49 protein-coding genes (1 of these 49 running past the window's edge) are annotated in these 57671 nt (G+C 71.8%); 20 read left to right on the plus strand and 29 right to left on the minus strand.

Annotated features, from left to right (window positions below; all coding sequences use genetic code 11):
- Positions 1-107 precede the first annotated feature (107 nt).
- Genes ACFQRJ_RS14115 through ACFQRJ_RS14125 form a run of 3 tightly spaced genes read left to right on the plus strand, consistent with a single transcriptional unit; the run spans position 108 to position 3539 of the window.
- Positions 108-533, plus strand: coding sequence for a DUF2304 domain-containing protein (locus ACFQRJ_RS14115; protein WP_377019824.1), 426 nt, complete (start codon positions 108-110; stop codon positions 531-533).
- Complete coding sequence (locus ACFQRJ_RS14120; RefSeq protein WP_377019825.1) at positions 530-2470, plus strand: DUF6541 family protein; 1941 nt, start codon at positions 530-532, stop codon at positions 2468-2470. Before ACFQRJ_RS14115 ends, ACFQRJ_RS14120 begins: the two co-directional genes overlap by 4 nt.
- Positions 2457-3539, plus strand: a complete 1083-nt coding sequence (locus ACFQRJ_RS14125; RefSeq protein WP_377019826.1) for an acyltransferase — start codon at positions 2457-2459, stop codon at positions 3537-3539. The genes ACFQRJ_RS14120 and ACFQRJ_RS14125 overlap by 14 nt, the downstream gene beginning before the upstream one ends.
- Positions 3540-3542: 3 nt before the next feature.
- Here ACFQRJ_RS14125 and ACFQRJ_RS14130 read toward each other — a convergent pair whose 3' ends face one another.
- Both ACFQRJ_RS14130 and wecB read right to left on the minus strand, forming a co-directional pair.
- A complete protein-coding gene (locus tag ACFQRJ_RS14130) occupies positions 3543-4736 on the minus strand; it encodes a glycosyltransferase (protein WP_377019828.1) in 1194 nt (397 codons plus the stop codon).
- Entirely contained in the window at positions 4736-5800 is a 1065-nt protein-coding gene (gene wecB / locus ACFQRJ_RS14135; RefSeq protein ID WP_377019829.1) for a non-hydrolyzing UDP-N-acetylglucosamine 2-epimerase, read from the minus strand. The genes ACFQRJ_RS14130 and wecB overlap by 1 nt, the downstream gene beginning before the upstream one ends.
- A gap of 168 nt (positions 5801-5968) precedes the next feature.
- On the opposite strand from wecB, the gene ACFQRJ_RS14140 reads away from it, so the two are divergent.
- Genes ACFQRJ_RS14140 through ACFQRJ_RS14150 form a run of 3 tightly spaced genes read left to right on the plus strand, consistent with a single transcriptional unit; the run spans position 5969 to position 9572 of the window.
- The gene (locus ACFQRJ_RS14140; protein WP_377019830.1) at positions 5969-7348 is read left to right on the plus strand and encodes a glycosyltransferase; all 1380 of its coding nucleotides are present in this window, start codon (positions 5969-5971) and stop codon (positions 7346-7348) included.
- Complete coding sequence (locus ACFQRJ_RS14145; protein WP_377019831.1) at positions 7348-8457, plus strand: glycosyltransferase family 4 protein; 1110 nt, start codon at positions 7348-7350, stop codon at positions 8455-8457. The genes ACFQRJ_RS14140 and ACFQRJ_RS14145 overlap by 1 nt, the downstream gene beginning before the upstream one ends.
- Positions 8454-9572 (plus strand): glycosyltransferase, encoded by a 1119-nt coding sequence (locus ACFQRJ_RS14150; RefSeq protein ID WP_377019832.1) that lies wholly within the window; start codon positions 8454-8456, stop codon positions 9570-9572. The genes ACFQRJ_RS14145 and ACFQRJ_RS14150 overlap by 4 nt, the downstream gene beginning before the upstream one ends.
- Positions 9573-9587: 15 nt before the next feature.
- On the opposite strand, the gene ACFQRJ_RS14155 is transcribed toward ACFQRJ_RS14150, so the two are convergent.
- The 14 genes from ACFQRJ_RS14155 to ACFQRJ_RS14220 form a co-directional block, all read right to left on the minus strand.
- Positions 9588-10715, minus strand: a complete 1128-nt coding sequence (locus ACFQRJ_RS14155) for a glycosyltransferase (protein WP_377019833.1) — start codon at positions 10713-10715, stop codon at positions 9588-9590.
- Positions 10712-12541: an ABC transporter ATP-binding protein gene (locus ACFQRJ_RS14160; protein ID WP_377019834.1), complete on the minus strand. Its 1830-nt coding sequence runs from the start codon at positions 12539-12541 to the stop codon at positions 10712-10714. The genes ACFQRJ_RS14155 and ACFQRJ_RS14160 overlap by 4 nt, the downstream gene beginning before the upstream one ends.
- Positions 12542-12611: 70 nt before the next feature.
- Entirely contained in the window at positions 12612-14555 is a 1944-nt protein-coding gene (locus ACFQRJ_RS14165; RefSeq protein ID WP_377019835.1) for a DUF6541 family protein, read from the minus strand.
- A gap of 10 nt (positions 14556-14565) precedes the next feature.
- Positions 14566-15969, minus strand: a complete 1404-nt coding sequence (locus tag ACFQRJ_RS14170; protein ID WP_377019836.1) for a glycosyltransferase — start codon at positions 15967-15969, stop codon at positions 14566-14568.
- A 76-nt stretch (positions 15970-16045) separates the two neighbouring features.
- Positions 16046-17068, minus strand: coding sequence for a Gfo/Idh/MocA family protein (locus tag ACFQRJ_RS14175; protein ID WP_377019838.1), 1023 nt, complete (start codon positions 17066-17068; stop codon positions 16046-16048).
- 2 nt (positions 17069-17070) lie between these two features.
- Entirely contained in the window at positions 17071-18198 is a 1128-nt protein-coding gene (locus ACFQRJ_RS14180; protein WP_377019839.1) for a DegT/DnrJ/EryC1/StrS family aminotransferase, read from the minus strand.
- Positions 18195-18881, minus strand: a complete 687-nt coding sequence (locus ACFQRJ_RS14185; protein WP_377019840.1) for an acyltransferase — start codon at positions 18879-18881, stop codon at positions 18195-18197. Before ACFQRJ_RS14185 ends, ACFQRJ_RS14180 begins: the two co-directional genes overlap by 4 nt.
- A gap of 23 nt (positions 18882-18904) precedes the next feature.
- The gene (locus ACFQRJ_RS14190; protein ID WP_377019841.1) at positions 18905-20014 is read right to left on the minus strand and encodes an acyltransferase family protein; all 1110 of its coding nucleotides are present in this window, start codon (positions 20012-20014) and stop codon (positions 18905-18907) included.
- A complete protein-coding gene (gene purE, locus ACFQRJ_RS14195; RefSeq protein ID WP_377019842.1) occupies positions 20011-20529 on the minus strand; it encodes a 5-(carboxyamino)imidazole ribonucleotide mutase in 519 nt (172 codons plus the stop codon). The genes ACFQRJ_RS14190 and purE overlap by 4 nt, the downstream gene beginning before the upstream one ends.
- On the minus strand, positions 20526-21713 hold the full coding sequence (locus ACFQRJ_RS14200) for a 5-(carboxyamino)imidazole ribonucleotide synthase (RefSeq protein ID WP_377019843.1): 1188 nt from the start codon (positions 21711-21713) through the stop codon (positions 20526-20528). Before ACFQRJ_RS14200 ends, purE begins: the two co-directional genes overlap by 4 nt.
- Before the next feature lie 18 nt (positions 21714-21731).
- The gene (locus tag ACFQRJ_RS14205; RefSeq protein WP_377019844.1) at positions 21732-23114 is read right to left on the minus strand and encodes an ATP-binding protein; all 1383 of its coding nucleotides are present in this window, start codon (positions 23112-23114) and stop codon (positions 21732-21734) included.
- Positions 23115-23117: 3 nt separating this feature from the next.
- Positions 23118-23813: a response regulator transcription factor gene (locus ACFQRJ_RS14210; RefSeq protein ID WP_377019845.1), complete on the minus strand. Its 696-nt coding sequence runs from the start codon at positions 23811-23813 to the stop codon at positions 23118-23120.
- A gap of 79 nt (positions 23814-23892) precedes the next feature.
- The gene (locus ACFQRJ_RS14215) at positions 23893-25062 is read right to left on the minus strand and encodes an adenylate/guanylate cyclase domain-containing protein (protein WP_377019847.1); all 1170 of its coding nucleotides are present in this window, start codon (positions 25060-25062) and stop codon (positions 23893-23895) included.
- Positions 25063-25070: 8 nt separating this feature from the next.
- Positions 25071-25916 (minus strand): biotin--[acetyl-CoA-carboxylase] ligase, encoded by an 846-nt coding sequence (locus ACFQRJ_RS14220; RefSeq protein WP_377019849.1) that lies wholly within the window; start codon positions 25914-25916, stop codon positions 25071-25073.
- Between the two features lie 174 nt (positions 25917-26090).
- Between ACFQRJ_RS14220 and ACFQRJ_RS14225 the strand changes: the two genes are divergently transcribed.
- From ACFQRJ_RS14225 to ACFQRJ_RS14245, 5 genes are read left to right on the plus strand one after another with little or no spacing between them, the layout of a single operon-like run.
- Positions 26091-27713, plus strand: a complete 1623-nt coding sequence (locus ACFQRJ_RS14225; protein ID WP_377019904.1) for an acyl-CoA carboxylase subunit beta — start codon at positions 26091-26093, stop codon at positions 27711-27713.
- The gene (locus ACFQRJ_RS14230; protein WP_377019850.1) at positions 27710-27973 is read left to right on the plus strand and encodes an acyl-CoA carboxylase subunit epsilon; all 264 of its coding nucleotides are present in this window, start codon (positions 27710-27712) and stop codon (positions 27971-27973) included. The genes ACFQRJ_RS14225 and ACFQRJ_RS14230 overlap by 4 nt, the downstream gene beginning before the upstream one ends.
- Before the next feature lie 30 nt (positions 27974-28003).
- Positions 28004-29689: a DUF885 domain-containing protein gene (locus ACFQRJ_RS14235; protein ID WP_377019851.1), complete on the plus strand. Its 1686-nt coding sequence runs from the start codon at positions 28004-28006 to the stop codon at positions 29687-29689.
- Positions 29689-30423 (plus strand): Maf family protein, encoded by a 735-nt coding sequence (locus tag ACFQRJ_RS14240; RefSeq protein ID WP_377019852.1) that lies wholly within the window; start codon positions 29689-29691, stop codon positions 30421-30423. Before ACFQRJ_RS14235 ends, ACFQRJ_RS14240 begins: the two co-directional genes overlap by 1 nt.
- A gap of 56 nt (positions 30424-30479) precedes the next feature.
- Positions 30480-32258, plus strand: a complete 1779-nt coding sequence (locus ACFQRJ_RS14245) for an acetyl/propionyl/methylcrotonyl-CoA carboxylase subunit alpha (protein ID WP_377019853.1) — start codon at positions 30480-30482, stop codon at positions 32256-32258.
- 28 nt (positions 32259-32286) lie between these two features.
- Here the strand turns inward: ACFQRJ_RS14245 and ACFQRJ_RS14250 are convergent, their stop codons facing one another.
- Entirely contained in the window at positions 32287-33750 is a 1464-nt protein-coding gene (locus ACFQRJ_RS14250) for an NAD(P)H-quinone dehydrogenase (RefSeq protein ID WP_377019854.1), read from the minus strand.
- A gap of 79 nt (positions 33751-33829) precedes the next feature.
- Between ACFQRJ_RS14250 and ACFQRJ_RS14255 the strand changes: the two genes are divergently transcribed.
- Positions 33830-34684, plus strand: a complete 855-nt coding sequence (locus tag ACFQRJ_RS14255) for a purine-nucleoside phosphorylase (RefSeq protein WP_377019855.1) — start codon at positions 33830-33832, stop codon at positions 34682-34684.
- Positions 34681-36468 (plus strand): phospho-sugar mutase, encoded by a 1788-nt coding sequence (locus ACFQRJ_RS14260; RefSeq protein WP_377019856.1) that lies wholly within the window; start codon positions 34681-34683, stop codon positions 36466-36468. Before ACFQRJ_RS14255 ends, ACFQRJ_RS14260 begins: the two co-directional genes overlap by 4 nt.
- Before the next feature lie 30 nt (positions 36469-36498).
- Here the strand turns inward: ACFQRJ_RS14260 and deoC are convergent, their stop codons facing one another.
- Positions 36499-37164: a deoxyribose-phosphate aldolase gene (gene deoC, locus ACFQRJ_RS14265; protein ID WP_377019857.1), complete on the minus strand. Its 666-nt coding sequence runs from the start codon at positions 37162-37164 to the stop codon at positions 36499-36501.
- A 73-nt stretch (positions 37165-37237) separates the two neighbouring features.
- Here deoC and ACFQRJ_RS14270 point away from each other — a divergent pair, with 73 nt between their 5' ends.
- From ACFQRJ_RS14270 to ACFQRJ_RS14280, 3 genes are all read left to right on the plus strand, one after another.
- Entirely contained in the window at positions 37238-38884 is a 1647-nt protein-coding gene (locus ACFQRJ_RS14270; RefSeq protein ID WP_377019858.1) for a DUF222 domain-containing protein, read from the plus strand.
- Between the two features lie 102 nt (positions 38885-38986).
- Complete coding sequence (locus ACFQRJ_RS14275; protein ID WP_377019859.1) at positions 38987-40060, plus strand: hypothetical protein; 1074 nt, start codon at positions 38987-38989, stop codon at positions 40058-40060.
- 96 nt (positions 40061-40156) lie between these two features.
- Positions 40157-41233: an NUDIX domain-containing protein gene (locus ACFQRJ_RS14280; RefSeq protein ID WP_377019860.1), complete on the plus strand. Its 1077-nt coding sequence runs from the start codon at positions 40157-40159 to the stop codon at positions 41231-41233.
- A gap of 28 nt (positions 41234-41261) precedes the next feature.
- Here the strand turns inward: ACFQRJ_RS14280 and ACFQRJ_RS14285 are convergent, their stop codons facing one another.
- The 8 genes from ACFQRJ_RS14285 to ACFQRJ_RS14320 form a co-directional block, all read right to left on the minus strand.
- The gene (locus ACFQRJ_RS14285) at positions 41262-42584 is read right to left on the minus strand and encodes a thymidine phosphorylase (RefSeq protein WP_377019861.1); all 1323 of its coding nucleotides are present in this window, start codon (positions 42582-42584) and stop codon (positions 41262-41264) included.
- Entirely contained in the window at positions 42577-43011 is a 435-nt protein-coding gene (locus ACFQRJ_RS14290; protein ID WP_377019862.1) for a cytidine deaminase, read from the minus strand. Before ACFQRJ_RS14290 ends, ACFQRJ_RS14285 begins: the two co-directional genes overlap by 8 nt.
- Before the next feature lie 57 nt (positions 43012-43068).
- A complete protein-coding gene (locus tag ACFQRJ_RS14295) occupies positions 43069-44406 on the minus strand; it encodes an ABC transporter permease (RefSeq protein WP_377019863.1) in 1338 nt (445 codons plus the stop codon).
- Positions 44403-45860, minus strand: coding sequence for an ABC transporter permease (locus tag ACFQRJ_RS14300; RefSeq protein ID WP_377019864.1), 1458 nt, complete (start codon positions 45858-45860; stop codon positions 44403-44405). Before ACFQRJ_RS14300 ends, ACFQRJ_RS14295 begins: the two co-directional genes overlap by 4 nt.
- On the minus strand, positions 45857-47428 hold the full coding sequence (locus ACFQRJ_RS14305) for an ABC transporter ATP-binding protein (protein WP_377019865.1): 1572 nt from the start codon (positions 47426-47428) through the stop codon (positions 45857-45859). The genes ACFQRJ_RS14300 and ACFQRJ_RS14305 overlap by 4 nt, the downstream gene beginning before the upstream one ends.
- A gap of 124 nt (positions 47429-47552) precedes the next feature.
- Complete coding sequence (locus tag ACFQRJ_RS14310) at positions 47553-48671, minus strand: BMP family protein (protein WP_377019866.1); 1119 nt, start codon at positions 48669-48671, stop codon at positions 47553-47555.
- Between the two features lie 215 nt (positions 48672-48886).
- Positions 48887-50128, minus strand: a complete 1242-nt coding sequence (locus tag ACFQRJ_RS14315; protein ID WP_377019867.1) for a M20 family metallopeptidase — start codon at positions 50126-50128, stop codon at positions 48887-48889.
- Between the two features lie 29 nt (positions 50129-50157).
- Positions 50158-51324: a mannose-1-phosphate guanylyltransferase gene (locus tag ACFQRJ_RS14320; RefSeq protein ID WP_377019868.1), complete on the minus strand. Its 1167-nt coding sequence runs from the start codon at positions 51322-51324 to the stop codon at positions 50158-50160.
- A 279-nt stretch (positions 51325-51603) separates the two neighbouring features.
- Here ACFQRJ_RS14320 and sdhC point away from each other — a divergent pair, with 279 nt between their 5' ends.
- The 4 genes from sdhC to ACFQRJ_RS14340 all read left to right on the plus strand — a co-directional run bounded on the left by sdhC (position 51604) and on the right by ACFQRJ_RS14340 (position 55088).
- Positions 51604-51981 (plus strand): succinate dehydrogenase, cytochrome b556 subunit, encoded by a 378-nt coding sequence (gene sdhC / locus ACFQRJ_RS14325; RefSeq protein WP_377019869.1) that lies wholly within the window; start codon positions 51604-51606, stop codon positions 51979-51981.
- Between the two features lie 2 nt (positions 51982-51983).
- The gene (gene sdhD, locus ACFQRJ_RS14330) at positions 51984-52451 is read left to right on the plus strand and encodes a succinate dehydrogenase, hydrophobic membrane anchor protein (protein WP_377019870.1); all 468 of its coding nucleotides are present in this window, start codon (positions 51984-51986) and stop codon (positions 52449-52451) included.
- Between the two features lie 112 nt (positions 52452-52563).
- Positions 52564-54339, plus strand: coding sequence for a succinate dehydrogenase flavoprotein subunit (gene sdhA / locus ACFQRJ_RS14335; RefSeq protein WP_377019871.1), 1776 nt, complete (start codon positions 52564-52566; stop codon positions 54337-54339).
- On the plus strand, positions 54339-55088 hold the full coding sequence (locus ACFQRJ_RS14340) for a succinate dehydrogenase iron-sulfur subunit (protein WP_377019872.1): 750 nt from the start codon (positions 54339-54341) through the stop codon (positions 55086-55088). The genes sdhA and ACFQRJ_RS14340 overlap by 1 nt, the downstream gene beginning before the upstream one ends.
- A gap of 105 nt (positions 55089-55193) precedes the next feature.
- Here the strand turns inward: ACFQRJ_RS14340 and ACFQRJ_RS14345 are convergent, their stop codons facing one another.
- The 3 genes in view from ACFQRJ_RS14345 to glyA are tightly spaced (at most 37 nt apart) and all read right to left on the minus strand, a layout consistent with a single transcriptional unit that may run on beyond the window.
- A complete protein-coding gene (locus tag ACFQRJ_RS14345) occupies positions 55194-56015 on the minus strand; it encodes an exodeoxyribonuclease III (protein ID WP_377019874.1) in 822 nt (273 codons plus the stop codon).
- Positions 56012-56911 (minus strand): bifunctional methylenetetrahydrofolate dehydrogenase/methenyltetrahydrofolate cyclohydrolase, encoded by a 900-nt coding sequence (locus tag ACFQRJ_RS14350; RefSeq protein WP_377019875.1) that lies wholly within the window; start codon positions 56909-56911, stop codon positions 56012-56014. Before ACFQRJ_RS14350 ends, ACFQRJ_RS14345 begins: the two co-directional genes overlap by 4 nt.
- A gap of 37 nt (positions 56912-56948) precedes the next feature.
- Positions 56949-57671 carry the 3' portion of a serine hydroxymethyltransferase gene (glyA, locus tag ACFQRJ_RS14355; protein WP_377019876.1) on the minus strand. 546 nt of this gene lie beyond the right edge of the window, so the window shows 723 of its 1269 coding nt (coding positions 547-1269); its start codon lies off the right edge, out of view — the gene reads right to left on this strand; the stop codon is at positions 56949-56951.

The following is a 57671-nucleotide window of genomic DNA, read 5'->3' on the forward strand; positions in this document are numbered from 1 at the left end:
CGACGGACGCAACATCACCACGGCCGAGAACTGGGCCGGCACCCCCCGCCTCGTCCTCGGCGACGGCTCCGCCTCCACCCACCAGCAGGACCAGGACTCCTGACCCGATGGGTGAGCATGAGCTGATCCTCGCCCTCGGCCCCTCGCTCGGGGTCGGCAGCCGCACCTTCATCATCCAGCTCCTGCTGGTGCTGGGCATCGTGGTGATCGTCGCCTGGCTGTTCATGAAGCGCGGCGCGAAACAGCTCGCGGTGCGGCGCCTGCTGATCATCGCCTTCGCGATCTTCGCGGTGCTCACCGTCCTGTTCCCGGGCATGCTGAGCCGGGCTGCGAATCTGGTGGGGGTCGGCCGCGGGGCGGATCTGCTGCTCTATGCGACCGTCGTCGTCCTGCTCGGCTTCCTCGCCCTCCAGGAGGCCCGCACCAAGGCGGCGGAGAAGCGCACCACCTACCTCGCCCGGCGCCTCGCGATCGACGAGGCCGAGCCGGCGGCGGAGTACCGCGAGAGAGCCCTGCACCGGCCCGAGGGGTGACCGGTCTGCTGTCCGTGCTCGCCCTCATCGCTGCGATCCTCGTCGTCCTGGCGGCGGCGTACCTGCCGGGGTACGCCGCCGTCCGGATGCTCGACGGCTCCCGCCTGATCGCCCTCGCCCTCGCGCCTGCCCTGGCCGCCGCGATCGCCGGCGTCAGCGCCGTCGCCGCGTCCCTGGTCGGGCTGCGCTGGTCACTGCTGCCCTTCCTGCTCGGCGCCCTCGTCCTCGCCGCCGCGGCCTACGGCCTGCGCCGGCTCGATGTCCGGTTGCCAGCGACGGTCCTGGACGGCCGGCTGTCCCCCCGCCGCGCGGTGCCCGGCGGGGCCGCCTGGCTGACCGGCGCCGTCGCCGTCGCGGTGGTGCCGATCGCGCGCCAGGCGGGACGGCCCGACGCGATCCTCGAGCGGTGGGACACGCTCTACCATCTCTCGGCCCTGCAGCGGATCCGCGAGACGGGCGATGCCTCCAGCCTCCACGTCGGCGCGGTCTCGAACACGACCGGCGATCCGACGTTCTACCCGGCGGCCTTCCACGCCCTCGCCGCCCTGGTGCCCGGCGTGGGAACCCCCACGCTGCTGAACGCCACCGTGCTCGCGCTCGCGGTTGCTCCCTGGATCTTGGGCATCGCGCTGCTCGCTCGCTCCCTGTTCCCGAGCACACCGTGGGCCCCGTTCGCCGCGGCGATGGCGGCGGCGCTGATCCCGGCCACCCCGCTGGACCTGTGGATCCACCTCTCCCCCATCCCGAACCTCGCGGGATTCGCCGCCCTGCCGGGAGCGCTGGCGGCCGCTGCCGCGCTGTGGGGTGCGCTGCTGGAACGCCCTGCCCTCCGCCCCGTACTGGCCTCGCTCCTCGCCGTCGGCCTCGCGGGCGCCGGACTGGGGATCATGCACCCCAATGTCGCGGTCACGGCGCTGATCCTGCTCGCGGTGCTGACCACCGTGACCGGCCTGCCCTCGTGGAGAGCCCGTCCGGCACTGATCGCCGTGCCCGTGCTCGCCCTGCTGCCGGTGGTGCTGCTCTCCTACACCCCGCTGGGCTCGCACGTGACCGGATTCAACGGCGGCCTCGCGGTGGTGTGGTGGAGGGCGCTGGGCGAGATCCTGCTGGGTCTGCTGACCGTGTGGCCGATGGCCCTGGGCGCCGCGCTCGCGGTGCTGTGGTGGCCCGGCCTGGTCGTCTCACTGCGCTCCCGGCCGCACCGCTGGCTCGCCGTCGCCTGGATCGTCGTCGCGGTGATCTATCTCGACGCGGCACTGGATTCCCCGCTGAACCTCTCTGCGCTGTACTACCGCGGCCAGGACCGCATCTCCATGCCGCTGGCCATGCTCTCGGCCGTCCTGGTGGTCCCGGGGCTGCAGGCATGGGCGCGCCTGCTGGCTCCCTCCGCCGATCGACGCCGGCAGCCCGGGGCGTCCCGGCCCGTGGCCCTCGTGCTGATCGTCGCCGCGGTCATCGCAGCACTCGCCTCGATCCCGGCCCGCAGCGACAACGCCGCCAAGAACCTGGCCGCGGACTATCCCGGCCGCGGCCGCTTCCTGCAGCCCGACGAGCGCGCCCTGTTCGAGCAGCATGTCCCGGAGATGGACCAGGACGGCACGGTGCTGGCCAGTCCGTTCTCCGGCGCCGCCCACCTGTACGCCATGTTCGGCCAGGACGTCCGCCTGCCCGTGGCCGGCATGGCATACACGGACCTGGACCGGGATCTCATCTACGCGACGGAGAACGCCGCCACGGACCCGGCCGACTGCCGGCTGCTCGAGGAGAACGGCATCACGTACGTCTATCAGGAGCGCCTGCCCTACAACCGGCACAAGACCTCCGACTCGGTCAACTATGCGGGGATGGACCTCGGCGCCGTGCTGTTCACGACCGAGCACTCGACCATGATCGAGATCGACTGCGACCCCGGGGACGGCAGCTATGACCCGGCCTGACCCGCCCACAGCCACCGCCCCGCCGGTCACAGGTGCCGCCCGCCGGTATTCGCCGCTGCTGGACGTGATCCGGATCGTCGCGGTGATCGGCGTGATCTGCGTGCACGTGATCGCCGATCACCTCGACGGTGAGGGGCGGGTGGCGATCCACGTGGTCCGAGCGCTGCTGGCCACGACGGTGCCCGCCTTCATCATGATCTCCGGCGCCCTGAACCTGGCGCCGGCGGCCATGCGCCACGGCTCCGGCCGGTTCCTCGGCCGGAGACTGCGCCGACTGCTGCCGGCGACAGTGGTGTGGACCGCCTTCTATGCCCTGATCATGGGGACCCTGTTCACGGACGAGCCGCTGGACTGGCGCCAGGAGATCCTGGACCTGCTGACAGCCTCCTCGTACCCGCATCTGTACTTCCTGCCGCTGATCCTGGGACTGACCGTCGTCACTCCGGTGATCGCCGTCTACATCGGCGACAGTCCGCGACGGGCCTGGATCACCGGCGGCGTCGCCACAGGGTGGGCGCTGGTGGTGATGGCCGTCCCACCGCTCAGCCAAGGGCTGCTCGGCGAAGCGGTGGTCCCGCTGCAGATGGGCACCCTGACCTATTTCCTGCCGTTCCTGGGCTACTACATCCTGGGACGGGCAGCGTGGGCCCTGCCGGTCAGCCGCAGCCGGGCGCTGCTCCTGCTGCTCGTGGCCACGCCGGTGCTGACCGTGGCGACCGTGTGGGCGTATCTCTCCCGCGTCACCGACACCCCGCCAGGGCAGTTCCTGCTGCCGACCTATGTGGCGCCGACGGTGATGCTGCTCTCGCTCGCCCTGGTGATCGCCCTGCTGAGCCTGGGAGGTGCGTGGACGGTCTCGGCGCGCGCCGAGAACCTCCTGCGGACGATCGGTGACGCCACCTTCGGCGTGTTCCTCGTGCACTTCGCGATCCTCGTGCCGCTGCGCGAGCTGGGCTTCCCCGAGGGCTCGCTGCTGACGGTGCTCGCCCTGATCGTCGTGGTCACCGTCCTCGCCTTCGCAGTCTCGCTGCTGGGCAAGAAGGTCCCGGGGCTGCGCGCGATCCTCTGACGCTCAGCGCCGGATCTCCGCCAGGACCTGTTCGGCGCCCTTCGTGGCGCAGCCGGCCAGGGAGGCGTTCTCGAGCGTCCACCGGCGCAGGTGCTCCCGCTCCGGAGCGCCTTCGCCCTCCAGCGCCGCCCGCATCGCCTCGGCGACCTGGGCGGCGTCGTAGTCGCAGGCCCAGCCCAGGGAGTTGTCACGGATCCGGTCGTGGGCGGCGCCCTCCCCGGCGTGGATCACGGGGGTCCCGGTCGCGGTGGCGGCATAGATCTTGGTGGGCAGGGCGAACTCGTAGCCCTGCCCCGGGGTGATCGAGGACAGCCCGGCGACCGCGCCCCGCAGATGCGCGGCGACCTGGGCCGGCGGGATCTTGTCGCGGAACTCGATGCCCGCGATGCCCTCCTCGGCCACCCGGGCCTCGAGCTCGTCGCGCCCGGACCCCTCGGAGAAGAACAGCAGCCGCGCCTGCGGATGCTGCTGGCGGACTCGGGCGAAGGCGTCGATGAACACAGCGGCGCCCTGCCACTCGGAGACGGTCCCGGCGTAGACGAAGTACGGTCCGGCCTCGCCGGCATCCGAGCCCTCGGGTGTGAAGGTCTCGGTGTCGATCCCGTTGCCCACCATGACGATGCTGGGCCGTGGCCCGATCAGTTCCCGGACCCGATGCTGCACACCCGGGGAGATGGTCAGCACGCGCGAGGCACGCTTCCACACGGTCTTCTCCGCCCAGCGCACCACGGAGCGCACGAAGGTCGGCACACCTTCGACGCTCTCGGTCGCGTCGGACCAGACGTCGGCCGCGTAGAAGGTGTACGGCACCCGGCGGATCATGGCGGCGACCATCCCCACCATCCCGGTCGTCGGCGGCGGCTCGAGCACCAGGGCGTCCATCGGGCGCTGGAGGAGCAGTCGCAGCGCGAGCGGCAGATCGAAGCTGAGATAGGAGACGTACCCGCGGACCTGGCCCTGGTGATCACGCTTGACGGGCCAGCGGGAGACGCGGCGGGCCCGGGACCGGACCCCACCCGCCCCGGGCGCGGAGGTGGTCAGCACGGTGACCTCCGCGCCGGCCCGCTCCAGGGCGATGACCAGCGCCTCCTGGCGGAAGGCGGCGGCCACGGGTTCAGGGGTGTAGACGCGGGTGGCGACGACCACGTGCGCGGGGCGGTTCGGCCCGGGGCGTCGTGCGGTGCGCGACCTCGCCATCAGGCGCGCTCCCGGAGGGCGTCGACGCTCCGTTCGGCCGCCCTGCCGTCGCCGTAGTGGGCGGGGCGCTCGGCGGTGGGCCGAGGCCGTGCCACCGCGGCGGTCAGCTCGGCCGGGTCCGAGACCAGCTGGTTCCAGCCGTTCTCCAGCGTCTCGACCCACTCGGTCTCGGTGCGCACCGTCGAGCACGGGGTCCCCAGCAGGTACGCCTCCTTCTGCAGACCACCGGAGTCGGTGACCACGGCGCTCGCGGCATGCACCGCGCCCACCAGGTCCGGGTAGGCGACGGGCTCGCCGACGCGGACGGCGCCACCGGCCAGCTCGATGCCGGCCTCCTTCGCCTTCGCCATCAGACGCGGATGGGCGAACAGCGCCAGGGGGATCTCGAGAGCCTGCAGGGCCTCGATGATCGCCCGCAGCCGCTCAGGGTCGTCGGTGTTGTCGGCGCGGTGGATCGTGGCCACGGCGAACTCTCCGGCGGGGTCGATGCCCTCGGGCAGGGCCAGCGGAGTGCCCTCGACGGCGGCCGCGACCCGCAGGCACACGTCGGTCATCACATCGCCGGTCACCAGCGTGCGCTCGGCGAGTCCCTCGGCGGCGAGGTGGCCGCGCGCGACCTCGGTGGGAGCCAGCAGCAGATCCGCCGCGTGGTCGGTGACCACGCGGTTGTGCTCCTCGGGCATGCGGCGGTTGAACGAGCGCAGCCCGGCCTCCAGATGGGCGACCTTCAGGTGCATCTTCACGGCGGAGAGGGTGCCGGCGAGGGTGGAGTTGGTGTCTCCGTAGACCAGGGTCCAGTCCGGCTGGTGCTCCTCGAGCACCTCGTCCATGCCGGCCAGCATCGCACCGGTCTGACGCCCGTGCGACCCGGAGCCGACGGAGAGGTTCACGTCCGGGGCGGGGATCCGCAGATCCGCGAAGAACACGTCGCTCATGGCGGCGTCGTAGTGCTGCCCGGTGTGGACGATGACGTGCTCGACGTCGTCCCGCTGCGCGGCTGCATCGGCGATCGCGGCGAGCTTGACGAACTGCGGGCGCGCGCCCACGACGGACAGGATCTTCATGGACGGATCTCTTCCTCTCGGCCCCGGCAGGTCACAGGCGACGCGGCCCGGGTCGCAGGTACAGTAAGCGTGCCCCACCATAGCCAACGGCCGAGGCCGTGCGGCACACCACGACACCATCGAGGGACAGCGCGCCGCGCGCGTGCCCCGCTCGGGAACGGAAGATGCATGACGTCAGGCCAGGGCACGCCGGAGCCTCGTGTCGCTGTGCTCGTCTACAACGACGCCGCCAACGATTCCCGGGTGCTCAAGGAGTCCGCGTCGTTGCGTGACGAGGGCTATGACGTCCGGATCCTCGCGGTCGAACGCCGCGAGCTGGACCGGCCCGCGGCCGTCAGCCGCCTCGGCGAGCGCCTGACGCTGGAACGTGTCCCGGAGTTCGCCTTCGAGCGGATCGTGCCGGCGCTGGCGCCGGTGTGGCGCGGGCTGATCAGCCAGGACCTCGAGCCCGCCTCCCGGGTCTCTGCGCCTCCGCCCCCGGCCCCCCTGGCGCCGCCGACACAGCCGCGGGCCGCGCTGGCCGGTATCAGGTCCCACGCCTTGCGTGCCCTGCGCGGGCTCGGCGAACGCGCCTACCGCACCGTCGCCCTGGGCACGTACTGGAAGAACGTCACACAGGCAGGGCTGCGCGTGCGACCGGACGTGATCCACGCCAACGACGCCAACACGCTGGTCCCCGCACTGGCGATCCGTGCCGCGAGCCGCGGCCGCATCGGGATCGTCTACGACTCGCACGAGCTGTGGCGTCACCGCAACGTCCGCCCTGGCCGTCTCCTGGCCCCTCATGTCGAGGCCCTCATCGAAGCGGTCGGCATCCGCCGGGTCGACGGGGTCATCACCGTCTCGCCCTCCATCGCGGACTGGCTCGAGCGCACCTACCGTCTGCCGCGGCGACCGGCGCTGGTGCGGAACGTCCCGGTCGCCGACGACCTGCCGGACCCCGCCAGCGGAGTGCTCCGCGCTCGCGCCGGGCTCGGCGCCGAGGACCGGGTCATCGCATACGGGGGGCGCATCACCACCGCCCGCGGCATCGAGGAGACCATCGCCGCGCTCCCCCATCTGCCGGCCGATGTCCACTTCGTGCTCCTGGGGTACGGGGAGCAGGCCGCGCTCGAGCAGGTCCGTGCCGAGGCCGCGCACCACGGCGTCGCCGAGCGCGTCCATCTTGTGGGAGCCGTCGAGCCCGACGCCGTCTCGCGCTCCCTGGCCGACGGCGACGTCGCCGTCGTCCACGTGCGCCCCATCTGCCTCTCCTACCGGTTCGCCCTCCCCAACAAGCTCTTCGAATCGATCCGCGCCGGACTGCCCATCGCCGCCGCCGACCTGCCGGACATGCGACGTGTGGTCGAGGAGCTCGGCGTCGGCGAGGTCTTCCAGGGCTCCAGTCCGCAGGATCTCGCCGAGGCGCTGCGGGCGATCCTGGACGATCCGGACACCTACCGAGAGCGTGCCCGCCAGGTGGCCGACGACCTGACCTGGGAACGGGAGACGGAGAGCATGCTCGCGCTGTACCGCCGCGTGATGAGCGAGACCGGGAGGCTCAGCTGATGCGCATCACGGTCGTCACCACCTGGTTCCCGACCGGGACGTCCCCCTCGCGCGGCTCGTTCGTCGTCCGCGACACCCTCGCCATCGCCCGGCACCACGACGTGCGCCTGATCCACCTGGTGCCGCCGGCCGACGACGACGGCACGAGGAGGCTCGTCCACGAGGGCATCGATGTGCTGCGGGTGCCGATGGACCCGCGTCGGCCGGACCAGATCCTGGCCGCGGCCCGCGTGCTCGCCGTGGCGCTCGAGGGCACTGATGTGGTCCATTCGATGGCGTTCTCCGCGTTGCTGCCGATGACGCTGCGACGGCCGCGGGTGCCGTGGATCCACACCGAGCACTGGTCCGCGCTGACCACTCCGTCGACGCTCCCCGCGCCGGCCCGCGCCGGATTGCCGCTGCTGAGTCGTCTGCTGGCGCGGCCGGACCGGGTCACCGCCGTGTGCGAGTTCCTTGCCCGCCCGATTCGGGCCGTCCGCGCCGACCGCCCGACCGCCGTCGTGCCGTGCATCGTCGAGCCGGGACCCCTCGTGCCGCGCCGCGATCGATCCGACGGCGCCCTGCGCATGGTCTCGACGGGCGGACTGATCCCCCGCAAGGACCCCCTGCTGGCGGTCGAGGTGCTCGCCGACCTGCGAGAGCGCGGCGTGGATGCCCATCTGGAATGGCTCGGTGACGGGCCGCTGCGAGAGGACACCCTGCGCCGCGCCGAGGAGCTCGGTGTCACCGGGCAGCTCGCGCTGCCCGGCACGGTCAACGGCACGGGGGTCCGCGAGGCCCTCGGCCGCGCCGACCTGTTCTTCGGCCCCACCCGTGCGGACAACTTCTTCGTCTCCGCCGCGGAGGCGATCGTCGCCGGACGTCCGGTGGTGCTCGGGGCGACGGGCGGCCAGGGCGAGTACGTCGAGCCGTCAGTCGGCGCCCTGGTCCCCGCACAGCACGTCGCCGCCTATGCGACGGCGATCCTCGAGGTCGACGAGCGCACCCGCGACCTCACCGCCGACGAGATCGCGGGCACGATCGGGGACCGGTTCTCCGCCGCGGCCGTCGGGCACGGCTACGCCGCACAGTACGAGCTGCTGCCCGGCCGACCGGGAAGCCGCCGATGAGCGGCACCGGGGCGGAGAAGCCGGTCACCGTCGTGATCGCCTGTCACACGCCGGAACGTCCCGTCGGCCGAGCAGTGGCCTCGATCCTGGAGGGCAATGCCGATCACGCCCACGTCACCGTGGTGTGCCACAACCGTGACGCCGGCGATATCGCCTCGGCGATCGACCCCGCCCATCGTGCGCGAGTCACGTTCCTCGAGCACAGGGACCGGCATCGATCCGCCTCGGGCCCGTTCAATGCCGGAATGCGCGCCGCGACCACGCCGTTCGTGGCGATCATGGGCTCCGACGACATGCTGGCGCCCGGCGCGGTCGCCTCCTGGCTCACGGTCCAGGAACGCACCGGCGCGGACTTCGTGGTCACCCGTCTCGCCCTGGGCACCGCCGGATCCGGCGTCCCCACGCCGGCCGTCCGCATGCATCGTGCCGGTCTCGTCGACCTCGTGGCCGACCGGCTGAGCTACCGCTCCGCACCACTGGGACTGATGCGCCGCGAGATGCTGGCCGCGACCGGCGCGTGGCTCGTCGAAGGGGCCGGAGTCGGCGGTGACGTCGGGATGGTCACGCAGCTCATGGCGACACGCCCCACGGCCTACGACCGCTTCGGCCCGCCCTATGTGATCGGCGAGGATGCCGGCGACCGGGTCACCTACGTGGTCCGTCCGATCCGCGAGCAGCTCGGCTTCTTCCCCGACGTGCTGACCGCGGGCTGGTTCCGGGCGCTGCCGCGGGGCGCTCGACGGGCGATCGGCGTCAAGCTCCTGCGCATCCACGTCTTCGGGGCGGTCTTCTATCGCAGCGACGTCTCGATCTGGACCGAGGCCGAGCGCACGGATCTCGCGGAGATCACGGCCGGTGTGATCGTCGAGTGCCCGGGGTGCCTGGGGCCGCTGTCCCGAGCCGACCGCGACGTGGTCGACGCCTGTCTGGACCCCACCATCCCGGCCGAGGACCTGGTGCGTGCGGCGAAGGCGCGTCGACGCCATGGCCGCCCGGCGACGCTGCTGCCCCGGCGGTGGCGACACGCCCTGGACCGCGAGGCTCCGGTGCGGTTCATGGCCGCGTCCCTGGCCGTCCGGCACCTTCCGCGCCTGGTGGGGCTTATCCGCGGCTGACCGGAGCCGAGGGTCTCAGGCGTCCCCGGCGATCCGGGCGATGGAGCTCTGCCAGCCCTCGATCTGCCGCTCGGCCGAGAGCTCACGCGCCGACGCGTTCGCGGCCTGCTTGAAGCGATCGACATCCTCCTTGGTGGTCGTCGACAGCGCTGCGCGCAGGGAATCGGCGTCAGCCCCGTCGAGGACGCGACCGATCCCGTGCTCCCGCACGAGAGCGGCCATGTCGGGTGACGGCCCCACGAGGACGCCGGTCCTGGCCTGGACGGCTTCGAACAGCTTGTTGGGCAGGCTGTGCTGGAGGTTGAAGGTGCTGTCCGGGAAGACCACGATCGAGAGGTCGTACCCCGCCACGGCCTCCACCAGGTCCGTGTACGGCACCGGATCGCGGAAGGACACCGACGGCAGGTCCGCCGCTCGATCCCTGAGCGTCTCGATGTACCCCGGTTCGCTCGGCACCAGCATGAGGTCCAGCGTCAAGTTCTCGGGAGCACCGCGCATGGCGTCGATCATCGATTCCAGGCGACGGTTGGCTCGGGCCACCCCGGTGTGCAGCAGCCGTATCGTCTCGCCGGTGGGCCGCGGAGAGCGCTGCTCGTAAGCTGCGGCATTGGTCACGACCTCGACGTCGACGCCGAATCGGATCGCGTACTCACCGGCCAGCCCCGGGGACACGGTCGTGATCGCATCGACCCGCGGCAGACAGGTACGGCAGATCCACCGCTGATAGGGCGCGACGAACCAGCGCCAGGAGCGGACATGCTCCTTCTCGCGCGGCGCGTACTCGTGCAGGTCGGCGTGGATCCCCCGGCGCGGGGCGAGCCAGAGGGCCAGCGGGAGGGTGTTGACGTCGTTGGCGAGGACGACGTCGACGGCGCCGGCGAGGTCCGCCAGTCGCTGCCGTGCGGCCCGCACCGCGCTCATGTCCCAGTACACGTGCCGGTACCGCCTCGAGAGCAGATATCGCTTGTTGCTGGGCCAGGCACGGGTGCTCGCGGGCAGCTCACGGTGGGTCACGTCGGGGTGCGGCGTGGGCCCGAATCCGACGGTCGTGACCTCGTAACGACGGGCGAGCAGTCCGATCTGGCGCTGGACCCGCGGGTCCCGCACGAGCTCGGAGAACGACAGGATCAGCACTGAGGTCATCGTTCCTGCTCCTGATCGATCGGGGCATCCGCGGAGCGGGTCAGGCCGGCGAGCGCGGCCTGCTCGGCGAAGGCGGGCACGGCGGCGACGACCTCGTCGAAGGAGCCGGCCGCGGCGACCGTGCCCTCGGACATGTAGAACACGATGTCGGAGTGCTGGATGGTCGCCAGGCGATGCGCGATGGTGATGGTGGTGACCTCGTCGCCCAGACCGCGGATCGCATCGGTGACCGCGGCCTCGGTCTTGGTGTCCAGGGCACTGGTGGCCTCGTCCATGACCAGGACGGACGGCTCCGTGTACAGGCCGCGGGCAATGCCCATGCGCTGTCGCTGCCCTCCCGAGAGCGTCATGCCACGCTCCCCCAGCCTGCCCTCGATCCCGTCCGGGCGATCCTCGATCACCTCAAGCATCTGCGCCCGGCGCAGCGCCGTGCGCACCCGGTCCTCGTCGACCTCCTCCGGATTCCACGTCAGTGCGACGTTCTCGCCCACGGACACATCGAACAGAGAGACCTCCTGCGGGACGTATCCCACGGAGGAGCGCCACTGGCGCAGCACCGTGGTGATGTCGACGTCGTCGACGAGGATCCGGCCGCTGCTGGGTGTGAGAAGTCCGAGCAACAGGTCGACCAGCGTGGACTTGCCGGCGCCGGAGCTGCCGACGAAGGCCACCGACGAGCCGGCGGGGATCCGCAGCGAGACGTTGTGCACCGCGGGCTCCTCACGGCCGGGATAGGTGAAGCTCACGTCCTCCAGCACGATGTCATGCAGCCCCCGTTCCAGGGTGCCCGAGTCCGGCTGCTCCTTGCGCGCGACCGCCTCACGAGCGAACTCGATGTCGTCGATGATGTAGTCGGCGAAGGCCGCATTGGTCAGGATGCGGTTCTGCGTGGACTGGAATCGGGTCAGTGACGGCACGAGACGGAATCCGGCCACGGCGAAGACCGCCACCGAGGTCATCGCCCCAGTGGGTCCCCCGGAGAGGTACCCGACCCCGCCGATGACGGCGAACCCGCCGACCATGCCGGCGTCCAGCACGAACCGGGGCATCTGGTTGTAGTACTGGGCGAAGGCCCGGGTGCGGGAGGCCGTGGCGCGACGCTCGGCGACGATGTCGGCCACCTCGCCCTCGTTGCCCTTCAGCGTCAGCTCCTTCAGGGCGGCGAGGACCTCTCCCAGCAGGCGGACCACACGGATGGAGTTGTCGCGGTTGCTCGCGCCATTGGCGACGGCCTTCGGGGTGATCACGCGGGAGAGGATCAGCGCGATGAACCCCAGATACACGAAGGTCGCCAGCGCGATCTGCCAGTCCAGGACGATCAGGCCGATGCTGATGACCGTGATCGTGGCGAACTCCGCGACGACGGTCATCGACGGCATCAGCACGTTTGCGACCACGGCCGCCACGCCGGAGTCGACCATGCGGATGATCTCCTGCGTCGACTTGGAGGCGCGGTCCACCCAGGAGGCTGACATGTAGGAGCGGAAGAGGGTCTGGCCGATCGCGACCTCATGCTGCGCGAAACGCTGGGTGGCGATCCGGATCGTCAGCAGGTTCAGGAAGCTCTTGATGATGATCAGGCCGACGAACGCCGCGACGAGGACCAGCATCTCCTCGAATGTGCGCAGCTGCCATCCCAGCACGGGGACCGTGACGGCGGTGCCCGGTTCCATCAGACCGGGGATGACGACGGCGATCGCTCCCAGCGCCACCACGTCCAGCAGGGCCAGGACGCTCATGACCACGCCGAAGGTCACCAGGAATCGCCGTGAGTCCGGCGGCAGCACCGACAGGGTGCGTCGGACGATCCTGATGGTCTGCTTCACCTGGGGTTCTCCTCTTCGCTCGGGACGGGCGGGCGCCGGTCCACGGCGTGGCACCCGGTGCGCCGCTCGTTCAGCACACGGGCTCCAGCTCGTACAGAGCGTACGGGCCCTCCTCGGCCACGAGAGTCAGTCGCGAGGGCGGGATGTCGTGGACCCCACTCCAACGTCTCGAGGCCTCAGGATTGATGGCGGCGCCGGATGCGGCGGAGACATCACGGTACAGGTGGGTCGGGCCCAGTCGTGTCAGGGCCGAGCACACCTCGCCGTAGATGTCCGGATTCCCGGCGTAGTTGGCGACCAGGGTCTGGTCCCGAGTCAGGGGGCGCGCCATCGTGGGGTAGACGGTCCGGGTTCCGCCGATCGACCAGTACAGGGGCGCTCCATCCAGTGGATCGGCGAGGACCACGGCGCTGTCCGGCAGGGCTGCGGCCGTGCGCTCGATGAAGGCGCGCTCCTGCGGAGTGACGTACGGCTCCAGCTGGAGACCGTAGGCGGTGTAGGCGAGCGATCCCAGCAGCGGCAGCCGCGGCGGCACGACGACGGCAACGAGCACGATCGCGAGCACACCGACCGCGGCGACCGTCCCGAATACGGGACGACCTCGGATCCGGTCGACGTCCACGACCGCGTCCAGACCGCGCACCAGGAGCACCATGAGCATGCACATCATCAGCGGGGCGATCCGCTCCCGCGCCCCGTACCACGGGTTCACCAGCGCGGCGGCCGCCGGGGACTCGATCTCCGTGGCCAGACCCAGCAGCACGGAGGCGACGACCGCCACCGCCGAGCTCGTGCCCACGACCTCCCAGCGACGCACCGCTGCGACGGCACCGATCGCGGCGAGGATCCACACCGGCAGCAGGGGCCATGCCGCCGTCTCGACCACCGGGATCCGCGGGGTGTCGGTGAGAATCTTCCAGGCCACGGAGCCCACTCCGTCGGCGCTCGGCTTGGTCAGGTTCATCCCGCTGAGCATGGTGCTCGAGACCACGAGGAAACCACCCGCTGCGGCGAGCGCGCCCCCCACCTGCCACCAGCCGCGACGTCCGCGGCCGGCGCGAAGATGACCGATCCCCCCGACCAGGACGTACAGACCGGCCACGACGGCGACCGAGAACAGCATCGACGGGTGCGCGACTGCTGTGCCGACCAGGACCGCGGCATGACCGGTGAGCCCGCCGAGCCGGCGGAGCCCGCGCACGCCATGCCGGTGCTCCAGCAGGCGCAGGGCGGAGGCGATCGCCACGGGCAGACACACCACCCCCAGCACCGTCGGCCACAGTCCCATCACCAGAGCCGTCGCGGCGACGCTGAGGAAGAGAGTCGATGCGGCCGCGGCAAGCGCCGCACCCACGGGGGCCTCGCGACGACCGGCCGCGACCGACGCGGCGAGCGCCGCCACCGAGGACGGCAGTGCCGCCAGCAGCGAGAGCATCATCGCGTTCGCCGCCGTGACCGTGTCGAACGGCAACAGCGCCGCGAGAGCGTCGAACATCACCGGGTAGTACGTCGGGGCTCCGTAGATCTCCGTCAGCGCCGTCGTGAGGAAGGCATCGCCCACGTCGCGGATGAAGGCGATCGCGGAGAGATGGAAAAAGGAGTCGTAGCTGCCGTTGAGCGTCCCGATACCGCCCATGCGCTGGCTGCTGGAGGCCACGACCAGCACGCCCGACAGAACCGCGACTCCCGTCACCAGCGACACGCTGCGCAGGGTCCAGGGGGCCGCGGACGACGCCGGGTCCCCCGGCGGGGGGTGCGCGAGACGGCGAGCGATCAGCAGCCGAGCGAGCAGGGCAAGGCCCACCAGGGCGAGGTATCCGATCACGGCGCTGAGGATGGTCCAGGGGATCCCCAGCAGACGGTAGAGCGCAGTGAGCACCACCGTGAGCAGCACGGTGACCACCGGGGCCCAGCCCCACCGCACGGGAACACGGGATGCAAGCGCGATCAGCAGCAGGTGGCCGGGAACGGCGAGCAGCGCCCACGCGGCCAGCACCGGAAGCAACTCGGTCATGCGCAGCAGCTCATGAGATCCTGGGCGGAGGTTGCAGGGCACGCTCATACCCCGCCGTCACCACGGACGGATCGCGTTGCGCGAAGGCGAATTCTCGCGAGAGGCGGGAGGCCGCCGCGTAGACCTCGGGGTCGCGGAGCTCGAGGATGCGCTGGACGGCCCCGTCGACGTCGGGGACGACCCAGTCCGGATCGTAGAGGCTCGCCGCTCCTCCGTAGGGCACGGTGTCGGGCCAGTCGCGGATGACCGCCGGGCACCCGACCGCGAGAGCCTCCATGACGGACTCGTGCGTGCCCTCGTGCCGGGAGGAGGAGACGATCATCCCTGATTCCGCCAGCAACGCCGGGACATCGGCGCGCGCACCGAGCTGTTCGACCGGGCCCGGGCCGAGCTGCTCGAGTCGTTCGCGCACCAACCGCTGATACGGCGTGTCCCGGGACGCCGAGTCGGGCAGGCGCGGCCCGACCAGCCTCAGCCTGTAAGCATCGTCGTGCCGGCGCAGGCGCTCGAGGACCTCGATCGTGAACAGGACGTCCTTGACCTCCCTGACCCAACCCACCTGCACCAGCAGCCGCGGATCGTGGTCCTCACGGGGCGGGGTCTCCAGACCGCGCGCCAGGAGATTGCCCACGTGCTCGGCCTGGATATCGGCGAAGTCGGGAGCGATGACGGTCAGCATGTTCCACACCGGGGGCGAGACGTACAGCATCCGGTCGATCCGGGCGTGATCGTGCAGCAGCGTGAAGGGGGTGAAGGCCTCGAAGCGATGGACCCGGGACATCAGGGCTCGCGGTGCCCGATCCAGCAGGGTAATCCAGGTCAGGACGTGATGGCTCCACTCGACGAGGGCGACGTCGGCCCAGTCGTAGCTCTCGGCCAGGGCAGGCGGCGTCGGCATCCGGCGACCGGAGGTGACCAGGTCGTACCGGCCGCGGATGATCCGGTCGCGATCGGGGAACCCACCCTCGGGCAGGTCCTCGACGTCCAGCTCCCGGACCTCGAACCGCCCGGTGGCACGCAGTGCATCGATGAGCGGCCGCACGAACGTCCAGTTCTCCTGCGCGATGACGAGCAGGCGCAGAGGTTCGCCACCGCGGCGGTCCCGCGGGGCCGGTCGCGACGGAGCGCTCGAGAACGGCACCGTCCGGCCGAGCATGAGCGTGCCGGTCGCCGATTCCCGAAGGGGCCGGAGGAATTCGGCGGGGTCGGCGGCGAGAGGCGAGCGGCCCGCCTGGTGCAGGGACGGGTCGTAGGAGACACGCAACGCCTTGTCGAACCAGCGCAGGGCGGCGTCGACGCGCCCTCGCTCCAGGCATCGGTCGGCGAGACCCAGCAACGTCGCGACATCTTGGCGCCATCGGCCGTACCGCGGGTCGGCCGCGAGTCGCTGCTGCGCGGAGAAATAGACGCCCATCCCCCCTGCGCGGCCGGGGAGCCGACGGGCGGCCCCGGTGGCCGCACGGAGGGCACGGGCGCGAAGCGGTGCGAGGTCAGGCACCGTCGGTGTCCCCGTCGAGCCGAACGACCTCCCCCGCGCGAGCCGATTCCAGGACGGCCTCGACGGTGCGCACGGTGTGCAGGCCCTCGCGCATGGTGACGATGTTGGAGGTGTCTCCGCCGATGGCGTCGCGGAAAGCTTCGTGCTCGGTGGCCAGGGGCTCCTTGCGCTGCAGCGAGTAGCGGATGGAGTCGCCCTCGCTGACGCCGCGGAAGGAGGCCATGGACTCCCACAGGTTGGTGGCCTTCTCGCCGTTGGCGTGGAAGGTGAGGTCGGCGTTGATGGTGTCACCGACCAGGGCGCCGTTCTCGCCGGTCACGACGGTGACGCGCTCTTTGAACGGTGTCAGCCAGTTCACCAGGTGGTTGGTGATGGTGCCGTCGGCGAGGCCGCCGGCGATCGAGACCATGTCCTCGTCGCGGCGCCCGGAGCGGCGGGTGGAGGTGGCCGCGACGTGCGCGTACCGCGACTGCGCGACCCACGCGGTCAGGTCGAGGTCGTGCGTGGCGAGGTCCTTGACCACGCCGACGTCGGCGATGCGCGCTGGGAACGCGCCCTGGCGGCGGGTGACGATCTGGTAGATCTCGCCGAGTTGCCCGTCGGCGATGCGCTTGCGCATCTCCTGCAGCGCGGGGTTGTACCGCTCGATGTAGCCGACCGCGCCGACCAGGCCGGCGTTCTCGTAGGCCGCGGTGATCTCCTCGGCCTCGCCGATGTCGAAGGCGAGCGGCTTCTCGACCAGTGTGTGCACCCCGGCCTCGGCGAGGGTCAGGGCCACATCGCGGTGGAACTGGGTGGGCACGGCGACGACGGCGTAGTCGATGCCGGCGGCGATCAGGGACTGCACGTCGGGCAGGATGTCGTACCCCGGGGCGGCACCGTGCGGGTCGCCGTGGGCATCGGCGACGGCGACGAGATCCACACCGTCCAGGGCCTGGAGGTTGCGCGCATGGTGGCGGCCCATCATGCCCAGGCCGATCAGCCCGGCCCGCAGTCGCTTCGTGCTCGCACTCATGGTCACGCTCCTGCCTTCGCGACCGCGTTCACGGCCTCGACGATCCGATCCCGGTCCTCGTCGCTGACGCTCGGGTGGACCGGCAGCGACAGCACCTCCCGCGCCAGCATGTCGGTGACCGGCAGGTCCGCGTCCGCAGCGTCCGCTGCGGACGAGGCGAACGTCGCCAGGCGATGCACGGGCGTGGGGTAGTACACCCCGCAGCCGACCTTGTGCTCCTCGCGCAGCGCGGTCGCGAAGGCGTCGCGCTCGGCGGCGGAGGCGCCCTCGAGGCGGATCGTGTACTGGTGGTAGACGTGCGTGGCCTGCTCACGCACGACAGGCGTCGTGACACCCTCGAGGTGGGCGTCGAAGTGGGCGGCCAGCTGCTGACGCTGCGCGGTCCACCCGGCGAGCTTGGTCAGCTGCACCCGGCCGATCGCGGCGTGGACGTCGGTCATGCGGTTGTTGTAGCCGACGACCTCGTTGGCGTACTGCCGCTCCATGCCCTGGTTGCGCAGCAGCCGCACCTGGCGGGCGGTCTCCGCATCGGCGCAGGCGACCATGCCGCCCTCGCCGGAGGTCATGTTCTTGGTCGGGTACAGCGAGTACATCGCGCCGTCGCCGAGGGTTCCCACGAGCGATCCGTCCCACGTGGCCCCGTGCGCCTGCGCGGCATCCTCGAACACCCACAGCCCGTGCTCACGGGCGATCCTGGTGATCTCGCCCATCGGCGCGGGGTGGCCGTAGAGGTGGACGGGCTGGATCCCGACGGTGCGCTCGGTGATCGCGGCCTCGATCGCGGCCGGGTCCACCGTGAAGGTCTCCGGGTCGACGTCGACGAACACCGGGACACCCCCGGAGACGGCGACCGTGTTCGCGGTCGCCGCGAAGGTGAACGAGGGCACGATGACCTCGTCGCCGGGCCGCAGACCGAGGGCGAGCATCCCCAGGTGCTGACCCGAGGTGCCGGAGTTGACGGCCACGACCTCGCGGCCACCGGCCAGCTCGGCGGAGAACTCCTGCTCGAAGGCCGCGACCTCCGGGCCCTGCGCCAGCATCGCGGAGGCCAGCACGCGATCGACCGCGTCGCGCTCCTCCTGCCCGATGATCGGCTTCGCCGGCGGGATCATCGTCGGTTCCGTGTTCATGCGGTGGGTCCGTCCTGTTCGTCGGAGTCGTCGAGCGCGGCCGGGCGCGGGGCCCCGGCCTGAGGGGAGGAGGCGAGCTGGAGCCCGCCGGACTTCTCGTCGTGGATGTACCACTCGCCGGTGGTGGGGCACACCCAGGCGTCGGTGCCGTCGGTGGAGGGGATCAGCTTCTCCCCGGAGCGGCCCACCCAGGCGAGGCGCTTGGCGGGGACGCCGGCAACCAGGGCGTGCGGGGGCACGTCCTTGACGACGGTGGCACCGGCGGCGACCATCGCCCAGGCGCCGATCGTCACCGGGGCGACGCACACGGCGCGGGCGCCGATGGACGATCCCGTCTCGCAGGTGACCCCGACGGGCTCCCAGTCCGACGTCGACTTCGGCGACAGGTCCGGGTTCACCGCGCGGGGGAAGTGGTCGTTGGTGAACACGGCGGCGGGGCCGACGAAGACGCCGTCGGCGAGCACCGCGGGCTCGTAGACCAGCGCGTAGTTCTGGACCTTGCAGCCGTCGCCCATCCGCACGCCGGAGCCGATGTAGGCGCCGCGACCGATGACGCAGCCGGTGCCGAGCCTCGCGCCCTCGCGCACCTGTGCGAGATGCCAGATGGAGCTGCCGTCGCCGATGGTGGCATCGTCCGAGATGTCGGACCCCGGGGCTGCCCGGTAGGCAGGGGTTTCACTCATGGGCCCGACGATACCGCGAGCGCTCACCGCGGTCGGGGATGACCTGCCGTCCGCGCGGAGCTGTTGCGCATCTCGCGCACACGGGGCAGTTCGATCAGCCAGCGCGGACCCCAGCGGTCGATCACGGCCTGCATCCCGACGGCGGCCAGGAGGGCCATGACCGCCACTGCCGGGACCACCAGCAGCTCCCCGGCCGGTCCGGCGGTCAGCGAGAGCCCGTCGGCGCGGCGCCACGCGACCACCACCAGGTTCAGCACGATCGGATGGACCAGGTAGATCACCAGCGTGCGGCTGCCCACGAAGGACCCGGCGCGAGCCACGGACCCCAGGCGGGCCAGCAGTGGCAGCAGGGCGATGCAGGCCCCGATCCCACTCATCGATGCCACCAGCTCCAGCCCGCGGGACAGGGGCAGCGGCAGTTCTGCGCGCAGCACGATCAGGGCCAGCGGGCAGAACACGGCGGTCAGCCCGAGTCCCAGGACCGGTCGCGGACGCTCCCCGACTGCCAGGATCGTCGACCGCAGGGCGAATCCGGCCGCGTACCACAGCGCGTTGTCGGTGAGCTGGAAGACGCCGTAGACGAGATCACCCCACATCTCGGCGCGCTCCATCGACTCCTGGATCACCGGTGCGGCCGCGTACAGGACCAGGGTCACTGCGAGCAGAACGCCCTTATGAGCACGCAGCAGCCGCGAGAGCACGAAGAACACCGGCAGCGCAGCGATGAACCAGTAGGGCGAGCCCACCACGAACAGCCCGGCGATCTCCCCGCGGACGAAGCCGAGCGGGTCCTCGGGCGCGTAGCGCGGCCACCCGGTGGCGGCGAACAGGAGGCTCCACAGCACGTAGGGCCAGAGCATGTCGAGCACGCGCGGTCGCAGCACCCGGGGCCACGACCGGTGGAGGGCGCCTGCCGCGAGCAGTCCGGCCACCAGGAAGAACAGGGGCATCCGCAGCGGGATCAGGGCGAGATTCGCGCTCGCCCACCAGGCCGCGGCCCGCCCGTCGCCCAGCAGGTCCGCTCCCCCGGAGACGGCCACGTGGTAGAGGACGACAAGGATGATCGAGACCGCCCGTGCCAGGTCCAGCCAGGCGACCCGGCCCTGCGACGTCGCCGGAGCGTGCTCGCTCACCGAGAGGCCCGCAGCGCCTCGCCCTTGCCCACCGCGATCTCGCGGAGCTCCTCCTGGAAGGCGACCATGCGCTCACGCAGCCGAGCGGCCTCCTCGTCCCCGCCGGCCGCGAGGATGCGCGCCGCCAGCAGACCGGCGTTGCGGGCCCCACCGATGGAGACGGTCGCCACCGGCACACCGGCGGGCATCTGCACGATCGAGAGCAGGGAGTCCATGCCGTCGAGGTGCTTCAGCGCCACGGGCACGCCGATCACGGGCAGCGGGGTGAGGGCGGCGAGCATACCGGGCAGGTGCGCGGCGCCGCCCGCGCCGGCGATCACCACGCGCAGGCCGCGGTCGGCGGCGGACCGGCCCCACGCGACCATGTCCTCGGGCATCCGGTGGGCCGAGACCACGTCGACCTCGGCCGCGATCCCGAACTCGGCGAGCGCCGCCTCGGCGGCCTCCATCACCGGGTGGTCGGAGTCGGATCCCATCACGATGCCCACCCGGGGGCGGGTCTCGGTCGCGGTCATCGGATCTCCTTCTCGGGGCCGTCGATGATGAGCTTCTCGGCGCGGTGGGCACGCTCCAGCAGATCCTCCGCGTCGTCCCCGATCAGCGTGACGTGACCGAGCTTGCGCCCCGGCCGGACGGATTTGCCGTACAGGTGGAGCTTCAGCTGCGGGTCGGCCGCCAGCGCGGCGCAGGCGCCGGGGGCGAGGTCCTCCGCGCCGCCTCCGAGCAGATTGACCATGACGGCCACCGGCGCGACAGGATCGGTCGAGCCCAGCGGCAGATCGGCGACCGCGCGCAGATGCTGCTCGAACTGCCCGGTCACCGCGCCGTCCATGGACCAGTGCCCGGTGTTGTGGGGGCGCATGGCCAGTTCGTTGACGCTCACCTCGCCGTCCTCGGTCTCGAAGAGCTCGACGGCGAGCATGCCGACGACGCCGAGGTCCTCCGCGATGTCCTGAGCGAGGCGCTGGATGCGGCGCTGGGCCGCGACGTCGAGCCCCGGAGCAGGTGCGACCACCTCGTAGCAGACCCCGTCCTTCTGGACCGACTGGACGACGGGATAGGCGACGACCTCTCCCCCGGGACGCCGGGCCACCTGCGCGGAGAGCTCACGGGTGAAGGGCACCAGCTCCTCGGCCAGCAGCTCGCCGTGCGCGGCGAGCCAGTCGTCGGCCTGGTCGTCCGCCTCGACGATGCGCACCCCGTGCGCGTCGTACCCGCCGCGCGGGGTCTTGACCACGACCCGGCCGCCGGTCTCGGCGAGCGTCTCGGCGAGATCCTCGCGGGAGCCGATCCGCCACCAGCGCGGGCAGGGATGCCCGAGCGCGGTCAGGCGCTCGCGCATGACGAGCTTGTCCTGGGCGTGGACGAGGGCGGCCGGGCCGGGGCGCACGGCGGCGCCGTCGGCCTCGAGGCGTTCGAGGATCGCGGTGGGCACGTGCTCGTGGTCGAAGGTGATCGCGTCGACCTCCCCCGCGAGGCCCCGCACGGCCTGCTCGTCGTCGTGGCGGCCCAGGCGCACCCGGCCGGCGACGGCGGCGGCGCTCTCCTCGGGGGCCGTGGCCAGCACGGTGGTGGCCAGGCCGAGCTCGATGGCCGGGCCCAGCATCATCCGGGCCAGCTGCCCGCCGCCGACGATGCCGACGGCAGCGGCATGGGGCGATGGCGCACGATGTTCTGAGGGCTGCGGGGTCTCGGACACGGCGGTCAGTGTACGAGGTCAGGCGCGCGACCGCGGGCGGCGCCGGACGACGGACCCCTGCGGCAGCTCCTCAAGCTCGTCGGGGGCGGGGAGGTCCTCGCCCTCGCCGTCGGCTTCGGCGTCGGTGCCCTCCGGGGGCGGCACGTCGTCCTCCCCCGGGGCGGAGATGAGGAACACGCCGAAGGTCGCGGGCCGCTCGGTCAGCAGCTCGAGCCGGCCGCCGTCGTCCTCGACCAGGGTGCGGGCCAGGGCCAGACCCACGCCGGTGCCGGAGGAGCTGCGGCCGGAGACGGAGCGCTCGAAGATCCTCGAGCCGAGCGCCGGGTCGATGCCGCCCCCCTCGTCCATGACCTCGATGACGGTCGAGTGCTCGTTGCGGCGCACCTTGACGGTGGTCCGACCGTCGCCGTGCATCAGGGCGTTCTCGATGAGGGTGGCCAGCACCTGCGTCAGCGGCCCCGGCGATCCCCACACGGCGGCGCTGCGCGGCACCTGGATCCGCAGCTCGCGCTGGGCGCGGCGGTAGGCGGGCGACCACTCCTCGCTCTGCTGGGTGAGCACCGTGCGCAGCTCGACCACGCCGGGGGTGCGGCGCTGGGACGAGCGCGGGGCGTTGATGAGGTCGTGGACCACCTCGGTGAGTCGGTCGATCTGCTCCAGCGAGATGCGGGCCTCGTCGCGCACCCACTCCTCGGAGCTGGTCGCCAGGATCTCGTCGAGCCGCATCGACAGGGCGGTCAGCGGCGTGCGCAGCTGGTGGGAGGCGTCCGAGGCGAGCTGGCTCTCCGCCTCGAGGCGCTCGGTGAGCATCGCACCGGAGCGGGTGAGCTCCTCGGCGACGTCATCGATCTCGGCGATCCCCGAGGGCGTCCACGGCCCGCGGGCGCGGCCGCTGCCCATCTCCTCCGCGCGCCGGCTGAGCCGGGCCAGGGGCATCGAGATCCGCTGGGCCTGCCACAGCGCGACGGAGACGCCGATGGAGACGGCCGAGAGCCCGGCGACGATGATGAGCACCCACGCGCTCGCGGTGTGGGCGGCCACGTCGGACTCCGGGATGGCCACGGTGATCTCCTGGCCGTCGGTGCCGAAGGTGGAGACCTCCACGGGGTTCTTGCCGGGCGGCTCCCCGGCCTGCAGGGTCTGACCGTCGTGGACGACGGTGATCGCCACGTCGAGGTCGGCCTGCTCGTCGACCCGCCGCTGCAGCATCGCCTCATCGAGAGGACGGCCCTCGGACAGCCTCTCCTCGGTGTCCACGCGCACGTCGTCGAGGATCTGGTTCGCCGTGCTCGAGAGGGACTGCTCGTTCAGCTTCAGCCAGGAGTACCCCAGCGGGATACCCAGCAGGAGCACCGAGAGGACCACCGTGATGATGGTGGCCTGCAGCACGCGCTGCCACACGTGTCAGCTCTCCGCGCCGGTCTCGAACCGGAAACCGACACCCCTCACCGTGGTGATCCGGCGCGGGTCCGTGGCGTCGTCACCGAGCTTGCGGCGCAGCCACGAGACGTGCATGTCCAGGGTCTTGGTCGAGCCCCACCATTCGGCGCCCCACACCTCGCGCATCAGGTCGTCACGGGTGACGACGCTCCCGGCCTCGCGCACCAGCACGGTCAGCAGGTCGTACTCCTTGGCCGACAGGCTCAGCTCGTGCCCGTCGGCGTAGGCGCGGCGGGCGGAGACCTCGAGGGTCACGCCGTTGACGTCGTAGGCGTCGCCGGATTCCTCCATGGCCTGGGACCGCCGCATGAGGGCGCGGATCCGGGCCTGCAGCTCCCCGAGGCGGAAGGGCTTGGTGACGTAGTCGTCGGCCCCGGCGTCCAGGCCGACCACGGCGTCGACCTCGTCGGCCCGTGCGGTCAGGATCAGGATCGGCGATTCGAGGCCGCCCTTGCGCAGTCGCCGGGCCACCTCGAGCCCGTCGACATCGGGCAGGCCGAGATCCAGGATCACGACGTCGATCGGGTCCCCTCCGGCGGCGATGGCGAGCGCGTCCATGCCCCGCGATGCGCGCGCGACGGTGTACCCCTCGCGGTCGAGTGCGCGGGAGAGCGGTTCAGCGATGGCCGAGTCGTCCTCGACGAGTAGCAGTCGTGTCACGCGCTCCATCGTACGTCGCCGCCCTCACAGCGGGCTGGTCGTGCCCTGAACCGGGGTGTTGCCTGCTCCGATGCCCAGGTCAGTACCTCAGGTCCAGCGGCGCCGAGCGGTCACGGCGCATCTCCATCACGTGCACCGTGCCGATGCCGTGCAGCTCGACGTCCTCGCCGTCGGCGGTGGCGAATCCGCCCGGCAGCGCCCGCTCGACCGCGGCGGCGGTCTCGTCGTCGACCACCACGGTGCCGGGACGGGCCACCGACTCCATGCGCGCGGCCAGGTTGACCTTGGGCCCGAACACGTCGCCGTAGCGGGAGAACATCGACCCCCAGGACAGGCCCACGCGCACCGGCGGCAGGCCCTGGTCGGCGGTGATGATCTCGGCGAGGCTGACGGCGATCTGGGCGCCGTCCTCCGGCGTGTCGGCGAGGAACATGATCTCGTCGCCCACGGTCTTGACCACGCGGCCGCCGCCGACGGAGATGACGTCGCGGCCGACCGCCTCGAAGCGGCCGACGACGTCGGCCAGCTCGGCGCCGGTGAGGTCCTGGGCCAGACGGGTGAACTGGACCAGGTCGGCGAAGCCGACGGCCCGCTGCAGCGGGAACAGCTCGTCGGTGTCGCGGTGGAGGACCTCGGAGCCCGCGCGGGCGGCGTAGGCGGCGAGCTGGCGACGGAAGGCGAACATCACCTGGGACTCGAGGGTCTCGAGCAGCTCGGGGATGGTGTCGAGCATCTGCTGGCGGGCCTCGGCGTCGTCCGTGCCGTCGGCGTGCTTGGCCTCATCGACCAGCGCCTCGGTGATCCACATGGCCAGCCGGCCCATGTGGAAGCCCAGCCCGCGCGTGATGCTGGCGAAGGCCCGTTCGGAGAGCACGCCGTCCTCGACGATGGCGGCGAGGTCGCCGATCGAGTAGGCGTCCTCCTCGGTGAACACGACGGTGTCCTCGTCCACCGGGGTGAAGCCCAGCGAGCGCCAGTACACGGAGGTGAGGCGCTCGGGGATGTCGTGCTGCTGGGCGAGGTCACGGCGCGAGTACTTGCGCGACCCCTGCAGCAGCACCTTCTCCAGCGCTCCCACGCTGCGGCGCACGGCGGCGAAGCGGCGATTGAGGTCCAGGATCTCCTGGTCCCCCAGCGGGGTCGCGTCGAGATCGGGAGAGTCCTCCGGCGAGAGCGACGGCTCGCCGGGCGGACGGGTCCCGTCCGAGGGCGCAGAGCGCTCCGCGCCGTCGCGCTCCAGGTCTTCCATTCCGCCCGTCACCTGCCGTGCTCCTCCTTCTCGACGCCGTCGCCGGCGTCCGTCGCGGGCCATTCCGGCCCGCCCGGCCTCAGATGTCTCACGTCGCCGATATCCACGGTGGCCTCGCCGCCGGCCTCGAGGTCCACGACCAGCCTGCCGCCGGCCTCGATCGTCCGCGCGATGCCGTGCAGGGCGCCGGCGACGTCTCCCACGGGCTCGACCCGCACCTTACGCCCGATTGTGAGGCACGTCATAGTGTACCGCCGACGAGTACCCGCACCATCCCCGTCTCCCCCACTGGACTCGAGCGCGTCGAGCTCGCTGGCGAGGGCGGTGACCAGGTGGCCCGCGATCGCCTCACGGAGCGAGGCGGCATCGGCAGCACCCGTCCGGTCGTCCGCTCCGGGCCGGATCCCGTCCGCGCCGAGCAGCCAGGCGGTACCGGGCACGAGGGAGCCGTCGACCGCACGCACCGGCCCGCGCAGATTCAGGCCGATGCCGATCAGCACGTCACGGGCTCCGTGTCCCTCGACGAGGATGCCCCCGAGCTTGCGGCCGTCGGCGGTGTGGATGTCGTTGGGCCACTTCAGTCCCAGCGCGGCCCCGTCGGTCCCGACGGCGGCGGCCAGGGCGTCGATCGCCGCCAGCCCCGCTGCCAGCGGGATCCACCCGCGACCGTCCGGTCCGAGGGCGGAGCGGTGGGCGTAGGTCAACGACAGGCTGGCTCCGTCGGGGCTGGCGAAGGCCCGCCCGAGCCGCCCCCGGCCGGCCGTCTGCTCGCGCGCGCTGACCGCGAAGGGAGCCTGCTCGCCGGCCTCCAGGCGGCGCCGGGCCTCATCCTGCGTGGACGTGAGGATTCCCATCGAATGGATCGCCGCGCCGGCCTGCTCGCCGTCGCTCCGACCCCGTGCCGTGCCTCGTCCCATGCCTCGTCCCGTCACTGCTGCCTCACCGGTGCCCGTGCCCGTCCTCGCCGCGGACCAGCCGTTCCCGGCCAGCGGTAGCGTAGTATCCCCGTGTTCATCACCGAAGGATTCATGGCGGCCGCGCAGGCCGCAGCAGGAGGCCCCGTGACCGACGCCCCGCGGCCGCTCACCACCGCCCAGCGACTCGAGGACCTGCGCGAGCGTGACGCCGCCACGGTCTCCGCGGCCGACGAGGTGGCGGTCCAGAAGCAGCACGCGCGAGGGAAGAAGACCGCCCGCGAGCGCATCACGGATCTGCTGGACGACGGCTCGTTCGTCGAGACCGACCGTTTCGTGCGGCACCAGGCCCGCAACTTCGGGATCGAGGCGAAGCGCCCCGACGGAGACGGCATCGTCACCGGGTACGGCACGATCGACGGCCGCCAGGTGTGCGTGTACTCCCAGGACTTCACCGTCTTCGGCGGCTCCCTCGGCGAGGCCCACGGCCGCAAGATCCAGAAGGTCCAGGACCTCGCACTGCGCACCGGGGTGCCGATCATCGGCATCCTCGACGGCGGCGGCGCCCGGATCCAGGAGGGCGTCGCCTCGCTGGCGATGTTCGCCGGCATCTTCCGCCGCAACACCCGCGCCTCGGGCGTGATCCCGCAGATCTCGCTGATCATGGGGCCGGCCGCGGGCGGGGCCGTCTACTCCCCCGCGCTGACGGACATCGTGGTGATGGTCGAGAAGACCTCGCACATGTTCATCACCGGCCCCGACGTGATCCGCACGGTCACCGGGGAGGACGTCGGCTTCGAGGAGCTCGGCGGTGCGCGTACCCACTCCTCCCGCTCCGGTGTGGCCCACTACATGGCGCCCGACGAGGGCGAGGCGATCGAGTACGTCAAGGACCTGCTGAGCTATCTGCCGGCGAACACGCTGAGCCCGGCGCCCTCGTTCCCGGTGCGCTTCGACGAGGCCCTCACGCCGCAGGACACCGCGCTGGACACGCTGATCCCCGACTCCCCGAACCAGCCCTACGACATGCTCGAGGTGCTGCGCGCGGTGCTCGACGACGAGGAGTTCCTCGAGGTCCAGCCGCTGTTCGCCCGCAACATCCTGGTCGGCTTCGGACGGGTCGAGGGCTACAGCGTCGGCATCATCGCCAATCAGCCCTCGCATCTCGCGGGCACGCTGGACATCGACGCCTCGGAGAAGGCGGCGCGCTTCGTGCGCCTGTGCGACTCCTACAACATCCCGGTGCTGACGTTCGTGGACGTGCCCGGCTTCCTGCCCGGCACCGATCAGGAGTTCGGCGGCATCATCCGCCGCGGCGCCAAGCTGCTGTACGCCTACGCCGAGGCCACCGTGCCGCTGGTCACCGTGATCACCCGCAAGGCCTACGGCGGTGCCTACATCGTGATGGGCTCCAAGGAGCTCGGCGCGGATCTCAACCTCGCCTGGCCGACGGCGCAGATCGCGGTGATGGGCTCGCAGGGCGCGGTGAACATCCTCCACCGCCAGGAGCTGCGCTCGGTCCAGGAGGCCGGTGGCGACGTCGAGGCCACGCGCACGCGGCTGGAGACCGAGTACGAGGAGAAGTTCGCCACGCCGTACACCGCCGCCGAGCGCGGCTGGATCGACGGCGTGATCCAGCCCTCGCAGACCCGCGTCGAGATCGCCCATGCGCTGCGGGCGCTGCGCACCAAGCGCGACTCGCTGCCGACCAAGAAGCACGGGAACATCCCGCTGTGAACCAGGAGACACCGTCCGAGCAGCCGCGCGCCGACGTGCGCCTGGTGCGCGGGCAGCTGGCCAGCGACGAGCTCGCGGCGATCGCCGTGGTCGTCTCCGCCATGAGCGTGACCAGCCGTCTGGAAGCCGAGGAGCGCGACCTGGCCGAGGGCCGCACCGGGGACCCCAGCGCCTGGAGCGACCCGGTCCACACCCATCCGCGCGCCCACGGTCTGCGCTCGCATCCCTCGCCCACCGCCTGGCAGTTCTCCGACCGCTGAGCCCGGCTCTGGCCGCATAGACTGCGCCGCATGCCTGCCCTCCCCTCCCCCGCGCCCGGCCGTCCCGCGGCGACCCGCACGCCGTCGGCCCTGGACCGGCTCGCCGACGGGTACGTCGACTCCGTCGCCCGGCTGGATCCGTATCTCGCCACCGAGCTCGGGATCGCCGGTCACGACAGCGAGGTCACCGACTTCTCCCCGGCAGCGGTCGCCGAACGCACCGACGCCGCCCGTGCCCTGCTGGCGTCCATCGGCGAGGTGCCGGATCAGGACGAGACCGACTCCGTCACGCGGGCCGCTCTGACGGAGCGGCTGGGACTGGAGATCGAGCGCTCCGAGCTCCGGCTGGACGTCGCCGGGGTGAACAACCTCGCCTCGCCCCTGCAGTCCCGCGATGTGCTGGACCAGATGCCGGCGGAGACCGCCGAGGACTGGGAGGTCATCGCCGAGCGTATGGCGGCGATGCCGGGCTCGCTGGCCACCTGGGCCGAGTCGCTGCGCGAGGCCGCGGACCACGGCGTGATCTCGGCCCGGCGGCAGCTCGTCCTGGGCGCCGAGCAGGCCCGCGGCTACGCCGCGGAGAACGGCTTCTTCGAGACGTTCGCCGCCTCGGCCGTGGGCGACGGGACCCAGCGGGAGCGGGTCGCCCGCGCTTCCCGCGCCGCCGCCGAGGGCTATCTCGAGCTCGCGGACTTCCTGGACTCGCTCGCCGAGCGGGCACCGGCCGCGGACGCCATCGGCCGGGACGCCTATCGCCTGGCCTCCCGCACCTTCCTGGGCACGGAGGTGGATCTGGATGAGACCTACGCCTGGGGCATCGACGAGCTGCGCGCGATCGTCGCCGAGCAGGAGGAGGTCGCCGCCCGGATCAACGAGCGCCACGGCACCGGTGGCGGGCGTTCCGTCGCGGCCGCCAAGGACGCCCTGCGCTCCGATCCCGCGCGGGTGCTGCATGGCACCGAGGAGCTGCGGGCCTGGATGCAGCAGCTCAGCGACCGCGCGATCGCGGACCTGGCCGGCACCCATTTCGACATCCCCCAGCCGCTGCACCGTCTCGAGTGCCGCATCGCGCAGACCGGTTCCGGCGGCATCTACTACACCGGCCCCAGCGAGGACCTCACCCGGCCCGGCCGCATGTGGTGGGACGTTCCCGCGGGAACGTCCCGGTTCCACACCTGGCTGGAGACGACCACCGTCTACCACGAGGGGGTGCCGGGCCATCACCTGCAGGTCGGCACGCAGACCCTGCAGGCCGGCTCTCTGAACCGGTGGCGCGCCCTGATGTGCTGGGTCTCCGGTCACGGTGAGGGCTGGGCGCTGTACGCCGAACGCCTGATGGATCAGCTGGGATACCTCGACGACGGGGACCGCCTGGGCATGCTCGACGCGCAGCGCCTGCGTGCCGGCCGCGTGGTCCTCGACATCGGCTTCCACGTCGGCCTGCCCATGCCCGAGGGCATCGCCGGCTCGGCCGGCGGCGCCTGGACGTACGAGAAGGCATGGGACTTCATGTCCGCCCACTGGGGCGTGAGCGAGGCCGAGCAGCGCTTCGAGCTGAACCGGTACCTGGGCTGGCCAGGCCAGGCTCCCTCGTACAAGATCGGGCAGCGGGTCTGGGAGCAGCTGGCCGCGCGCACCACCGACCTCCGGGATTTCCACCGCCGCGCCCTCGAACTGGGAAGCCTGCCGCTGTCCGTCCTCGAAGGAGCCCTGTGATGACCACCGATCACGACCCCTTGCTGCTGCTGGCCTCCGCCTCCGCCGGGCGCCGCGCCACTCTGCGCGCCGCCCGCATCGAGCACCGCACCCTCCCGGTCGATCTGGACGAGGAGGGGATTCTCGCAGCCGCCCGCGAGCGCGCCGCCGCCTCCGGCGATCCCGAGGACCTCCTCGTCCCCGCCGATGAGGTGCTGCTGCTGGCACGCGAGAAGGCGCAGGCCGCGACGTCCCGCAGCGAGGGCGGCTACGTGGTCCTGGGCTGCGATTCGATGCTCGAGCTGGACGGCGAGGTCATCGGTAAACCGCACACCGCCGAGCGGGCCGCGGAGCGCTGGCGGGCGATGCGCGGCCGCGCCGGGATCCTGCACTCCGGGCACTGGCTGATCGACGACCGCGACGAGGCCGACGGCGGGACCGGCGGCACCTTCGGCGCGACGGCGAGCTGCCGTGTCACCTTCGCCGAGGTCACCGACGAGGAGATCGAGGCCTACGTCGCCACCGGCGAACCGCTCGGCGTGGCCGGCGGCTTCACGATCGACGGGCGGGCGGGCCCGTTCATCGAGGGCGTGGAGGGTGATCCGCATGCCGTCGTCGGTCTCTCGCTGCCGCTGCTGCGCCGCCTGCTCGGCGAGATCGGGCTCGCCGTCCACGAGCTGTGGGAGAGCGAGCCCCAAGGTGGCGAGGCTCTCGCCGATGCCGCTGAGACCCGCCCGGGCCCTGCGACGATGTGACCCGCCGCGGTACTACACTCGACCTCTGCTGACTCCCGGAAGGAAACCCCCGCCCCATGGCCGCACGCTCCGTCAAGCCCCGCCCCCTGTCCACGGTGCTCATCGCCAACCGTGGAGAGATCGCGGTGCGGATCGCACGGGCCTGCCGGGACGCCGGGCTCCGCTCCGTCGCCGTCTACGCCGATCCCGATCGTGACGCCCTGCACACGCAGATCGCCGACGAGGCCTACGCGCTCGGCGGCACCACCGCCGCCTCCTCCTACCTGGTGGTCGACAAGATCCTCGACATCGCCCAGCGCTCCGGGGCCGACGCGATTCACCCCGGCTACGGGTTCCTCTCCGAGCGCTCCGATTTCGCCCAGGCCGTGATGGACGCCGGGCTGACCTGGATCGGCCCCTCGCCCGAGGCGATCGAGAAGCTCGGCGACAAGGTCTCGGCCCGTCACATCGCCCAGAAGGCCGGCGCTCCCCTGGTCGCCGGCACCAAGGACCCGGTCGCCAACTCGGACGAGGTCGTCGACTTCGCCCGCGCCAACGGCGTGCCGATCGCGATCAAGGCAGCCTTCGGCGGCGGTGGCCGCGGTCTGAAGGTCGCCCGCGAGGAATCCGAGGTGCGCGAGCTGTTCGACTCGGCCGTGCGCGAGGCCACTGCCGCCTTCGGCCGCGGCGAGTGCTTCGTGGAGCGCTACCTCGATGCACCTCGCCACGTCGAGACCCAGTGCCTGGCGGACATGCACGGCAACGTCCAGGTGGTCTCCACCCGCGACTGCTCGCTGCAGCGCCGCCATCAGAAGCTCGTCGAGGAGGCTCCGGCGCCGTTCCTCACCTCCCAGCAGGAGGCCCAGCTGGTCTCCTCCTCCAAGGCGATCCTGCGCGAGGCCGGCTACGTCGGCGCCGGCACCTGCGAATTCCTCGTCGGGGCCGACGGCACCATTTCCTTCCTCGAGGTCAACACCCGCCTGCAGGTCGAGCACCCGGTGACCGAGGAGGTCGCCGGCGTCGACCTGGTGCGCGAGCAGCTGCGCATCGCCGCCGGGGAGACGATCTCGGGAACGGACCCCATCGCCCGTGGCCACTCCTTCGAGTTCCGCATCAACGGCGAGGACCCGGGTCGCGGCTTCATGCCCGCCCCCGGCCGCATCCAGCGCTACGACGTGCCCTCGGGCCCGGGCGTGCGCATGGAGTCGGGCGTGCGCGCCGGCGATGAGGTCTCCGGTGCCTTCGACTCCATGCTGGCCAAGCTCGTGATCACCGGCGCCACCCGCCAGGAGGCCCTCGAGCGCTCCCGCCGCGCGCTGGCCGAGTTCCACATCGAGGGGGTGCCCACGGTGCTGCCCTTCCATCGCACGGTGGTCGAGGACCCGGCGTTCGCCCCCGCGGACCCCGAGCAGCCGTTCACGGTCCATACCCGCTGGATCGAGACCGAGTTCTCCAACGAGATCCCTCCGGCCGCGCTGCCGGCCCAGCCCGAGGAGCCGGAGGATCGCGAGGCCGTGGTGGTCGAGGTCGATGGCCGGCGCGTGGAGATCAGCCTCCCCGCCTCGCTGCGGGCGCCTCAGGCCGCGGTGCGCTCGCGCCGCAAGCGGCAGCACCGGGGTGTCGGCGAGGGCGCCGCGGGCGGCCATTCGGTGACCGCGCCGATGCAGGGCACCATCGTCAAGCTCGTCGCCGAGGAGGGGCAGACCGTCGCCGACAACGACCTGCTGCTGGTGCTCGAGGCCATGAAGATGGAGCAGCCGATCACCGCCCACCGCTCCGGGGTGGTCACGGGGCTCAGCGCCGAGATCGGGGCGACGGTCTCCGCCGGCGCGGTGCTCTGCTCGATCGAGGACTGAGACCCGGCCGGCTCGACGCCGCTGCGCGTCAGTCGTCCGCGCCGTCGAGCCGCCGCGCCACCTCGGCCAGCGACCCGGCCAGCGAGGGGTAGACGGTGAACGTCCCCGCGACCTGCTCGGCGGTGAGCCGATGGGCGACGGCGAGCGTGTAGGGAAGGATCAGCTCGCTGGCGCGCGGGGCGACCACGACGGCGCCGATCACGGTGTGCGAGCCGGGGCGCACGATCAGCTTCACGAACCCCTCGGAGATGCCCTGCATCTTCGCGCGCGGGTTGGTGTCCAGCCCCAGCACTAGCACCTCCCCGGAGATCACCCCGTCGGCCACGTCCTGCTCGCTGACGCCGACGGTGGCGATCTCGGGGCTGGTGAACACGGCCGAGGACACCTGGGCGGCGATCAGCGGTGAGACCGCCTCGCCGAGCGCGTGGTGCATCGCGATCCGTCCCTGCATGGCCGCGACCGAGGCCAACGGGTACACGCCGGTGCAGTCCCCCGCCGCGTACACCCCGCGCACCGAGGTGCGGGAGACCCGGTCGGTCTCGATGTGACCGCGCTCGGTGATGCGCACGCCCGCCTGCTCCAGCCCGAGGTCGCCGGTGCGGGGGATCCCGCCGAGGGCCATCAGCGCGTGGCTGCCGGCGATCTCCTCGCCGGAGGTCAGCGTCACCACCACCCCGTCGCCCCGACGGCAGGCGGAGGCCGCCCGCGACCGGGAGCGCACGCTCACCCCGCGACGGGCGAAGGCGTCCTCGAGCACGTCGGCGGCGTCGGGGTCCGTCCCCGGCAGCACCTTCTCGCGGGAGGAGACCAGGGTGACCTCGCTGCCGAGCGCCCGGTACGCGCTGGCGAACTCGGCGCCGGTGACGCCGGAGCCGACCACGATCAGGTGCTCGGGCAGGTGCTCGAGCTCGTACAGCTGCGTCCAGTTCAGCACCCGCTCGCCGTCGCACGGATCCGAGTCGAGCTCGCGGGGGCGGGCGCCGACGGCCAGCAGCACCACGTCGGCGTGCAGGCTCGCGCTGACGCCCCCTTCGCCGTCGAGGACCTCGACCGTCTCGGGGCCGGCCAGGCGTCCGCGGCCCTCGAGGATCCGGGCGCCGGCCTCGCTCAGGCTGGAGCGGATGTCGGCGGACTGTGCGGCGGCGAGCCGCTTGACCCGGGCGTTGACGGCGGCGAGGTCGACGTTGAGGGTCTGTGCGGTGGGGGCGGAGCCGGTGTCGGCGTCGCGGATCCCGAGGCCGTGTGAGCCGGCGACCACGTCCAGCACATCGGCCGTGGCGATGAGGGTCTTGGAGGGCACCACGTCGGTCAGGACGGCGGCGCCGCCGAGGCCGCGCTCCTCGATGAGCACCGTCTCCGCACCGCGCCGGGCCGCCGCCAGGGCCGCCTCGTACCCGCCGGGGCCGCCGCCGATGATCACCACGCGCGGGCGGTCCCCGGCGCTGGGCAGACGGTGGGGGTCCGACGGGAGGGCGGTGCTGGGATCGCTCACCTCTCCATTGTGGGGCACGACGCCTTCTGCGGGGCACGATCGGGCGCGGACGAGGGAGCGCCTGCGTTACCTTCGATCCATGACGGAATCCGCCCCTGACCCGTATCTGCTCGCCCGCGACGCCGCTGCTGCGATCGCCGAGGCCAGCGGTGTCCCCTCCCACGACCTCGCCCTGGTGCTGGGCTCCGGGTGGGCCGGCGCCGCGGACCTGCTCGGTGAGACGGTGTGGCAGGCCGACGCCACCACCGTTCCCGGCTTCCGGCCCCCCGCCGTGGCCGGCCACATCGGCACCCTGCGCTCGATCCGGGTCGAGGGCAGCGGCGCCCGTGCCCTCGTGCTCGGCGCCCGCACCCACTTCTACGAGGGCGCCGGCGTGGACGCGGTCGTCCACGGCGTGCGCACCGCCGCCGCCACCGGTGCCCGCACCATGGTCCTGACCAACGGCTGCGGCGGTATCATTCCGGACTGGTCCCCCGGCACCCCGGTGCTGATCTCGGATCAGATCAACTTCACCGGCACCACCCCGCTCGAGGGCGCCAACTTCCTCGACCTCACCGACCTGTACACGCCCGCCCTGCGCGAGATCGCCCGCGAGGTCGACCCCTCGCTCGACGAGGGCGTCTACATGCAGTTCCCGGGACCGACGTACGAGACCCCGGCCGAAGTGCAGATGGCAAAGGCCATCGGCGCGAGCCTGGTCGGCATGTCCACCGCCCTCGAGGCCATCGCCGCCCGCGAGGCCGGGATGGACGTGCTCGGCATCTCCCTGGTCACCAACCTCGCCGCCGGGATCAGCCCGGAGGCGCTCAGCCACGAGGAGGTCCTCGAGGCCGGCCGTGACGCGGGTCCCCGGATCTCCCGGCTGCTGGCCGAGACCGTCCGCCGCCTCACCGGTGCACCAGCCGGGGGCGACGACGGGGCGACGGCGCGATGACTCCCCGCCTCGACCCCGCGCTGCGCTCGCGCATCGAGGACTGGATCGCGGACGACCCGGACCCGGCCACCCGGGCCGCCCTCACCTCCCTGCTCGAGCAGGTGTCGGGTGATGACGAGGCGGCGGCCGACGACGAGTCCGCCGCCGGCTCGGTCCTCGACGAGCTGACCGACGCCTTCGCCGGGGATCTCCAGTTCGGCACCGCCGGCCTGCGCGGCCGCATGGGCCCCGGCCCGAACCGCATGAACCTCGCCGTCGTCTCCCGGGCCGCCCGCGGCCTGGCCGACCACCTCATCGGCGACCTCGGTCTCGACCGGCCGCTGGTGGTGATCGGCTACGACGCGCGCTACAACTCCCAGGACTTCGCCCACCGCTCGGCGGCGATCCTCACCGCTGCCGGCGCCCGCGTCCAGCTGCTGGACCGCTTCGGCCCCACCCCGCTGGTCGCCTTCGCCGTCCGCCACCTCGAGGCCGACGCCGGCATCGTCGTCACCGCCTCCCACAATCCGCCTGCGGACAACGGCTACAAGGTCTACCTCGGCGGCCGCGCCGCGGCGGCAGGCGGTCGGGGCGTTCAGATCGTGCCGCCGTCGGACGAGCAGATCGCCGCCCGCATCGCTGCCGTCGGCCCCGTTCGTGAGATCCCCGTCGCCGGGTCCGGCTGGGAGCTGCTGGGCGAGCAGCTGCGTGAGGACTACCTCGCGGCGATCTGCACCCTGCCCGATCTGGAGGGACCACGAGAGGTGCGCATCGTGCACACCGCGATGCACGGCGTGGGCACGGAGACCGCGCTCGCCGCCCTGCACCGCAGCGGGTTCGCGGAGGTCCACACCGTCGCCGAGCAGGCCGACCCCGATCCGGACTTCCCCACCGTGGCCTTCCCCAATCCCGAGGAGCCCGGCGCGATCGATCTGGCCCTGGAGCTGGCCCGATCCGTCGAGGCCGACGTGGTGATCGCCAATGACCCCGATGCGGACCGCTGCGCCGCCGCGGTGCTCGATCCGCATCTGGACGCCTGGCGGATGCTCACCGGCGACGAGCTGGGCGTGCTGCTCGGTGACCACCTGATCCGCCGGCACGAGTACCGCGGCGTCTTCGCCAGGTCGATCGTCTCCAGCCGCTGGCTGGATCGCGTGGTGCAGGCGGCCGCCCCGGCTGGCCACGATGGGCAGGACGCAGCTTCCGTGCTCGAGCCGGCCACGACGCTGACCGGTTTCAAGTGGATCTCCCGCGCGCCGGGAATCGTCTTCGGCTACGAGGAGGCCATCGGGTACTGCGTGCTGCCGGACGTGGTGCGCGACAAGGACGGGCTCTCCACGGCGCTGATGGTCGCCGAGATGGCGGCGCTGGCCCGCGCGGAGGACACCACGTTGGTGGGCAGGCTCGATGAGCTCGCGCAGCGGCACGGCCTGTACTCCACCGCGCAGCTCTCGATCCGCGTCGAGGACCTCACCGAGATCTCCGTGATGATGCAGCAGCTGCGCACCGCGCCGCCGGCTCAGCTGCTCGGGTCGTCCGTGGTCGAGACCCAGGATCTCTCCGCGGGATCCGTCGAGACGACCGGCCTGCCGCCGACGGAGGGCATGCTGCTTCTCAGCGAGGACGACACCCGCGTGGTCGTGCGTCCCTCGGGCACCGAGCCGAAGCTGAAGTGCTACCTCGAGGTCGCAGAAAGCGTTCCCGCGGGAACGTCCCCGGACCAGCTGGGCGCGATCCGGAGTCGCGCCGCCGATCGGCTCGGGGCCCTGCAGGACGAGCTGAGGGAGGCTCTGGGCCAGGCCTGAGCCCAGCCGGTCGTCACCTCGCGCCCCGGCTCAGTAGCCGGTGCCGGTGCCGCCCTCGAGCACTGCGCGCGACGAGGACAGTCCCAGCCGGCTCGCGCCCGCGGCGACCATCGCCTCGGCGGCCTCGCGGGTGCGGATCCCGCCGGAGGCCTTGACCCCGAGCCGGTCGCCGACGGTGCGCCGCATCAGGGCGACGGCCTCCTCGCTGGCCCCACCGGCGGGGTGGAACCCGGTCGAGGTCTTCACGAAATCGGCGCCGGCACGCTCGGCGGCCTCGCACACCGCGACGATCTGCTCGTCGGTGAGCGCTGCCGATTCGATGATCACCTTCAGCACGACGGGCTGCGGCGCGGCGGCGCGGACCTGGCGGATCTCGTCCTCGACGTCGGCGAACTCCCCGGCACGGGCGAGTCCGACGTTGAGGACCATGTCGACCTCGTCGGCTCCCTTCTCGACGGAGTCGGCCGCTTCGGCCGCCTTGATCGAGGGGGCATGCTGACCGGAGGGGAACCCGCACACGGTCGCCACCTTCACGGTGGTCCGTACCGGCAGCATCGACGGCGAGATGCACACCGAGTACGTGCCGAGGTCCTCGGCCTCGCGCAGCAGTGCGGTGACGTCGGCCGGCGTGGCCTCGGGCTTCAGCAGGGTGTGATCGATGAGTGCGGCGAGCTGGTCGCGGTCGAGATTCGTCATGCGCTGATCTTGGCAGACCGGCCGGTCCCCGCGCATCCACGAGCACCCGCACCCATTCCTCCACAACGCGCTGGTGTCCACATTTCGCCGCGGCGCCTGGTGCGCGGCACCGGATCCTGGTCGGCTGGTCGAACACGCGTTCCCCGACCGGGAGGTCACGATGTCCCTCGCCCCGCCGTCCACGCCGCCGGACCGCCTCAGCGCAGAGAGGGCGGCCGCGCCATCCGCCGAGCACGCAGCACCGGGCCCGCCCTCCGTACCGGACGGCCCGCTGTCCCGCACCGATGCTGAACGTCTCGGGTCCCGTATCCAGGACCAGGCGGCCCGCATCGCCGAGGCCACCTGCGAGCTGCTGCTCATGGTCGGTGAGTTCGACGCCCGCGGCGGGCTGAGCTGGTTCGTCGGCCTGAAGTCGACGGCGCACTGGTTGGCGTGGGCATGTTCGATGTCGGCCGGGACCGCCCGCGAGCACGTGCGGATCGCGCGGGTCCTGCCCACGATGCCGCGAACTCTCGGGGAGTTCCGTGCCGGACGGCTCTCGTTCTCCAAGGTGCGCGAGATGACCCGGGTCGCCGGGCGCATCGACGAGGACGCCTTGGTCGAGCTCGCCCGCGACTCCACGGCCTCTCAGCTCGCCCGCGCCATCTCCTCCTTCCGAGCGGCTGATGGGAGCCGACTGGACCAGGAGATGATCCGCGAGGCGCGCTGGCCGACCCGGGACGATGGCATGGTCGAACTGCGGGCGGTGCTGCCGGCAGAGGTCGGCGCCGAGGTGACCACCGCCCTGGAGCTTGCCATGGCCCGGGACGGGCACGATGACGCGCCGGCCGCCACGACGGTGACGCCGGACGCACGGAATGTCCCGCCGACTGCTGCGGGTCAGGCCTCCGGCGAAGCGACCAGCACCGACCGTGCCGATGCGGAGGTGACCACCACGGCCACTCTCGAACAGCGCCGCGCCGATGCGCTGCTCGATGTAGCGCGGGGTTACCTCGCCGCGGCGCCCGACGACCGCTCCGGGGAGGACCGGCATGTGGTGGTGGTCCAGGTCAGCGCCGACGCCCTGAGCCGCGACGTTCCCGCGGGAACGTCCCAGCGGTGCAGCACGACCGGCGGCGGTCCGCTCGAGACCCGCACCGCTGAGCGTCTCGCCTGCACCGGCAAGGTCTCCGTCGCCATCACCGACACGACCGGCGAGGTCCTCCATCTGGGCCGGTCGCGCCGACTCGCCTCCCGCGCCCAACGTCGTGCCCTGAGGCTGCGGGACGAGACCTGCGTGTTTCCCGGCTGCCACCAGAGCAGGCATCTGGACGCTCACCACGTGACCCCCTGGTCCGAGGGCGGCCGCACCGATATAGACGGACTCGCGCTGCTGTGCCGGCGCCACCACGTCATCGTCCACGAAGGCGGGCTCCGCCTCCAGCCGCTTCCGGCATCAGCTGCCGGCCTCTCGCGCTTCACGGTGGTGGACGCGGAAGACCGACCGGTACAGGCACGCTGGCCCGCCATGCTCGAGAGAGTCCGGACCAGGCCGTCGCCCGGCGTCCAGGGCGATGAGGCCGGCGAGGCCGCCGAAGCCGGGAAGGACGACGGTCACGACACTCCGCCACCAGGCTCCGCAGATCCGCGCCGGATCGCGGCGCGGACCGGCGGGCAGGGGTTCAGCTTGTCGGCATGCGTCGATGCGTTGTGCCAGAACGTCGTCACCCTCGCAGCGTGACCCAGGCCGGTGTACATTCCCATTGGGCCTGCGAACGGCAGCCGGTACTCGTCGCGACGGCCCCAGCACGACGCCGAACTGGCCTCTCGAGAGCTTCCGACCATGAGCGTCCCCCGTCGTCGAACCGTCCTCACCTCCGCGGCGCTCGGCGTCACCGGCGTGGCGGCCCTCGGCACCCTCGCCGCGACGTCGTCCATCACCGCCGGCGACGAGCCGTCATCGCCCGCGGGTCGCTTCGGCTTCACGATCGGCTCCCTCGGACCCGAGGGCGAGGGGTCGTCGGTGGAGCGGGTGCTCGAGGACGTCGCGGAGGTGGCGACTCTGGGCGGATCCGGCGTCCGGCTCAACGCCGGGAGCGGGACACTCCTGGAGACCTTCGACGGCCCCGATGACGACCTCGTCTGGAACGAGAGCGCCGTCGCCGAGATGCACCGGATCCTGGCCGCCGCCGCGGACGCCGGGCTCCGCGTGTGCCTCATGGTGATCAACCACTACGACGTCCCCGACGCGAGCGAGGATCGCTGGCTGGCGAAGACCACCGCCTGGTGGGAAGGCCTGGCCGTGCGCTTCGCAGCACAGGTCCAGCAGATCCAGGTCTTCAACGAGGCCGACGCGCTGCACTACCGGCGCTACGAGGCCGTGGGCGACCGTCCCCCCGCCGCGTACCTCAGGGAGCTGGCGTCTCGGATCACAGACGCCGGCCGGATCTTCCGCGCCCACTCCCGGGACGTGCAGATCACCACGAACCTCTACGGCTGGCCGGTGGGCGACGACATCGAGGACCGATGGCACCAGGTGCTCACCGTCCTCGCTCCGACCCTGGATCTGCTCACCGTGGACGCCTACATCGATTGGGCCGATACCGGGGCCGAGACTCTGGGCGGCCTCGTCGACCGGATCGCGAGGCTGCACAGCACATACGGCAAACCCGTCGCCATCGGCGAGCTCGGAGATCCCACGTGCTCCATCTGCAGCACCCAGCAGGAGCAGGCGGAGCATTACGCGACCTTCCTCGACGTGCTCGGAGGTGCCGGCGATGAACTGACCGACGTCTTCTTCTACCAGCTGCGGGACCGCTCCGCCCGGGACGAGAGCGAGGAGACTTTCGGGGTGATGACCGAGTCCGGCTCCGCCAAGGCCGCCTACAACATGCTGCTGGATCGCGGACTGAGCTGACCCCTCGCCGAGCGCACGTGAGCGGTTCGCCTCACCACCGCCCGAACCGCCCGTCGGCCCCGGATCCGGCCCCTCGAGCGCCTAGACTCGTCGCCCGTGACCGAACCCGCCTCCCGCCCTCGCCCGCCGCGACGCATCGTGCTGCTCGCCGGTCCCTCCGGCAGCGGGAAGGGCGAGATGTCCCGCCGCTCCGGGTTGCCGGTGCTGAGCCTGGACGACTTCTACTGCGACGCCGACGCCCCCGGCCTGCCGCATCGATTCGGGATCGTGGACTGGGACGACCCCGCCTCGTGGGATGCCGGCGCGGCCCTCGATGCCCTCACGGCGCTCGCCCACGACGGCACTGCGGAGGTGCCCGTCTATTCGATCTCCGAGTCTCGGCGGGTGGGGACCGGACGGGTCGACGCGGGTGACGCACCCCTGATCATCGCGGAAGGGATCTTCGCCGCCGAGCTGATCGCACCGCTCGCCGCCGCCGGGCTGCTCGCCGATGCGATCGTGCTGCACCGCCCCGTGCCGCTCGTGTTCACGCTGCGACTGGTCCGGGATCTGCGGGAGAACCGCAAGCCGCCCGCGACGCTGCTGCGCCGGGGCTGGGCACTGGCGCGCGAGCAGCCCGGCCAGGTGCAGGGGTGGATCCGCGCGGGCATGCGCCCGGAAGATCTGCGGGCAGGCACGCGCCACCTGCATCGGCTGACGGAGATGGCCACCGCGGAGATCAGCCAGCGACGCCTCGGCCAGCCGACCGACCTCCTGCGCATCACCGCCGTGAGCTTCCTGCGCGAGGGCTCCCGCGGCACCGAGGTGCTGGCGGTGCGCAAGCGCGGCACCGGTTCGTACATGCAGGTCGGAGGCAAGCTGGAGCCGGGCGAATCGGCACTCGAAGCAGCTGCGCGGGAGGTCGAGGAGGAGCTCGACGTCCGCCTGGATCCGGCCGATCTCGAGCTGCTCGGCGAGTTCGAGGCCGTCGCCGCGAACGAGCCGAACACCATCGTGCACTCGACGGTGTTCGTCGCCCGCACGCCTCTGCCGGAGCCGCTGACCGTGCGCGCCGAGATCGACGGGCACCGCTGGTTCGGGGTCGACGAGCCGGGAACCGGTACTCGGCTGGCGCCGCTGATGACCGATCACATCCTGCCTGCGCTGCGAAAGCTCCCACCTCGAGCGCGCTGACCCGCGTGGTTGTGGTTGTACGGCTCGCTCAGGCGATGCGGTCCTTGACGATGCTGCGCGACGGCACCGCCTCCCCGGAGGGGTCCAGCGTCCAGGACCCGTCGATCGCCTCGACGGCCCGGGCGACACGTTCCGGGGTGTCGGTGTGCAGGCGCGCCAGGACGTCCCCGGCCTGCACCCTGTCCCCGATGTGGGCGGTGATCTCCACTCCCGCGGCGGCCTGGACGGCCTCCCCCGGACGCGAGCGCCCCGCTCCCAGACGCCACGCCGCGACGCCCACGCCCATCGCGTCCAGGCCCGTCACCACGCCGTCCTCGCGCGCCCGGAACTCCTCGACGTGCTTCGCCTCCGGCAGCGGTGCGTCGACGTCGCCGCCCTGGGCGGAGATCATCGCTCGCCACGAGTCCATGGCGCGTCCGTCGGCGAGCGCGGCCTCGACGTCGGCGTCGTGGACCCCGGCGGCGGCGAGCATCTCGCGGGCGAGGGCGCAGGTCAGCTCGACCACGTCGGCCGGTCCTCCGCCGGCGAGAACGTCGAGGGACTCGCGGACCTCCAGGGCGTTGCCCGCGGTCCGGCCCAGCGGCGCGGACATGTCGGTCAGCAGGGCGACCGTGTGCACGCCGGCGTCGGTGCCGAGCTCGACCATGGTGCGGGCGAGCTCGCGGGCGTCGGACTCCTCGCGCATGAAGGCGCCGGCCCCGGTCTTGACGTCCAGCGTGAGCGCAGCGGTGCCCTCGGCGATCTTCTTGGACATGATGGAGCTGGCGATCAGCGGGATCGACTCGACGGTGCCGGTGACGTCGCGGAGGGCGTAGAGCTTCTTGTCCGCCGGGGCCAGCCCGGAGCCGGCGGCGCAGATGACGGCGCCGGCGCTCTCCAGCTGCGACATCATCTCCCCAGCCGTGAGGTCCGCGCGCCATCCGGGGATGGCTTCGAGCTTGTCGAGCGTGCCTCCGGTGTGGCCCAGCCCGCGACCGGACAGCTGCGGCACGGCCACCCCGTAGGACGCGACCAGCGGGGCCAGGGGCAGCGTGATCTTGTCCCCTACGCCGCCGGTGGAGTGCTTGTCGGTGGTGGGCTTGGACAGCGCCTGGAAGTCCATCCGCTCACCGCTGGCGATCATCGCGCGGGTCCACCGGGCGATCTCGCCGCGCTCCATCCCGCGCACGAAGATCGCCATGGCCAGGGCCGACATCTGTTCCTCGGCGACGACGCCGCGGGTGTAGGCGTCGATGACCCAATCGATGCGCTCGTCCTCCAGCACCCCGCCGTCGCGTTTGGTGCGGATGATGTCGACGACGTCGAAGGGCTCGACGCCGGTGTTCTCGTCGCGGTCGGCGCGATCAGTCATGTGCTCGTGTCTCCTCGAGGTCGTGGGGGCCGAAGGCCTGCGGCAGCACGGCGTCCATGCCGAGCACGCCCTGCGGGGTGAGGATCTCCATGCTCGCCGCGGCGTGCTCGGACAGCAGCTGGCGGCAGCGGCCGCACGGCATGATCACCTCGCCGGCGCCGTTGACGCACGTGAAGGCGACCAGCTTGCCGCCCCCTCCGGCGATGAGGTCACCGACCAGGCCGCATTCGGCGCACAGGGTGACGCCGTACCCGGCGTTCTCCACGTTGCAGCCGGAGACCGTGCGCCCGTCGTCGACCAGCGCGGCGGCTCCCACGTGGTAGCCCGAGTACGGCGCGTAGGCGCGTGAGGCTATGTCCCGCGCCACCTCGAGCAGCTGCGTGAATGGCGCTCCGGGTGCGTCGACCCGGACAGCAGACCCCGTCATCGTTCCTCCTTGCCGATGTGCCGATCAGGGCCCCAGCCTGTCACAGCGCCGGCAGTCTCATTGCTTGACGTACGGGGTGCCGTTGGCGGCGGGCACGCGCACTCTGCCGACGATGCCGGCGACGGCGAACAGGGTGACCACGTACGGAAGCATGAGCAGGAAGTCGCCGGGGATGGAGACCCCGCCCTCCGCGGCCGCGAGGGTGCCCAGCCGCAGCTGCAGGGAGTCGGCGAAGGCGAAGGTCAGTGCCGCGAGCAGGGCGCCGACGGGGTGGTAGCGGCCGAGGATCATCGCGGCCAGGGCGATGTACCCCTTGCCGTCGGACATCTCCTCGCCGAAGGCGACACCGGTGCCGATCGTCAGTGTGGCGCCGCCCAGACCCGCGACGGCGGAGCCGAGCAGCACATTGGACCACCGGGTGCGGTTGACGGGGATGCCGACGGTGTCGGCGGCGCGCGGGTGCTCGCCGACCGCTCGCACGCGAAGGCCCCAGCGGGTGCGGAACAGGGCCACGGTCAGACCTGCCACGATGATCCACATCAGGTAGACCAGCACGTTCTGCTCGAACAGGACCCGGCCGACGACGGGGATGTCCGCCAGCAGGGGGATCCGCAGCGTGGGCAGCTTCAGCGGCGAGTTGAACCGGCCGGGGTTCTGGTCCATGACGGTGCCGGCGAAGAACGAGGTCAGGCCGATGGCCAGGACGTTCAGGACCACACCGACGATGATCTGCTGGACCCGGTAGCCGACGGCGAACAGTGCCAGCAGGGCTCCCATCAGCAGCGCCATGATCGGGGCCGCTGCCAGGCCCACCCAGACGTTCCCGGCGAGCGAGCCGACCAGGGCGGCCCCGAACGCGCCGAAGAGCAGCTGTCCCTCGATCGCGATGTTGATGACGCCGGAACGCTCGGACAGCACCCCGGAGAAGGCGCCGAAGGCGAGCGGCACGGCCAGGATCAGGGTGCCCTGCAGCAGGGAGGTCACATCCAGCAGCCGCTGCGAGATCACCCAGGTCAGGAAGGCGAGAACCCAGGCGAGCGCGAAGACGGCCACGAGCCCGCCGCGCACCCTGGCGGACGGCCGGGCGCTGCGGGCGTGCAGCGACCACAGGGCGGCCGAGGCGAGCAGTGCGATCACGGACAGCCCGATGGCGGCCGGCATCGAGGGGACGGTGACGCGCTCGGGCACGATGCCCAGCGGGTTCAGGTCGCCCTCACGGGCGAGGGCGAAGGTCGACTCGGCACCGGGGATCCCGCGCAGCCCGAACACGACCAGGGCGATCAGTCCCAGGACGGTGGTGGCGGCCGGCAGGTGCCACCAGTTGTCGGGGCGACGGTCCTCGGCCTCCGCGGCGGTCTCGGTCCCGTCGGGCACGACGGCGGGTGCAGCGGTCATCGTTCCTCTCCCTGCGCGTCGTCTCGATGGCCGGGTCCGTGCTCGCGGGGCGGGTCGGCCCCGGGCGGGGGCGCGGGCGATGCCGCCGCCGGCGCTGCGCCGGGCGGGTCGGTGGGGGCAGTACGAGCGCGCCGGCGCCGGCGGGAGCCCGCCGAAGGATCGTCCACGCCCCGCAGGCCGATCAGGGTGCGCACCAGCGGCGGCGCCGCGATGAACAGCACCACGAGCACCTGGATCACCTGCACGAGCTCCTGCGGCACGTTCTGGTTGCTGTCCATGAACTGGCCCCCCGTGGACAGCCCGGCGAACAGCAGCCCGGCCAGGACGATCCCCACCGGGCCCGAGCGACCCAGCAGCGCCACGGTGATGGCATCGAACCCGATGTTGCCGGCGACCCCCTCGGACAGCCGCTTCTCGGTGCCCAGCACGTGCACGGCACCGGCCAGTCCGACCAGAGCACCGGCGACAGCCAGCACCAGGAACGAGGTGCGGGCCGGGGAGATGCCGGCGACCTGGGCGGCGCGCGGGTTCGACCCCACGGCGCGGAACCGGAACCCGAGGGTCGAGCGGCTCATCAGCCACCACAGGGCGACCGCCGCCCCGGCGGCCAGGAACAGGCCGGCATGGAGACGGAACGCCGAACCCAGCAGGGACGGCAGCTGCGCCGAATCCGCGATCGACGGCGAGGTGGGCTGCGCCTGGTTGGCTCCGGTGAACGCGGCCGTCTTCATGGCGTAGGCCAGCAGATACGTGGCGATCCAGTTCAGCATGATGGTGCTGATGACCTCGTTGGCGCCGAAGCGGGCCTTGAGGAAACCGGCGATACCGCCCCACAGGGCTCCGGCGAGAACGCCGGCCAGCAGCGCCACCAGCAGGTGGATCACGATCGGCAGGTCCCACGTGAAGCCGATGTAGCCGGCGGCCATGGCGCCCACGATGAGCTGTCCGGTGCCGCCGATGTTGAACAGTCCCGCGCGGAAGCTGACGGCCATGCCGGCGGCGGCGATGATCAGCGGGGTCGCCACGGTCAGCGTCTCCGTCAGCGGACGCAGACCCGCGGCCAGCGCCGGGAACAGGACGTACGTGCCGGTGCCGCCGGCCTCGCGCAGGTCCGAGGCGACGTCGGCGAACCTGGGGCCGTCGAACACGGCGCCGCGGAACATCGCCCCGTAGGCCTGGGTGACGGACTGCCAGATGGCGATGAGGGCGTCGGAGGGCCGGTCGACGAAGTACCCCAGGGTGGCGCGCACCTCCTGGTCGGCGATGACGATGAACACCGAACCGACGAGGAAGGCGAGGACGAAGCTCATCACCACCACGAGCGTGTCGCCGCGGGCGATGGACTGGACCAGCCCGGTCCAGCGGGCCTCGGCCTCCTGCTCGGGCGGCGGAGGAGTGGGCTCGCCGCCGGAGCCGACGCCCGGTGCGGTGCCCTCGGGGGCGAGGGTGCTCATACGATCTCTCCTTCGTCGGCGAGCTCCGAGTCGGTGGTGCGGGCCCCGGCGGCGACGGCCTCGCGGGCGGCCTCGACGGTGTAGCCGGCCATCATCAGGCCGAGCACGTCGCGGTCCTCGTCGCCGGCGACGATCCCGAGGATCGAGCCGCGGTACATGACGGCGATGCGGTCGGCGAGCTGGACGACCTCGTCGAGCTCGGTCGAGACGATCACCACGGGCGTGCCCTTGTCGCGCTCGTCGAGGATCCGACGGTGGAGGAACTCGATGGAGCCGACGTCGACCCCGCGGGTGGGCTGGGAGGCGATCAGCAGCGCGAGCTCACGGTGGAGGGCGCGGGCCATCACGACCTTCTGCTGGTTGCCGCCGGAGAGCGTGGAGACCGCGGAATCGGCCGATTCGGTGCGCACGTCGAACTCGGGGATCAGCGACTCCGCGTTCGCGCGCACGGCCTTCGGGGACATCGCCAGCGCCGAGCCGAACGGGGCGCGGTCGTGCTGGTCCAGCACGAGGTTCTCGGCGACGGAGAAGTCCGGCACCAGGGCGTCGTGGGTGCGGTCCTCCGGGACGAAGCCGACGCCCGCGTCGAGGACCTGCTTGGTGCTGCGGCCGACGAGCTCCCGCCCCTCGAGCCGCGCGGATCCGTGCACGCTCTGCTGCAGGCCGAGCAGCGCCTCGGTCAGCTCCGTCTGCCCGTTGCCCTGGACGCCGGCGATCGCGAGCACCTCGCCGTGGCGGACGTCGAAGGAGACCCCGTCCAGGGTCCGGTTGCCGGCTGCGTCGCTGACTCGCAGGTTCCTCACCGCCAGGGCGACCTCCCCGGCCGCGGCCTCGGTCTTGTCCTGGGCGAGGGAGACCTGGCGGCCCACCATCAGCGAGGCGAGCTGCGCCTGGTCGGCCGACGGGTCGGCTTCGCCGACGACCGCGCCGCGGCGGATGACCGTGATGCGGTCGGAGACGGCTTTGACCTCGCGCAGTTTGTGGGTGATGAAGACGATCGAGGTGCCCTCCTCGCTCAGCTGGCGCATGATCCCCATCAGCTCGTCGGTCTCCTGCGGGGTGAGCACGGCGGTGGGCTCGTCCAGCACGAGCACCTCGGCGCGCCGGCTGAGGGCCTTGATGATCTCCACGCGCTGCTGGGCTCCGACGGGGAGGTCCTCGACCAGCGCGTCGGGATCGAGGTCGAAGTCGAAGCGGGCGGAGATCTCGCGCACCAGCTGCCGCGCGGCGGCGAGGTCGAGCAGACCGCCCGAGGTGGGTTCGTGGCCGAGGACGACGTTCTCGGCGACGGTGAAGACGGGGACCAGCATGAAGTGCTGGTGGACCATCCCGATGCCCGCGGCCATGGCGTCCCCGGGGTCGGAGAAGCTCACCGGGGACCCGTCCACGAGGATCTGCCCGCCGTCGGGGCGATAGAGCCCGTACAGCACGTTCATCAGGGTCGACTTGCCGGCCCCGTTCTCGCCGAGCAGGGAGTGGATCTCCCCCGGTTCGACGACCAGGTCGATGGCGTCGTTGGCCACGAGCGACCCGAAGGTCTTCGTGATCCCGCGCAGTTCGAGCTTCACAGCATTCGCTTCCGTCGGCGCCGGCCGTGGAGATCGGCCGGGAGATCAAGGGGCATCACAGGCGGTCCCCGCCCACCGGTGCGGGGACCGCCTGCGTCGGGCTGGTCACGTGAGGATCAGCGGGTCAGGCGCCCTCGGGCGTCGCCGCGGACTCGACCACCACGGTGCCGTCGATGATGTCCTGCGTGAGGGCCTCGATCTCGCTGGTCAGCTCCTCGGGGGCCTCGTCCTCGAAGTCGTGGTACGGCGCCAGGCCCACGCCGCCGTTCTCCAGGGTGCCCACGTACGGGGTGGAGTCGAAGCTCCCCTCGGCGGCGCCGGTGATGACGTCCTCGGTCGCGGTGGTCATCTCCTTCATGACGGAGGTGAGGATGCGCGACTGGGCCTCGGGATCGGAGGAGTTGGTCTCGTAGCCGTCGCTGTCGACCCAGATCACCTTGCGGCCCTCACCCTCCTTGGCGGAGGCGAGGGTGCCGGCGCCCACGGGCCCGGCGACCGGCATGATGATGTCCGCCCCGGCGCTGTAGAACTCGTCGGAGACGGCCTTGCCCTTGGACTGGTCCTCGAAGGTGCCCACGATGGAGCCCTCCTGGGTCTCCTTGTTCCAGCCCAGCGCCTCGACCTCGGCGTCGTGGGTCTCGTTGTAGTGGGCGACCCCGTCGACGAAGCCGTCCATGAAGATGGTGACCGTCGGCAGGTCCACGCCGCCGTAGGTGGCGACCTTGCCGGTCTCGGTGGTGCCGGCGGCGAGGTAGCCGGCCAGGAACGCGGCCTCGGCGGTGTTGAACTCGAGCGGCTTGACGTTCTCCAGCTCGATCGGGTTGCCGTCGGCGTCCTGGGCGGTGGAGTCGACGGTGGCGAAGTTGATGTCCTCGTGCTCCTGGGCGGCGGCGCCGGTGGCCGGGGCCAGCAGGAACCCGACCGTGATGATGAGGTCGCAGCCCTCGGTGACCATGTTGTTGATGTTGGGCACGAAGTCCGCATCGCTGGTCGACTCCGCGGTCGCCTTCTCGATGCCGAGGTCCTCCTCGGCCGCCAGCAGGCCGTTGTAGCTGGACTCGTTGAACGACTTGTCGTCCCAGCCGCCGGAGTCGGAGACCATGCAGGCCTTGTAGTCGCTGGCGGCCCCTCCGCCGTCGCTGCCGCCGCTGCCACCGGCGCTCTCCTCGGGCGCGGTGCCGCACGCGGCGAGGGTCAGGACGCCGGCGCCGGTCAGGGCGAGCGCACGCGTGATGCTCTTCATGGATTCCTCCGGTGGGGATGCAGGGTCGGGCCGGGCAGGTCCGGCACGGGTCTCGGGCGACAGCGCTGTCGCGGTCCGGTTCGGACCCTAGCCGTGCCGTGACCGCGCGGGCGGTCCGGGCGGGGTCCGTGCATCAACCGTTATGAAATCGACGCGGATGACGCCGGTATGGCCTCGAGGTGAATCGGCGGGAAACTCTCCGGCCTGGCCGCGGGTCAGGGCCCGCCGACGAGGTCCCGCCGCGCGCACGCGCCGGCGAGCACGGAGGCACCGATGCCGATGGCGCGCTCGTCGATCATCAGGTCGCCCATGTGGAGGTCATAGGTGCGCCCGCCGGGGGTCCGCGTGCCCAGCCGGGCGAGCGCCCCCGGGACCTTCTCGAGGTACCAGGCGAAGTCCTCCCCGCCCAGGGACTGGGCGGTGGGATCGAGGTTCTCGCGGCCCAGCACGTCGGCCACGGCCGCGCCGAGCACCATCACGCTGGAGGCGGAGTTGGAGACCGGCGGCACGCCGCGGTCATGGGTGACGCGGGCCTCGACGCCCCAGGGGCGCACCAGGTCGGCGAGCACCGTCTCCAGCAGCTCCTCGGCCCGGTCCCAGGCGTCGTGGTCCAGGCAGCGCAGCGTCCCCTCGAGGGTGCCGTGGCTGGGGATCGCGTTGAAGGCGGAGCCGGCGTGGATGCTGCCCCAGGTGAGGTTCACCCCCGAGCGGGGATCCATGCGGCGGGTCAGAGCGGCCGGCAGCTGGGTGGCGATCGAGCCGAGCGCGTAGACCAGATCCTGGGTGAGGTGCGGCCGGGAGGTGTGGCCGCCGGCGCCGCGCACGTGGATCGTGACCGGATCGGTGGCCGAGGTGATCGGGCCGGGCTTCAGACCGATGTGGCCGACGTCGACCCCGGGATCGCAGTGCAGCGCGAAGATCGAGTCGACGCCCTCCAGGACGCCCTGACCGATCAGCTCGAGCGCTCCGCAGGGATGGCGCTCCTCCGAGGGTTGGAAGATCAGCCGCACCCCGCGGCGCAGAGCGCCCGCCTCGGCGACCCGCACCAGGGCGGTGGCGGCGCCGAGGACGGCGCTGACGTGGACGTCGTGGCCGCAGGCGTGGGAGACGCCTTCGACGGTGGAGCGGTAGGAGACGGTGGACAGCTCCGGGATGCCCAGGGCGTCCATGTCCGCGCGCAGCGCGACGAGCGGGAGATCGGGATCGCTGCCGGGGATGTCGCAGATCGCGCCGGTGCCGCGCATGCGCTGCGGGCTCAGCCCCAGGTCCGACAGCCGCCGGACGACGACATCGGTGGTCCCGTACTCCTGGTGGGACAGTTCGGGGTGGCGGTGGAGATGCCGGCGCACGTCGCGCAGGTCGTCGGCGTGCTCCTGGATCGTCCGGGCGATGAGTCCGTCCGGGCCCAGCACCGAGGGCTGCCGGGCCGTGCCCGCCGTCTGTTCAGACTGCTCCACCTGTACTCCCCTGTTCTGTCAGCGCGGCCTCACCGCAGGTGCCCGAAGCCGTTCTCGCCGAGCCGGCCCACGAGCTGCGCGACGGACTGGGCCTGCTCGTCCGCGAGCACCAGCAGGGCATCCTCGGTGTCGACGATGCTGATGCCCTTGAGCCCGACCAAGGCGATGTGGCGATCTGTCGAACCGTACACGGTCGCCGTGGAGGAGATCGCGTCCACGCTCGCTCCTCCCAGCACCCGGACATCGGAGGCGTCGCCGGCCGGGTCCCCCTCCCCCGTCGGGCGCTCCCCGGACCCGTCGTGACGCAGCTGCCGGGCCAGGGCCGCGAAGTCCCCGACGTCGTCCCAGTCGAACGGCGCCGGGACCACGGCGACCTTCCCGGCGGCGGCGAGCGGCTCGGCCAGGGCGTGGTCGATCGCGATGCTGGTCATGCGGGGCCACACGTCGGCGAGGACCTCGTCGAACTCCCCCGTCCCGTCGGCGGCGGCGATCTCCCGGGCACCGCGGGCGAGACCGGGGATCTGCGCGGCCAGCTCGTCCAGCAGCACCCGGGCACGCACGACGAACATGCCGGCGTTCCAGAAGAAGCCGCCGGCGGCCAGGAACTGCTCGGCCCGGGCCCCGTCGGGCTTCTCCACGAAGCGGGAGACCGGGTGTGCTCCGGCCGCCTGCAGGGCGGGGTCGGTCGCCGGCCCCTGCTCGATGTACCCGAACCCGGTCGCCGGGCGGGTGGGCTCGATGCCGAGGGTGACCAGGTACCCGAGCTCGGCGGCGCGGCGCGCGGCGGCGACCGTGCGGGCGAAGGCGTCCTGGTCGGTGATGAGGTGATCCGCGGCGAAGGAGCCGAGCACGGCATCGGGCTGCTCCCGCTCCACGAGCGCCGCCGCGAGGGCGATCGCGGGCATGGAGTTCCGCGGATCGGGTTCGGCGACCACGCGCGCGCCCCCCGCGGTCGGCGCGCTCCGCCCGAGCTGCTCGATCTGGCGCGCCACCTCGGTCGCGTGGTCCGCCCCGGTCACGACGATCGGGGCGCGATCGGCCAGCGGCGCGAGCCGCCGCAGGGTCTGCTGCAGCAGCGAGTCGCCGCTGCCGGTCAGGTCGAGCAGGAACTTGGGGCGCGCGTGACGTGAGAGCGGCCACAGTCGCGTTCCGGCTCCGCCGGCCGGGACCACGGGAACGAAGGGAGCCTGGCGCATACGGCCAGCGTATAGCGGTCCGCATCGCGCCCGGGCGAGCGGCCCGCGACGCCGTCGGGCACCCCTGCGGTGCACAGAAAGTGCACGTCATAGTGCTAGGCTGGCCACGCCCCTGTCGGGGGCGATGATGATGTCGCCGTGTCGTGAAACGGTCGCCCTCGCGGGCGCACCGAACTCCGCGCAGGCGGCCCGGGATCCGTTCCCCGCCGCCCACGCGCCGCACCTCCGCGGCCATGCATCCCGCCTCCCGGCGCCGTCCGACGCTTCTGGAGGATCTCCGTGGCATCCGCCCAATCCGGGACGCTCTATCGCGGTCGCGAGGGCATGTGGTCCTGGGTCGCACACCGCATCTCGGGAATGCTCATCTTCCTGTTCCTGCTCGTGCACGTCCTGGACACCGCCCTGGTCAGGGTGTCCCCCGAGGCGTACAACGAGGTGATCGGTCACTACAAGACCGTCGTGTTCGGCCTCGGCGAGGTGGGGCTGGTCGGCGCGATCGTCTTCCACGCGCTCAACGGTCTGCGGATCATCCTCGTGGACTTCTGGGCGAAGGGCACCGCTCACCAGCGCGGCATGTTCTGGGCCGTCGTGGTCCTCTGGGTCGTGCTCATGGCCGGCTTCGTCCCCCGTCACCTCATGCACATGTTCGGAGGCTGATCATGACCACTCCTCCCGCGTCCTCCGCGACCGCCATCCCGGATCCCAGCACCCGCTACCAGCGCACCGGTCAGCGCGGCATCAACTCCGAGATGATGTGGTGGCTGTTCATGCGCGTCTCCGGCGTGCTGCTGGTCATCCTCATCTTCGGCCACCTGTTCGTGAACCTCTGGCTCGGTCTCGGCGTCAAGGGCATCGACTTCGCGTTCGTCGCCGGCAAGTGGACCAACCCGTTCTGGCAGGTCTGGGACCTGCTGATGCTGTGGCTGGGCCTGCTCCACGGCGGCAACGGCGTGCGCACCATCATCAGCGACTACGCGCGCAGCTCGACGCTGCGGCTGACCCTGAAGGGGCTGCTGTACTTCGCGGTCGTCGTCACGCTGATCCTGGGCACGCTGGTGATCTTCACCTTCGATCCGTGCCCCGCCGGCGCCGAGCCGAGCCTGCTGCCCGCCATCTGCGAGGGCTGAGCCCGCACCCGCCGGCAGCTGACCGGCCCCCGGCCGCGCCACCCCTCTCCTTCGCCGCCCCCGTCACAGAACGTCCCACCCGGTCGACCCCGAAACGGAGCAGTCACCCGACATGCAGACCCATAACTACGACGTGGTGATCGTCGGTGCCGGCGGCGCCGGCATGCGCGCCGCCCTGGAAGCCTCCAAGAGCGCCCGCACCGCCGTCGTCACCAAGCTCTACCCCACGCGTTCCCACACCGGCGCGGCCCAGGGCGGCATGTGCGCCGCCCTCGCCAACGTCGAGGAGGACAACTGGGAGTGGCACACGTACGACACCGTCAAGGGTGGGGACTACCTCGTCGACCAGGACGCCGCCGAGGTCATGGCCAAGGAGGCCATCGACGCGGTGCTGGACCTGGAGAAGATGGGGCTGCCGTTCAACCGCACCCCCGAAGGGAAGATCGACCAGCGCCGCTTCGGCGGCCACACCCGCGAGCACGGCGAGGCCCCGGTGCGCCGCTCCTGCTACGCCGCGGACCGCACCGGCCACATGATCCTCCAGACCCTCTACCAGAACTGCGTCAAGCAGCAGGTGGAGTTCTTCAACGAGTACTACGTCCTGGACGTGCTGATGACGGGCGACCCCCGCACCGACGAGGGCGTGCGCGCCTCCGGCGTGGTCACCTACGAGCTGGCCACCGGCGAGGTCCACGTCTTCCGCGCCAAGTCGGTCGTGTTCGCCTCCGGCGGCTTCGGCAAGGTCTTCAAGACGACCTCGAACGCCCACACACTCACCGGCGACGGGCCCGCGATGGCCCTGCGCCGCGGCATCCCGCTGGAGGACATGGAGTTCTTCCAGTTCCACCCGACGGGTCTGGCGGGCCTGGGCATCCTGCTCTCCGAGGCCGCCCGCGGCGAGGGCGGCATCCTGCGCAACAGCGAGATGGAGCGCTTCATGGAGCGCTACGCCCCGACGCTGAAGGACCTCGCCCCGCGCGACGTGGTGGCACGGGCGATGGCCAACGAGGTGCGCGAGGGCCGCGGCGCCGGCCCCAACAAGGACTACGTCTACCTCGACCTCACCCACCTCGAGCCCTCGCACATCGATGCGAAGCTCCCCGACATCACCGAGTTCGCCCGCACCTACCTGGGGGTGGAGCCGTACACGGATCCGGTGCCGGTCTTCCCCACCGCGCACTACGGCATGGGCGGGATCCCCACGAACATCCGCGGCGAGGTGCTGCGCAACGCGACCGACGTGGTCCCCGGGCTGTACGCCGCGGGCGAGACGGCCTGCGTCTCCGTCCACGGCGGCAACCGCCTGGGCACCAACTCGCTGCTGGACATCATCGTCTTCGGCCGCCGTGCCGGCATCGCCGCCGCGGAGCACGCCGGCACCGTGGACCTCCCGGAGCTGGCGCCGGACGCCGAGACGCCGACCCTCGAGCTGATCCAGCGGCTGCGCGACCGGCCGGCCACGGAGGACCGCGTCGCCGACATCCGCCGGGAGCTGCAGGAGACCATGGACGCGAATGTTCAGGTCTTCCGCACCGATGAGACCTGCCGGAAGGCTCTCGCGGACATCGCCGCCCTGAAGAAGCGCTACGAGACCGTGGCCATCCAGGACAAGGGCAAGCGCTACAACCTGGACCTCATGGAAGCCGTCGAGCTGGGGTACCTGCTGGATCTCGCGGAGGTCGTGGCCCTGGGCGCCCTGCACCGCAAGGAGTCCCGCGGGGGCCACTTCCGCGAGGACCACGACACCCGCGACGACGTCAACTTCCTCGAGCACACGATGGCCTACCGCACCCTGCCGGGTGAGGAGGGGTCCGAGGGCAGCACGGTGCGCCTGGGCACCAAACCCGTCGTGATCACCCGTTACGAGCCGAAGGAGCGCACGTTCTGATGACTGCTGTCGCCGAGAAGCCTCAGGCCGAGGAGATCCCGACGTTCGAGGTGACCCTGCGCATCGCGCGCTACACCCCGGAGGACGACAAGGGCGAGCACTGGGAGAACTTCACCGTCACCATGCAGGGCACGGACCGCGTCCTGGACGCCCTGCACGAGATCAAGTGGCATGTGGACGGCTCGCTGAGCTTCCGCCGTTCCTGCGCGCATGGTGTGTGCGGGTCCGACGCGATGCGGATCAACGGCCGCAACCGCCTGGCGTGCAAGACGCTGCTGAAGGACCTCGATCTGGACAAGCCCGTCACCGTCGAGCCCATCAAGGGGCTGCCGGTGGAGAAGGATCTCATCGTGGACATGGAGCCGTTCTTCGACTCCTACAAGGAGGTCATGCCGTTCCTGGTCGCCGGTGGCCAGGAGCCCAGCCGCGAGCGGCTGCAGTCCGCCGAGCAGCGGGAGCGCTTCGACGACACCACCAAGTGCATCCTGTGCGCGGCGTGCACGTCCTCGTGCCCGGTGTTCTGGACGGACGGGCAGTACTTCGGCCCGGCCGCGATCGTCAACGCCCACCGGTTCATCTTCGACTCCCGCGACGACGCCGGCGAGCAGCGCCTGGAGATCCTCAACTCCAAGGAGGGCGTGTGGCGCTGCCGCACCACCTTCAACTGCTCGGAGGCGTGCCCGCGCGGCATCCAGGTGACCAAGGCGATCGCCGAGGTGAAGCAGGCCGTGATCCGCGGCCGCGTCTGAGCCGTCGGCTCCCGGTCGCCTCCGCGGCGACCTCGCCGCGCCACGCCGAAGCGCCCCACCGGGGGAGATCTCCCGGTGGGGCGCTTTTCGGCCGTCAGGGGCGGGTCAGGAGTAGGAGATCACCAAGGGCGCGTGGTCGCTCCAGCGGGTGTCGTAGCTCGGAGCGCGGTCGACCTGCGCGGAGGTGGCGCGCGCGGCGAGCTCGGGCGTGGCCAGCTGGTAGTCGATCCTCCAGCCGGCGTCGTTGTCGAACGCCTTCCCGCGCTGCGACCACCAGGTGTACGCCCCCGGGCCATCGCCGTGGACCCGGCGGTGCACATCGACCCAGTCCAGCTCCGTGGTGAGCCGGTCGAGGTAGGCGCGCTCCTCGGGCAGGAACCCGGCGGACTTGAGATTGCCCTTCCAGTTCTTGATGTCCCACTCGGTGTGGGCGATGTTGATGTCCCCGGTGAGCACGACGTGGCGGCCGTCGGCCCGCAGCGCGGCCAGGCGCTCCATCATCACGTCGAGGAAGGCGTACTTGTCGGTCATCGTCTGCGGCTTCTCGACGTTGCCCGAGTGCATGTAGCAGGAGATGACCGTGAGGTCCTTGCCGTCGCCCAGGGGGTCCTCGAGGTCGGCCTCGAGCCAGCGCCCCGTGTGCGTCGGCTCGGTGAGCCCGGGCAGGCCCGGACGGACGGCCTCGAGATCGATCGTCGACAACGAGGTGCGAGCTGCGATGGCGACGCCGGCGCGGCCCTTGAGCTCCGAGGCCTCCCCGATCACGCTCCAGTCCTCCCCCACCAGGCCTGCCAGCAGCTCGCCGGGAGCGCGCACCTCCTGCAGAGTGATGACGTCGGCCGTGGTGGCGGCCAGCCAGTCCGTCATGCCCTTGCGCGCCGCGGCGCGCAGACCGTTGACGTTGACGGTGGCGATGGTCAGGCTCATGCGGTCTCCTCGATCCCGGCGGCTCGCTCAGCCGCCTCGACGACGTTCTTCAGCAGCAGCGCACGGGTCATGGGGCCGACGCCGCCGGGATTGGGGCTGAGCCAGCCGGCGACCTCGGCCGCGGCCGGGTCGACGTCGCCGACCAGCTTCGCCTTCCCACCTGCCGGGTCCTCGCGCCTCGAGACGCCGACGTCGAGCACCACGGCATCGTGCTTGATGTCCTCGGGGCCGACGAGATGGGCGGAACCGGCGGCGGCGACGATCACGTCGGCCCGCCGCAGGTGAGCGGAGAGATCCTGGGTGCCGGTGTGGCACAGGGTCACGGTCGCGTTGTACTGGCGGCGGGTCAGCAGCGCCCCGATCGAGCGGCCGACGGTGACGCCGCGGCCGACGACGACCACGTCCTTGCCGCGCAGATCGATGCCGTAGTGCTCGACGAGCTCGATGACGGCCCGCGGGGTGCAGGGCAGCGGGGTGTGGATCGGGGTGTAGGCGTTCAGCACCAGGCGGCCGAGGTTCATGGGATGCAGACCGTCGGCGTCCTTGGCAGGATCGATCCGCTCGAGGATCGCGTCGGTGTCGATCTGCTCCGGCAGGGGGAGCTGGACGATGTACCCCGTGCAGGCCGGGTTCTCGTTGAGCTCGTCGACGATCGCCTCCACCTCGGCCTGGGTGGCGTCGGCGGGCAGCTGCTTCTGGATCGAGTGCAGGCCGATCTGCTCGCTGTCGCGGTGCTTGCCGCGCACGTAGGCGGCGCTGCCCGGGTCATCGCCCACCAGGACCGTGGCCAGGCCGGGTCGCTGATGCCCGGCCTCGACGAGCCGCGCCACGCGGCCTGTGAGCTCCTCCTTGATCGCCGTCGCTGTGGCTTTGCCGTCGAGGGTCTGCGCCGTCATGGGGAGCTCCTTGGTCGGTTCTCTCGCGGGATGATGATCAGTACTGCTGGAGATCGGCGTACAGCGGCTTCGCGTCGGCCAGGGCGCCGGTGCGCCGGCGCAGGGAGTCGATGTCCGCGCCACCGGTCAGCGCCAGGGCGATGACGTCGGCGACCTCCGAGAACTCCTCGGCGCCGAACCCTCGGGTGGCCAGGGCCGGGGTGCCGATGCGCAGGCCGGAGGTCACCCGCGGCGGGCGCGGGTCGTTGGGCACGGCGTTGCGGTTGACGGTGATGCCGACCTCGTGGAGGCGGTCCTCCGCCTGCTGACCGTCGAGCTCGCTCTGAGTCAGGTCGACGAGCACGAGATGCACGTCGGTGCCGCCGGAGAGCACGTTGACGCCGGATTCGCGGGTATCGGCGGCCTGGAGGCGGTCGGCGATCAGCCGCGCCCCCTCCAGGGTGCGGCGCTGGCGATCGACGAACTCGTCGGAGGCGGCGACCTTCAGCGCGACCGCCTTCGCGGCGATGACGTGCATGAGCGGCCCGCCCTGCTGGCCGGGGAACACGGCGGAGTCGATCTTCTTGGCCCACTGCTCGGTGGACAGGATCATGCCGGAGCGGGGCCCGCCGATGGTCTTGTGGATCGTGGTCGAGACGACGTCGGCGTAGGGCACGGGGCTGGGATGCAGCCCCGCGGCGACCAGTCCGGCGAAGTGGGCCATGTCGACCCAGAGGGCGGCACCGACCTCGTCCGCGATCGAGCGGAAGGCGGCGAAGTC

The sequence above is a fragment of the Brachybacterium sp. GCM10030252 genome, from assembly GCF_042666535.1.
Lineage (GTDB): Bacteria > Actinomycetota > Actinomycetes > Actinomycetales > Dermabacteraceae > Brachybacterium.

Excerpts from the sequence above, each read along its gene's own strand:
- ACFQRJ_RS14255 (WP_377019855.1), top strand. The coding sequence starts at position 33,830 with ATGACGGAATCCGCCCCTGACCCGTATCTGCTCGCCCGCGACGCCGCT.
- ACFQRJ_RS14155 (WP_377019833.1), bottom strand. The coding sequence starts at position 10,715 with ATGACCTCAGTGCTGATCCTGTCGTTCTCCGAGCTCGTGCGGGACCCG.
- ACFQRJ_RS14185 (WP_377019840.1), bottom strand. The coding sequence starts at position 18,881 with ATGAGTGAAACCCCTGCCTACCGGGCAGCCCCGGGGTCCGACATCTCG.
- ACFQRJ_RS14145 (WP_377019831.1), top strand. The coding sequence starts at position 7,348 with ATGCGCATCACGGTCGTCACCACCTGGTTCCCGACCGGGACGTCCCCC.
- ACFQRJ_RS14345 (WP_377019874.1), bottom strand. The coding sequence starts at position 56,015 with ATGAGCCTGACCATCGCCACCGTCAACGTCAACGGTCTGCGCGCCGCG.
- ACFQRJ_RS14125 (WP_377019826.1), top strand. The coding sequence starts at position 2,457 with ATGACCCGGCCTGACCCGCCCACAGCCACCGCCCCGCCGGTCACAGGT.
- wecB (WP_377019829.1), bottom strand. The coding sequence starts at position 5,800 with ATGAAGATCCTGTCCGTCGTGGGCGCGCGCCCGCAGTTCGTCAAGCTC.
- ACFQRJ_RS14140 (WP_377019830.1), top strand. The coding sequence starts at position 5,969 with ATGACGTCAGGCCAGGGCACGCCGGAGCCTCGTGTCGCTGTGCTCGTC.
- sdhD (WP_377019870.1), top strand. The coding sequence starts at position 51,984 with ATGACCACTCCTCCCGCGTCCTCCGCGACCGCCATCCCGGATCCCAGC.
- ACFQRJ_RS14115 (WP_377019824.1), top strand. The coding sequence starts at position 108 with ATGGGTGAGCATGAGCTGATCCTCGCCCTCGGCCCCTCGCTCGGGGTC.
- deoC (WP_377019857.1), bottom strand. The coding sequence starts at position 37,164 with ATGACGAATCTCGACCGCGACCAGCTCGCCGCACTCATCGATCACACC.
- ACFQRJ_RS14245 (WP_377019853.1), top strand. The coding sequence starts at position 30,480 with ATGGCCGCACGCTCCGTCAAGCCCCGCCCCCTGTCCACGGTGCTCATC.
- ACFQRJ_RS14290 (WP_377019862.1), bottom strand. The coding sequence starts at position 43,011 with ATGACGGGGTCTGCTGTCCGGGTCGACGCACCCGGAGCGCCATTCACG.
- purE (WP_377019842.1), bottom strand. The coding sequence starts at position 20,529 with ATGACCGCGACCGAGACCCGCCCCCGGGTGGGCATCGTGATGGGATCC.
- ACFQRJ_RS14215 (WP_377019847.1), bottom strand. The coding sequence starts at position 25,062 with ATGGAAGACCTGGAGCGCGACGGCGCGGAGCGCTCTGCGCCCTCGGAC.
- ACFQRJ_RS14240 (WP_377019852.1), top strand. The coding sequence starts at position 29,689 with ATGACCACCGATCACGACCCCTTGCTGCTGCTGGCCTCCGCCTCCGCC.
- ACFQRJ_RS14320 (WP_377019868.1), bottom strand. The coding sequence starts at position 51,324 with ATGCGCCAGGCTCCCTTCGTTCCCGTGGTCCCGGCCGGCGGAGCCGGA.
- ACFQRJ_RS14130 (WP_377019828.1), bottom strand. The coding sequence starts at position 4,736 with ATGGCGAGGTCGCGCACCGCACGACGCCCCGGGCCGAACCGCCCCGCG.
- ACFQRJ_RS14180 (WP_377019839.1), bottom strand. The coding sequence starts at position 18,198 with ATGAACACGGAACCGACGATGATCCCGCCGGCGAAGCCGATCATCGGG.
- ACFQRJ_RS14310 (WP_377019866.1), bottom strand. The coding sequence starts at position 48,671 with ATGAAGAGCATCACGCGTGCGCTCGCCCTGACCGGCGCCGGCGTCCTG.
- ACFQRJ_RS14350 (WP_377019875.1), bottom strand. The coding sequence starts at position 56,911 with ATGACGGCGCAGACCCTCGACGGCAAAGCCACAGCGACGGCGATCAAG.
- ACFQRJ_RS14175 (WP_377019838.1), bottom strand. The coding sequence starts at position 17,068 with ATGAGTGCGAGCACGAAGCGACTGCGGGCCGGGCTGATCGGCCTGGGC.
- ACFQRJ_RS14150 (WP_377019832.1), top strand. The coding sequence starts at position 8,454 with ATGAGCGGCACCGGGGCGGAGAAGCCGGTCACCGTCGTGATCGCCTGT.
- ACFQRJ_RS14285 (WP_377019861.1), bottom strand. The coding sequence starts at position 42,584 with ATGACTGATCGCGCCGACCGCGACGAGAACACCGGCGTCGAGCCCTTC.
- sdhA (WP_377019871.1), top strand. The coding sequence starts at position 52,564 with ATGCAGACCCATAACTACGACGTGGTGATCGTCGGTGCCGGCGGCGCC.
- ACFQRJ_RS14220 (WP_377019849.1), bottom strand. The coding sequence starts at position 25,916 with ATGGGAATCCTCACGTCCACGCAGGATGAGGCCCGGCGCCGCCTGGAG.
- ACFQRJ_RS14235 (WP_377019851.1), top strand. The coding sequence starts at position 28,004 with ATGCCTGCCCTCCCCTCCCCCGCGCCCGGCCGTCCCGCGGCGACCCGC.
- ACFQRJ_RS14275 (WP_377019859.1), top strand. The coding sequence starts at position 38,987 with ATGAGCGTCCCCCGTCGTCGAACCGTCCTCACCTCCGCGGCGCTCGGC.
- ACFQRJ_RS14225 (WP_377019904.1), top strand. The coding sequence starts at position 26,091 with ATGGCGGCCGCGCAGGCCGCAGCAGGAGGCCCCGTGACCGACGCCCCG.
- ACFQRJ_RS14170 (WP_377019836.1), bottom strand. The coding sequence starts at position 15,969 with ATGGGCGTCTATTTCTCCGCGCAGCAGCGACTCGCGGCCGACCCGCGG.
- ACFQRJ_RS14340 (WP_377019872.1), top strand. The coding sequence starts at position 54,339 with ATGACTGCTGTCGCCGAGAAGCCTCAGGCCGAGGAGATCCCGACGTTC.
- ACFQRJ_RS14300 (WP_377019864.1), bottom strand. The coding sequence starts at position 45,860 with ATGAGCACCCTCGCCCCCGAGGGCACCGCACCGGGCGTCGGCTCCGGC.
- ACFQRJ_RS14260 (WP_377019856.1), top strand. The coding sequence starts at position 34,681 with ATGACTCCCCGCCTCGACCCCGCGCTGCGCTCGCGCATCGAGGACTGG.
- ACFQRJ_RS14165 (WP_377019835.1), bottom strand. The coding sequence starts at position 14,555 with ATGACCGAGTTGCTTCCGGTGCTGGCCGCGTGGGCGCTGCTCGCCGTT.
- ACFQRJ_RS14295 (WP_377019863.1), bottom strand. The coding sequence starts at position 44,406 with ATGACCGCTGCACCCGCCGTCGTGCCCGACGGGACCGAGACCGCCGCG.